At 62.6% G+C, this 57671-nt stretch carries 28 protein-coding genes and 2 pseudogenes (1 of these 30 running past the window's edge); 10 read left to right on the top strand and 20 right to left on the bottom strand.

Features of this window, described 5'->3' with window-relative positions; genetic code table 11:
* Together OC445_RS19830 and OC445_RS19825 are read right to left on the bottom strand one after the other, a co-directional pair.
* Positions 1-8540, bottom strand: partial view of a non-ribosomal peptide synthetase gene (locus tag OC445_RS19830; RefSeq protein ID WP_262020293.1) — the 5' portion only. The gene continues 3325 nt to the left of window position 1, outside the view; only the first 8540 of its 11865 coding nucleotides appear in the window; the start codon lies at positions 8538-8540; the stop codon falls past the left edge of the window.
* A 3-nt stretch (positions 8541-8543) separates the two neighbouring features.
* A complete protein-coding gene (locus OC445_RS19825) occupies positions 8544-22577 on the bottom strand; it encodes a non-ribosomal peptide synthase/polyketide synthase (RefSeq protein ID WP_262020292.1) in 14034 nt (4677 codons plus the stop codon).
* 210 nt (positions 22578-22787) lie between these two features.
* Here OC445_RS19825 and OC445_RS19820 point away from each other — a divergent pair, with 210 nt between their 5' ends.
* Together OC445_RS19820 and OC445_RS19815 are read left to right on the top strand one after the other, a co-directional pair.
* Complete coding sequence (locus OC445_RS19820) at positions 22788-23039, top strand: type II toxin-antitoxin system HicA family toxin (protein ID WP_014718823.1); 252 nt, start codon at positions 22788-22790, stop codon at positions 23037-23039.
* Positions 23036-23401 (top strand): type II toxin-antitoxin system HicB family antitoxin, encoded by a 366-nt coding sequence (locus OC445_RS19815; RefSeq protein WP_198791736.1) that lies wholly within the window; start codon positions 23036-23038, stop codon positions 23399-23401. The genes OC445_RS19820 and OC445_RS19815 overlap by 4 nt, the downstream gene beginning before the upstream one ends.
* Here OC445_RS19815 and OC445_RS19810 read toward each other — a convergent pair whose 3' ends face one another.
* Positions 23402-24574 carry an MFS transporter gene (locus tag OC445_RS19810; RefSeq protein WP_198791737.1) on the bottom strand — a complete coding sequence of 391 codons (1173 nt, stop codon included), beginning with the start codon at positions 24572-24574 and terminating at the stop codon, positions 23402-23404. It abuts the gene before it with no gap.
* A 132-nt stretch (positions 24575-24706) separates the two neighbouring features.
* On the opposite strand from OC445_RS19810, the gene OC445_RS19805 reads away from it, so the two are divergent.
* Positions 24707-25294: a TetR/AcrR family transcriptional regulator gene (locus tag OC445_RS19805; RefSeq protein ID WP_054918657.1), complete on the top strand. Its 588-nt coding sequence runs from the start codon at positions 24707-24709 to the stop codon at positions 25292-25294.
* Here the strand turns inward: OC445_RS19805 and OC445_RS19800 are convergent.
* The 3 genes and pseudogenes from OC445_RS19800 to OC445_RS19790 form a co-directional block, all read right to left on the bottom strand.
* Positions 25278-26633 carry an MATE family efflux transporter gene (locus OC445_RS19800; RefSeq protein WP_198791738.1) on the bottom strand — a complete coding sequence of 452 codons (1356 nt, stop codon included), beginning with the start codon at positions 26631-26633 and terminating at the stop codon, positions 25278-25280. The genes OC445_RS19805 and OC445_RS19800 overlap by 17 nt on opposite strands.
* 22 nt (positions 26634-26655) lie before the next feature.
* Positions 26656-27228 (bottom strand): DUF2239 family protein, encoded by a 573-nt coding sequence (locus tag OC445_RS19795; protein ID WP_096144851.1) that lies wholly within the window; start codon positions 27226-27228, stop codon positions 26656-26658.
* A 206-nt stretch (positions 27229-27434) separates the two neighbouring features.
* Positions 27435-27679, bottom strand: a pseudogene (locus OC445_RS19790) (transposase DNA-binding-containing protein); the annotation flags it as partial.
* An 892-nt stretch (positions 27680-28571) separates the two neighbouring features.
* Between OC445_RS19790 and OC445_RS19785 the strand changes: the two are divergent.
* Positions 28572-28697 (top strand): annotated as a pseudogene (locus tag OC445_RS19785) (ABC transporter substrate-binding protein); the annotation flags it as partial.
* Positions 28698-28782: 85 nt separating this feature from the next.
* Here the strand turns inward: OC445_RS19785 and OC445_RS19780 are convergent.
* Together OC445_RS19780 and OC445_RS19775 are read right to left on the bottom strand one after the other, a co-directional pair.
* Positions 28783-29430 carry an isochorismatase family protein gene (locus tag OC445_RS19780; RefSeq protein ID WP_060765234.1) on the bottom strand — a complete coding sequence of 216 codons (648 nt, stop codon included), beginning with the start codon at positions 29428-29430 and terminating at the stop codon, positions 28783-28785.
* 222 nt (positions 29431-29652) lie between these two features.
* A complete protein-coding gene (locus tag OC445_RS19775; protein WP_198791195.1) occupies positions 29653-30426 on the bottom strand; it encodes an L-iditol 2-dehydrogenase in 774 nt (257 codons plus the stop codon).
* A 254-nt stretch (positions 30427-30680) separates the two neighbouring features.
* Here OC445_RS19775 and OC445_RS19770 point away from each other — a divergent pair, with 254 nt between their 5' ends.
* A complete protein-coding gene (locus tag OC445_RS19770) occupies positions 30681-31628 on the top strand; it encodes an AraC family transcriptional regulator (protein ID WP_262020291.1) in 948 nt (315 codons plus the stop codon).
* On the opposite strand, the gene OC445_RS19765 is transcribed toward OC445_RS19770, so the two are convergent.
* On the bottom strand, positions 31610-32422 hold the full coding sequence (locus OC445_RS19765) for an aminoglycoside phosphotransferase family protein (protein ID WP_054897045.1): 813 nt from the start codon (positions 32420-32422) through the stop codon (positions 31610-31612). The two genes, OC445_RS19770 and OC445_RS19765, sit on opposite strands and share 19 nt — an antisense overlap.
* Positions 32423-32634: 212 nt before the next feature.
* Between OC445_RS19765 and OC445_RS19760 the strand changes: the two genes are divergently transcribed.
* Positions 32635-33585, top strand: coding sequence for a nucleoside-specific channel-forming protein Tsx (locus tag OC445_RS19760; RefSeq protein WP_032872109.1), 951 nt, complete (start codon positions 32635-32637; stop codon positions 33583-33585).
* Between the two features lie 14 nt (positions 33586-33599).
* Positions 33600-34631, top strand: coding sequence for a purine-nucleoside phosphorylase (locus OC445_RS19755; protein WP_181124215.1), 1032 nt, complete (start codon positions 33600-33602; stop codon positions 34629-34631).
* Positions 34632-34781: 150 nt separating this feature from the next.
* Here OC445_RS19755 and OC445_RS19750 read toward each other — a convergent pair whose 3' ends face one another.
* The 6 genes from OC445_RS19750 to OC445_RS19725 form a co-directional block, all read right to left on the bottom strand.
* The gene (locus OC445_RS19750; protein WP_054897043.1) at positions 34782-35741 is read right to left on the bottom strand and encodes a zinc-binding alcohol dehydrogenase family protein; all 960 of its coding nucleotides are present in this window, start codon (positions 35739-35741) and stop codon (positions 34782-34784) included.
* A gap of 28 nt (positions 35742-35769) precedes the next feature.
* The gene (locus tag OC445_RS19745; RefSeq protein WP_014718843.1) at positions 35770-35943 is read right to left on the bottom strand and encodes a DUF1427 family protein; all 174 of its coding nucleotides are present in this window, start codon (positions 35941-35943) and stop codon (positions 35770-35772) included.
* Positions 35944-36012: 69 nt separating this feature from the next.
* On the bottom strand, positions 36013-36789 hold the full coding sequence (locus OC445_RS19740) for an AraC family transcriptional regulator (protein ID WP_116665448.1): 777 nt from the start codon (positions 36787-36789) through the stop codon (positions 36013-36015).
* A gap of 114 nt (positions 36790-36903) precedes the next feature.
* Entirely contained in the window at positions 36904-37074 is a 171-nt protein-coding gene (locus OC445_RS19735; RefSeq protein ID WP_019816816.1) for a putative metallothionein, read from the bottom strand.
* Between the two features lie 88 nt (positions 37075-37162).
* Positions 37163-37618 (bottom strand): DMT family transporter, encoded by a 456-nt coding sequence (locus tag OC445_RS19730; protein ID WP_003191976.1) that lies wholly within the window; start codon positions 37616-37618, stop codon positions 37163-37165.
* A gap of 4 nt (positions 37619-37622) precedes the next feature.
* Positions 37623-38111, bottom strand: coding sequence for a DMT family transporter (locus tag OC445_RS19725; protein ID WP_014718846.1), 489 nt, complete (start codon positions 38109-38111; stop codon positions 37623-37625).
* A 119-nt stretch (positions 38112-38230) separates the two neighbouring features.
* On the opposite strand from OC445_RS19725, the gene OC445_RS19720 reads away from it, so the two are divergent.
* Complete coding sequence (locus OC445_RS19720) at positions 38231-39163, top strand: LysR family transcriptional regulator (protein ID WP_054918678.1); 933 nt, start codon at positions 38231-38233, stop codon at positions 39161-39163.
* Between the two features lie 76 nt (positions 39164-39239).
* Here the strand turns inward: OC445_RS19720 and OC445_RS19715 are convergent, their stop codons facing one another.
* The 5 genes from OC445_RS19715 to OC445_RS19695 all read right to left on the bottom strand — a co-directional run bounded on the left by OC445_RS19715 (position 39240) and on the right by OC445_RS19695 (position 54552).
* Positions 39240-40559 carry an Nramp family divalent metal transporter gene (locus OC445_RS19715; protein ID WP_003191984.1) on the bottom strand — a complete coding sequence of 440 codons (1320 nt, stop codon included), beginning with the start codon at positions 40557-40559 and terminating at the stop codon, positions 39240-39242.
* Positions 40560-40601: 42 nt separating this feature from the next.
* Positions 40602-42155, bottom strand: a complete 1554-nt coding sequence (locus OC445_RS19710) for a DUF726 domain-containing protein (protein WP_054897040.1) — start codon at positions 42153-42155, stop codon at positions 40602-40604.
* A 133-nt stretch (positions 42156-42288) separates the two neighbouring features.
* The gene (locus OC445_RS19705) at positions 42289-42594 is read right to left on the bottom strand and encodes an XRE family transcriptional regulator (RefSeq protein WP_057977105.1); all 306 of its coding nucleotides are present in this window, start codon (positions 42592-42594) and stop codon (positions 42289-42291) included.
* Positions 42587-42952 carry a type II toxin-antitoxin system RelE/ParE family toxin gene (locus tag OC445_RS19700; protein ID WP_034127312.1) on the bottom strand — a complete coding sequence of 122 codons (366 nt, stop codon included), beginning with the start codon at positions 42950-42952 and terminating at the stop codon, positions 42587-42589. Before OC445_RS19700 ends, OC445_RS19705 begins: the two co-directional genes overlap by 8 nt.
* Before the next feature lie 212 nt (positions 42953-43164).
* Positions 43165-54552, bottom strand: coding sequence for an autotransporter-associated beta strand repeat-containing protein (locus OC445_RS19695; protein WP_262020290.1), 11388 nt, complete (start codon positions 54550-54552; stop codon positions 43165-43167).
* 428 nt (positions 54553-54980) lie between these two features.
* Here OC445_RS19695 and OC445_RS19690 point away from each other — a divergent pair, with 428 nt between their 5' ends.
* Positions 54981-56792: a monovalent cation:proton antiporter-2 (CPA2) family protein gene (locus OC445_RS19690; RefSeq protein WP_034127310.1), complete on the top strand. Its 1812-nt coding sequence runs from the start codon at positions 54981-54983 to the stop codon at positions 56790-56792.
* A gap of 72 nt (positions 56793-56864) precedes the next feature.
* Positions 56865-57419, top strand: coding sequence for a hypothetical protein (locus OC445_RS19685; protein ID WP_054897036.1), 555 nt, complete (start codon positions 56865-56867; stop codon positions 57417-57419).
* The last annotated feature ends 252 nt before the right edge of the window (positions 57420-57671 follow it).

The raw sequence follows: 57671 nt of genomic DNA, 5'->3' as shown, positions 1-57671 counted from the left end.
GCATCCACCTCAGTCTCTATGGCATCGGCCAGGCGCGTGGGCGCCTGCAAGTTGACCAGTTGCGCCTGCCAGAACGCCTGGCTGACGGCTTTGTCCTGTGCCTGCAGCCAGGCGATGTAGTCGCGGTACCGCCCGGTAGGCGCTGGCAGCGGCTCACCGGCATACTGTTGCAACACCTCGCCGAACAGCTGCGAACCACTCCAGCCATCCATCAAAATGTGGTGATTGGTGTAGATCAGGTGGTAGCTCGTCGCCCCCGTGCGTACTAGCGTCAAGCTCAACAGCGGTGCCTGCTCCAGGACAAAACCCTGGGTGCGTGCCGACTCGGCCAGCTCATCCAGGGCCTGGTTGCAGTCCTTACGGGTCTGCCAATCCAACGCCATAAACGGCAGGCGCACCTGCTTGTAGACCACCTGCAAAGGCTGTTCAAGTTCCGCCTGCCAGACAAAACCGCTACGCAGGATCTCGTGGCGTTGCACCGCCACCTGCCAGGCCTGGTGGAAGCGCGCCACATCCAGGCCCTGCACATCAATGCGCATCTGGTTGATGTAGTCACCCGAACCTTCGCCGTACAGCGATTGGAACAGCATGCCTTGCTGCATGGGTGACAATGGGTACAGGTCTTCGACCTCAGCCACGTTCAGTGCCAAGCCATCCAACTGGTCCTGGGACAACCGCGCCAACGGGAAGTCCGACGGCGTCACGCCCTGATGCGCCGACTCACAACAATGATCAATCAGAGCCTTGAGTTCCAAGGCATAGTCGTCGGCCAAGCATTTGACGGTTGCTTCACCGAACATCGCCTGGCTGAAACTCCAGTTCAACTTCAGCTCGCCACCATAGACCTGACCGTTGATTTCCAGCCAGTTGCCCAAAGGTGCCTGCGGGCTTTGCTCGGCACCGCTGGCATCAGCGGTCGGCGTGAACAGTCCTGGCTGTTCGCCGCTGTCGAAGCTGGCATCGAACTGCCCCAGATAGTTGAAGGTGATACGTGGCTGCGGCAAGGCCGCCAACGCCTGTTGCGTTGCGGCATTACCCAGGTAACGCAGGGCACCGAACCCCAGGCCCTTGTCGGGTACGGCTCGCAGCTGCTCCTTGATGCGCTTGAGGGAAGCAGCCAGGGAATCGGCCGGTACCAGTTGCACGGGGTAAAGGCTGGTGAACCAACCGACAGTGCGAGTCAGATCGATGTCATCGAACAGATCTTCGCGGCCATGACCTTCAAGCCGGATCAACGTCGAAGCCTCGCCGCTCCAGCGCGTAATAACTCGCGCCAGGGCAGTCAACAGCAGGTCATTGATCTGGGTGCGATAGGCACTCGGCGCGTCGTGCAGCAAGCGCCGAGTATAGGTGGCATCCAGGTGTGTGCTCACACTCAGGGCCAGTTGGTTGCTCAGGCTCGCCTGTGGATCGGCGCCCGGCAAGCCGACCGGACTGCCCTGCAATTGCGTCTGCCACCAAGCCAGCTCGTGTTGTAACGCCGGACTGTGGGCGTAGGTCTGCAGGCGAGCAGCCCAGGCGCGGGTGGCGCTGGTCTTGGCTGGCAGTGTCACAGGGGCGCCTTGGGCCAGTTGCTGATACGTGCTTTGCAAGTCTTCAAGCAGGATGCGCCACGACACACCGTCCACCACCAAGTGATGGATCACCAGCAACAAGCGCTGTGAACCGTCGGCCAACTGCGCCAACACCGCACGCAATAACGGGCCTGCGCCTAAGTCGAGACTGCGTTGGGCCTCTTCGCCCAAAGCCTCAAGTTCTTCGACGCTGTTCAATGTGGTTTGCCATAGCACTTGTTCAGCCTGGTGCTGATCCGGACCACGGTAGGCCGCGCTCCAGCCCTGTGCGCCCTCGACAAAGGTGCTGCGCAAGGCATCGTGATGCACGATCAACGCCTGCAGTGCGGCCAACAACAGCGGTACCTGCAACGGCTGGTGCGGTTGCAGCACCGCAGATTGGTTCCAGTGATGACGCTGGGGAATCTCATCGGCAAAAAAACTGTGTTGCACCGGCAACAACAGCAAATCGCCAGTCAGCGGCGACTGATCCATCTGCACCACACCGTCGCCTTCCCTCGCGACCGTCGCCAGGCTCTGCACCGTCTGATGCTGGAACAACTCCTTGGGCGTGAAACGCACACCCGCCTGGCGGGCGCGGCTGACCAGTTGAATCGAAATGATCGAATCGCCGCCCAGCTCGAAGAAATTATCATGCAGGCCCACCTGTGGCAGGCGTAGCACATCGGACCAGATCGCGGCGATCTTCTGCTCCAACTCGCTCTCGGGCGCCACATACACCTGCTGCATCTGGCTCACATCCGGCAGCGGCAAGCCCTTGCGGTCGAGCTTGCCGTTGGGGGTCAGCGGCATACGCTCAAGGAACATCAAATGCGTCGGCACCATGTAGTCCGGCAAGCGGGTTTTCAAGGCGCGCCGCAAGGTTTCGCGACCGTTTGATTGAGCGACAGCATCACCCAGGAGCGTCGGGTCCAGTGGTACGACATAGGCCACCAGTTGTTTGCCGGTCGGCCCCTCCTGGGCCACCACCACGGTTTCACCGACACTGGCTTGCTCACGCAAGCGCGCTTCGATTTCCCCCAGTTCGATACGGAAACCGCGAATCTTCACCTGATGGTCCACACGCCCCAAGTAATCCACCACGCCATCCGGACGCCCGCGGGTCAGGTCGCCGCTGCGATATACGCGACTGCCGGGCTTGCCGAACGGGTCCGGCACGAAGCGTTCGGCGGTTAACGCCGGACGCTCCAGATAACCCCGGGCCACGCCCTCGCCGCCCAGGTACAACTCGCCGGCTACGCCGATGGGTTGCAGGTTCAGTTGCGCATCCAACACGTAGCCACTGCGGTTACCCAACAAAGTGCCGATGGGCGCGTAGACGGCGCCACATAGGTCGCCCTTGCGTGCCTTCCACAACAGCGGTGTGACCACGGTTTCCGTCGGGCCATAGCCGTTGAACAGGTACTTGGGTTTCAGCGCGCGCCACGCCAGGTCATAGCTGGCCTGGGCCACCGCATCACCGCCAAAGCAGTACACCCGCACCGCCGGCGGGTTGCCGTCGCGCTCGGCATGTTCGGCCAACTGTTGCAGGTACACCGGTGGGAACACCGCCATGGTCACGTTATGGCGATGCATCTGCTCGTAGGTGTATTCCGGCAGCCACAGGCTGTCGTCACGGATCAACACGCTGGCGCCGTTGATCAGCGGGTGCATCCAGCCTTCGTGGGAGCCGTCGAAAGCGAACGACATGAAGTGCAGCTCGCAATCGGCCGGCGAGGTTTCATAGCGCTCGCCGGTAGCGATGATATGCGCCACCAGCGGGCCGTGTGACACCGCCACGCCCTTGGGCAAACCGGTGGAGCCGGAGGTGTAGATCACGTAGGCGAGGTTGTCGCCGTCCAGCGCCACATCCGGGGCCGTATCGCTGTAATCCGACCTGGCTTGCACCTGATCCACCGCCAAGACGTCGAGGCCGTCCGGGATCGGCAACCGGTGTTGCACGGCCGAATGGGTCAACAGCAATTTCGAGCGGCTGTCTTGCATCATGTACAGCAGGCGATCACGTGGGTATTCGATATCCAGCGGCACGTACACACCGCCGGCTTTCATCACCGCCAGGAACGCCACCATGATCTCGGCACTGCGCGGCATGGCGATAGCCACCCGCACTTCCGGGCCGACGCCACGAGCGATCAGGGCATGGGCCAGGCGGTTGGCCTGGCGATCCAGTTCGCCGTAGCTCAGGGTTTGCGCGTCGAACTTCACCGCCACCGCAGTCGGGTTTGCCCGGGCGCGATCGGCAAACAGTTGATGCACCAGGCGCTCGGCCGAAAAGCCAGACTCCGTGCGGTTCCACAGTTGCAGGATCTGTTGTTGTTCGGTCGCGTCCAGCAGGCTTAACTGGCTGAGCTGCTGTCGTGGGTTGGCGACCATACCTTGCAGCAGGTTCTGCCAGTGACGCGCCATGCGTTGCACGGTGCTGGCTTCGAACAGGTCCTGGGCATAACCCAAGGTGGCCCATATACCTTCGGTGGACTCCTGAATATCCAGGTCCAGGTCGAAATGTGCGGTCTTGCTGTCCCAGTCCAGCCCTTCTACCCGCAGCCCTGGCAATTGGTGCTGAACCTGAGCCTGGCCGACGTCAGTCTGATGATTGAACATGACCTGGAACAGCGGGTTGTGGCTCAGGCTACGCTCAGGTTGCAGGGCTTCCACCAGTTGTTCGAACGGCAAATCCTGGTGGGCCTGGGCTTGCAGGGCGCGTTGCCGAACGTGCTGCAGCAACTGCTCGACACTCATCTGCCCATGCACATCCGCCTTGAGCACCTGAGTGTTGACGAAGAAGCCAATCAAGCGCTCGGTCTCGCTGCGATTGCGGTTGGCAATCGGCACGCCGACACGTATTTCTTCCTGGCCGCTGTAGCGGTGCAACAAGGTCTGGAACGATGCCAGCAACAACATGAACAGGGTCACGCCCTGCTGTTGGGCCAAAGCCTTGAGCCCCTGGGTGAGTTCGGGCGCCAGCTCGAACGCCAGGCGCGCGCCGCGGTGGCTCTGCACAGCCGGGCGCTGATGATCGAACGGCAACTCCAGCACGCTCTGCTCACCGCCCAACAGTTCACGCCAGTAGGCCAGTTGACGTTGCTTTTCACCGGCGTCCATCCAATTGCGCTGCCATACGGCATAGTCGGCATACTGGATCGGCAGCGCCGGCAACTGCACGTCCTGGCCTTGGCTGTAACCGGCATACAACTGCACCAGTTCCTCGACCACCAACTGCATCGACCAACCATCGGAGACGATGTGATGCTGCACCAACACCAACACATGCTCGTCGGCGGCCAGGCGCAACAGCGTGACGCGCAGCAACGGGCCTTGTTGCAGGTCGAACGGCTGGGCGATCAGCGCTTGCACCCTGGCTTTGAGCTGGGCGTCATCGACATCAGCCTGGGTGATCGGCAAGGACATTGGCGGCTCAATCACTTGCACCGCGCCGTCGTGATCCTGGCGGATATGGGTGCGCAGACTTTCATGACGCGCCAGCAAGCTATCGAAACTGCGTTGCAACGCAGCCAGGTCCAATTGCCCTTTCAGGCGCAGCGCGCTGGGAATGTGATACGCCGCGCTGTGGGGTTCCAGTTGCCAGAGAAACCATTGTCGCTCCTGGGCGTAAGACAGTGGCAACGGCTGCACGCGCCCCGCCGGCAGTAGGGCCGGCGCCGTTGGCAATAGGCTCTCCTGGGTTTGCAAGGCCGCGACAAACGCCTCCAGCCGCGGGTGTTCGAACACGGCTTTGAGCGGCACTTCCAGGCTCAGGGTCTGGCGGATGCGTGACACCACCTGCATTGCCAACAGGGAATGCCCTCCCAGTTCGAAGAAGTGCTGGTTCAAGCCCACCCGTTCGGCCCCCAGAATAGCCGCCCAGATCGCCGCCACCTGTTGTTGCAACGGGGTGACCGGCGCTCGCCAATCCTGTTGTTCCACGCTGGCATCTGGCTTGGGCAGGGCCTGGCGATCCAGCTTGCCGTTGGGGTTGAGCGGCATGCGGTCGAGGAAGATCAGGTGCGCCGGCACCATGTAGTCCGGCAGGTGGTCGCGCAAGGTGGCCATCAGCTGTTCGCTCACCTCGGCGCGCTCGGTTTCAGACAGCGTCTGCGCAGGCACCAGGTAGGCCAGCAGTTGGTTGTCGGCAGCCAGCAACAGCGCTTCACGCACGCTGTCCTGGGCCAGCAGCACGGTTTCGATCTCACCCAGTTCTATGCGAAAGCCACGGACCTTGACCTGGTGATCGACCCGCCCGACATATTCCACCACACCATCGGCGCGATAACGCGCCAGGTCGCCGGTGCGGTACAGGCGCTCGCCGGATGGGCTGAACGGATCAGCGACAAAGCGCTCGGCGGTCAGGCCTGGCCGTTGCAAATACGCACGGGCCAAGCCATTGGCGCTGGCGATATAGAGTTCACCCACGGCGCCCAGCGGTAGCAGGTTCAGGTCACGGTCCAGCACATACAGGCCACGCCCTGGCAGCGCCCGGCCAATGGGGCTGGCACCGCCGGCACCGCCGGCGCCGACGGCGCTCGGGTCAGTGCAGTCCAGCACGCTGGAAACCACGGTGGCCTCGGTAGGCCCGTAGGTATTGAGCAAGCGCACATGGCCGAGCCCGGCGCGCTGCCACAATAGTGGGCCGTCCAACGGCATGGCTTCGCCGCCGATATGGATCTGGCGCAAAGCACCATAGGTCCTTGGGCCTGCTGCCAGGCAATCTTGCAGGAACAGCTTCCAGTAGGCCGTGGGCAAGTCGGCCAGGGTAATGCCCTGGGCGATGATCTGCCGATACAGCTCGGCACCGTCCCATAACTGCGGGCCACGCAGTACCACGGTGGCGCCGAGGGTCAGGGCTGGATATAGCTGCTCGACGAAACCGTCGAAGTTCAAGGTGGCAAACTGCAGCACTCGGTCCTGGGCAACCAGCTGCGAGTAATCCGCCGCGATGCCAGCAAACTCACTCAGTGCAGCCTGGCTGATGGCAACCCCCTTGGGCTTGCCTGTGGAGCCGGAGGTGTAGATCACATACGCAAGGCTCTGGGGCTCGACATCAACCGGTAAATTACTGTCGGCACACAACGCCAACTGCGCCTGGACCAGGTCGATGTCCACCGCCAGCACCCGGGCCGGCAACGGCAGACGCCCATGCAGGTGGGATTGGGTCAACACCAGGCCCACACCACTGTCCTCAAGCATATGCGCCAGGCGTTCGCGGGGGTACTCAGGGTCCAGCGGCACATAGGCCGCTCCTGTCTTGAGCACCGCGAGCAAGCTGACCACCATGGAAAAAGAGCGCTCCACGGCGATCCCCACCAGCCCTTGGGGGCCGACGCCCTGGGCCAGCAGGTAATGCGCCAGGCGGTTGGCCTGACGGTTCAGTTCTCCGTAGCTGAGGGCCTGCTCATCCAGGGCCAGGGCCTGACGTTCCGGCTGCTGATCAGCCTGGGCTTCAAACAGCCGGTGCACAGCCTCAAAGGGGGTGACACCAGCCGGGGTGTTCCAGTCCTGGAGCATCCTGTGTTGCTCAGCGGCACCCACCATCGGCAGCTCGCAGAGGCGGCTGCGGGGTGCACTCACCACCGCCTGCAGCAGGTACTGCCAATGTTGCGCCAAGCGCTCGATGGTGGCGGCATCGAACAGGTCGGTGGCGTAGGTCAGCGCGGCCCAAAGCCCGTCGGCGGATTCATGGGTGTCCAGGCTCAGGTCAAAATGGGTGGTCTGGCTGTCCCAGTCCAGTTCCACCACACGCAGGCCCGGCAACTGTTGGCCTTCGCGGCCGCCCTGGGCCTCGGTCTGGTGGTTGAACATCACCTGGAACAACGGGTTATGGCTCAAGCTGCGTTCAGGCTGCAATGCCACCACCAGTTGCTCGAACGGCAGGTCCTGATGAGCCTGGGCCTCGAGGGCGCGGCGTTTGGTTTGTTGCAGCAGCTCGGCAAAGCTCATCTGCCCGTCAAGGTCAGCCTTGAGTACCTGGGTGTTGACGAAGAAGCCGATCAGCCGCTCGGTTTCGACGCGGTTACGGTTGGCGTTCGGCACGCCAATGCGGATATCCGACTGCCCGCTGTAGCGATACAACAGGGCTTGGAACGACGCCAGCAGTAGCATGAACGCGGTCACGCCCTCTTGCTGCGCCAGGCGCTTGAGGCCCGCCACCAACGTCGGTTGCAGATGCACCTGCAGGCTTGCACCGCGATGGCTTTGCTGCGCCGGGCGCGGGCGGTCAAGCGGCAATTCCAGCACCGGTTGCTCGCCGCCCAGCAGGGCCTGCCAATACGCGAGTTGGCGCGCCTGTTCCCCGGCTTCCATCCAGCCGCGTTGCCACAGCGCGTAGTCGGCGTACTGGATCGGCAGTTCCGGGAGTTGCAGGTCATGGCCCTGGCTATGGGCGGCGTAGAGCTGCACCAGTTCCTCCACCATCACCTGCATCGACCAGCCATCGGAGACGATGTGGTGCTGCACCATCACCAGCACATGCTCATCCTCGGCCAGTTGCAACAGCGTCACACGCAACAACGGCGCCTGGTGCAAATCGAACGGCCGCGCCACCTCCTCTTCCACCCGCGCCATCAACTGCGCTTGGTCGACATGCGCCTGCTGGATCTGCACCCGCGCCTGCGGCATCACTGCCTGCCACAGACGTTCATCGTCCTCGACCAATTGCGTGCGCAAGCTTTCATGCCGGGCCAGCAGGCTGTCGAAACTGCGTTGTAACGCTGCCAGGTCCAAGTGCCCGTGCAAACGCAGGGCGCCAGGGATGTGGTAGGCGGTACTGTCCTCGTCCAGTTGCCAGAGGAACCACTGGCGTTCCTGGGCGTAAGACAACGTCGGTGTGTCGCTGTCGTGGCGGGTGGGAGCAATCGGCAGTTGAGCGAAACTCATGCCCCGGCTTTGCAGGCGCTGGTAAAACTGCTGGCGCTGCTCCAGAGGCAAGCGAAGAAAGCGCGACACCAGGTCGGTATTAGGGTTGGAAAGCATGGTTCAAATCGCCTCTAGTTCGCTCAAAAAGTCACGAAGGTCATCAAAATCTTCCACGCTGCCGGCGCGGAAAGTGGCTGCGGCCTGCACGTAGGCGCGCAGCGATTCGGTCTGGAACAGTTCCATCAACGGTACGTCCAGGCCGAGCTCGGCCTGCACCCGCGAGGTAATCTGGATCGCCAGCAAGGAGTGGCCACCGACATCAAAGAAGTTGTCGTTCAGGCCCACTTGCGGCAGGTGCAGGATGTCGGCCCAGATTGTGGCGATCTGCTGCTCAAGCTCGGTTTGCGGAGCCAGGTACTGCTGCTGCATCTGGCTCGCATCCGGCACCGGCAGGCCTTTGCGGTCGAGCTTGCCGTTGGGGGTCAGCGGCATCTGCGCCAGGAATACGAAGTGGCTGGGCACCATGTAGTCCGGCAGGTCGGCTTTCAGGGCACGACGCAGGGCGTCACGGAACTCAACCTGGTCGGCCAGGCTGGCGTCGGCCGGTACCACATAGGCCACCAGTTGTTTGCCGGTCGGCCCCTCCTGGGCGACCACCACGGTTTCACCGACACTGGCTTGCTCACGCAAGCGCGCTTCGATTTCCCCCAGTTCGATACGGAAACCGCGAATCTTCACCTGATGGTCGACACGGCCCAGGTAATCCACTACGCCATCCGGACGCCCGCGAGTCAGGTCACCACTGCGATACACGCGACTGCCGGGCTTGCCGAACGGGTCCGGCACGAAACGCTCGGCAGTCAGTGCCGGGCGCTCCAGATAACCCCGCGCCACGCCCTCGCCGCCTAGGTACAACTCGCCGGCCACGCCGATGGGTTGCAGGTTCAGTTGCGTGTCCAATACATAACCGCTGCGGTTGCCCAGCAAGGTGCCGATGGGCGCGTAGACGGCGCCGCAAGGGTCGCCCTTGCGTGCCTTCCACAGCAGCGGCGTGACCACGGTTTCCGTCGGCCCATAGCCGTTGAACAAGTACTTGGGTCTCAGCGCTCTCCAAGCCAGGTCATAGCTGGCTTGAGCAACGGCATCACCACCGAAGCAGTACACCCGCACTGGCGGTGGGTTCCCATCGCGCTCGGCATGTTCGGCCAACTGTTGCAGGTACACCGGAGGGAATACCGCCATGGTCACGTCGTGGCGATGCATCTGCTCGTAGGTGTATTCCGGCAGCCACAGGCTGTCGTCACGGATCAACACGCTGGCGCCGTTGATCAGCGGGTGCATCCAGCCTTCGTGGGAGCCGTCGAAAGCGAACGACATGAAGTGCAGTTCGCAATCGGCCGGTGAGGTTTCATAGCGCTCGCCAGTGGCGATGATATGCGCTACCAGTGGACCATGTGACACCGCCACGCCCTTGGGCAAACCGGTGGAGCCGGAGGTGTAGATCACGTAGGCGAGGTTGTCGCCGTCCAGCGCCACATCCGGTGCCGTATCGCTGTAACCGGCCCACTCTTCGGTGCGATCAATCGCGAGGGTATCCAGGCCCTCGGGGACTGGCAGTTGCTGCAACGCCCGGCTGTGAGTCAGCAGCAGTTGCGCACGGCTGTCTTGCATCATGTACAGCAGGCGATCACGTGGGTATTCGATATCCAGCGGCACATACACACCACCGGCTTTCATCACCGCCAGGAACGCCACCATGATCTCGGCACTGCGCGGCATGGCGATGGCCACCCGCACTTCCGCGCCGACACCACGGGCGATCAGGGCACGGGCCAGGCGATTGGCCTGGCGATCCAGTTCACCGTAAGTCAGGGTTTGAGTATCGAATTTAACCGCCACTGCGTCCGGGGTTTGCCGGGCGCAATCGCCGACCAATTCATGCACCAGGCGCTCGGCTGAAAAACCGGTGTCGGCCTGATTCCACAGCTCAAGAATCTGCTGTTGCTCATCCTCGCCCAGCAAGCTCAATTGGCTGATGGGTTGCTGTGGGTCGATCACCATTGCCCGCAAGAGGTTCTGCCAATGCCCGGCCATGCGCTCGATGGTCGCCACGGCGAACAGATCGGTGGCATAACTCAGAGAGGCACGCAGGGCCGTCTGGCTTTCTTCCACATCCAGCGCCAGGTCGAACTGGGCCACGCCTTCGTCCAGGTCCAGGACTTCGACGTGCAGGTCGGCCAGGCGATGCAGATGGCTGTCGGCAGCGCTCACACGGTGGTTGAACAACACTTGGAACAACGGGCTCAGGCTAAGGCTGCGCTCCGGTTGCAATGCCTGCACAAGCTGTTCGAACGGCAGGTCCTGGTGAGCCTGGGCCTCCAGGGAACGCTGACGCACCTGGTGCAGCAGTTGCTCGGTGCTCATTTGCCCGTGGATATCGGCCTTGAGCACTTGGGTGTTGACGAAGAAGCCGATCAACCCCTCGGTTTCCAGGCGATTGCGGTTGGCAATCGGCACGCCCACGCGCACATCTTCCTGGCCGCTGTAGCGATGCAGCAACGCCTGGTAAGACGCCAGCAGCAGCATCGGCAGCGTGACGCCAGCGTGCTGCGCCAGTGCGCGCAAACTGCCCAACAACTCCGGATGCAACTCGATACCCAAGCGTGCGCCACGATGGCTTGGCTGTGCCGGGCGCGGATGGTCGAACGGCAACTCCAGCACCGGTTGCTCGCCGCTCAACAGCTCGCGCCAGTAGGCCAGTTGACGCGCCTGCTCCCCCGCCTCCATCCAACCGCGCTGCCACACGGCATAATCGGCGTACTGGATCGGCAGCGCCGGCAATTGCACGTCTTGGCCTTGGCTGTTAGCGGCATACGCCTGCACCAACTCCTCGACCATCAACTGCATCGACCAGCCGTCAGAAACGATGTGATGCTGCACCAGCACCAGCACGTGGTCGTCCTCGGCCAGGCGCAGCAAGGTGGCCCGCAGCAGCGGCCCACGCAGCAGGTCGAAAGGCTGGGCGACCACCTGCGCGACCCGCGCCTTGAGGCCGGCATAGTCGCTGTCGACCTGCTCGATATCGACCCGGCCCTGGGCGTCAATGACTTGAACCGCGCCGGTGGCGTCCTGACGGAAATACGTGCGCAGGCTTTCATGGCGAGCCAGCAAGCTATCAAAGCTCTCTTGCAGCGCGGTCAGGTCCAACGGCCCTTGCAAACGCAAGGCGCTGGGGATGTGATACGCGGCGCCGGCCGGGTCCAGTTGCCAGAGGAACCACTGGCGCTCCTGGGCATAAGACAGCGGCAGAGGCTGCGTGCGGTCGGCCTTGATCAATGCCGGCGCGGTGACGCCCTCCTCGCCCAAGGCCCGCACGAAATCACCCAGTAGCGGCTGTTCGAACAAGGCCTTGAGTGGGACTTCCAGCGCCAGGGCCTGACGCACCCGTGACACCACCCGCGTGGCCAGCAATGAATGCCCGCCCAACTCGAAGAAATGATCGTCGAGGCCCACCCGGGGCAATTCCAGTACCTCGGCCCAGATCGCCGCTACCTGCTGCTCACGCGGGGTGACGGGCGCTACATGGCCCTTGAGCGACAGGCTGGCATCCGGTTTGGGCAATGCCTTGCGGTCGAGCTTGCCGTTGGGGGTCAGCGGCAGGCTGTCGAGGAACAGCCACTGCGCGGGCACCATGTAGTCCGGCAAGCGCTCGCGCAGCGCGGTTTTATAGACCTGCGACGCCTGCGGCGCGGCGCTGACCAGGTAAGCGATCAGCCGGTCGTTATCGGCCAACACCACGGCTTCGCGTACGCCGTCGAACTCACGCAAGCAGGCTTCGATTTCACCCAGCTCGATACGGAAACCCCGGACCTTGACCTGATGGTCGACGCGGCCGATGTATTCCACCACGCCGTCGGCCCGATAGCGTGCCAGGTCGCCGGTACGGTACAGGCGTTCGCCCGGAACCCCAAACGGGTTGGGCACGAAGCGTTCGGCGGTCAGCGCCGGCTGCCCGTGGTAACCCCGCGCCAGGCCGACACCGCCGATCAGCAGCTCACCGGACACACCTTGGGGGCATGGCGTGAGACCGGCATTGAGGATGAACAAGCCGGTATTGGCGATGGGCCGTCCAACGAACGGCAATGCCTGATGCAAACGATGAGCCGCCGACCAGATGGTGGTTTCCGTCGGGCCATAGAGGTTCCACAACGGGCCTTGCAGGTCGAGCATGCGCTGGGCCAAATCGACGGGCAGCGCTTCGCCACCGCACAGGCAGGCGATGCCACGCAGTGAATGAGCCCGTGGGCTGTCGAGCAACATGCGCCAGGTCGAAGGCGTGGCTTGCAGCACATTCGCCGCCTGACGCTGGGCCAGATCGAGGATCGCCTCGGGGTCGAGGGCCGTTGCCTGGGTGCTCAGCACCACGGTACCGCCGACACTCAGCGGCACATACAGCTCCAGGGCGAAGATGTCGAACGAGAAGGTGGTCAGCGACAACAGCCGCGCATCCTGGCCGATACTCAACGTGCCGGCCATGCCGCTGGTGAAGCTGCACAGCGCCTTGTGACGAACCATCACCCCTTTGGGCTTGCCAGTGGAGCCAGAGGTGTAGATCACGTAGGCCAGATGCTCCGGTGTCACGGCAACCTGGGGATTGTGCTGCGCTGTGCCGGCCTCCTCCACCATCAGCACCTGCACGCCGTGCGGCTGAGCCAGGTGCCCCAGCAGGTGCGGTTGGGTCAGCAATACCCGGGCGCGGCTGTCTTCAAGCATGTAGGCCAGGCGCTCTGCCGGGAATTGCGGGTCGAGCGGCACATAGGCGCCACCGGCCTTGAGGGTCGCGAGCAAGCCAACCACCATGTCCAGGGAACGCTCCACGTGTACTGCAACCAGCACGTCCGGGCCGACGCCCATGTCGATCAGACGATGGGCGAGCCGATTGGCGCGACGGTTGAGTTCGCCGTAGCTCAGGCGCTCATCATTGAAATGCAGCGCGATGGCGTCGGGTTGCGCCGCGGCCTGGGCCTCAAACAACTGGTGTACACAGCGTTCGCGTGGGTAGTCGGTGTCGCTGCGGTTCCAGTCGTGCACCATGTGCTGCCATTGCGACGGGCTGAGCATCGCCAGGTCGTCCAAGGCCACCGAGGCATCCTGCAGGACCGCGCGCAGCAGGTTTTGCCAATGCTCGGCCAGGCGTTCCACGGTCGCCGCGTCAAACAGATCCGTGGCGTAAGTCAGCGAGGCCCAGAGACCGTCCGCCGACTCCTCGGTTTCCAGGTTCAGGTCGAATTGCGTGCTGTGACCGGCCCAATCCACGGGCTGCAAATCCAGGCCGGGCAATTGCACCGGGGCTGAACGCAGGCTGTCCTGATGGTTGAACATCACCTGGAACAGCGGGTTATGGCTCAGGCTGCGCTCGGGCTGCAACACTTGCACGAGCTGCTCGAACGGCAGGTCCTGATGGGCCTGCGCCTCCAGGGCACGCTGCTTGACCTGGGCCAGCAACTGGTCGAACGGCATCTGCCCGTGCACGTCAGCTTGCAGCACCTGGGTGTTGACGAAAAAGCCCAGCAGTCGCTCGGTTTCGAAGCGATTACGGTTGGCGACCGGTACGCCGACACGCACCTGTGCCTGGCCGCTGTAGCGGTGCAGCAAGGTCTGGAACGAGGCCAGCAACAGCATGAACAGCGTCACGTCCTGACGCTGGGCCAGGGCCTTGAGTTCAGTCAGCAGCGCACGCTCCAGATGAATCTGGCGGCGCGCGCCACGATGGCTCTGCACTGCGGGGCGTGGATAGTCCAGCGGCAGGTCCAGCAACGAATGTTCGTGCCCCAGACGAGCGCACCAGTAATCGAGCTGGCGTTGTTGTTCCCCAGCCGCCATCCAGTCGCGCTGCCACTGGGCGTAGTCGGCGTACTGGATCGGCAAGGCCGGCAACCCTGCGTCGCCTTGGTACAGCGCCACCCACTCGTCGATCATCACTTGCATCGACCAGCCGTCAGAGATGATGTGGTGCTGGGTGATGACCAGCACATGGTGATCAGGCGCGACGATCAGCAACTTGACGCGCATCAGCGGGCCGTTGCGCAGGTCGAACGGGCGCTGGATCTCTTCGGTGACAGCCTGCTCGATAGCGCCGGCGTCGACCTCTTGTTGTTCAACCGGCACTGCCAGGCTTGGGTGGATGACTTGCACGGCGTGCTCGCCCGACTCCACGAAGGTGGTGCGCAGTGGTTCATGGCGCTGCACCAGGGCCTCGACGGCGCGCTCCAGCGCCGCGATGTGGAGTTCACCGCGCAGGTGCAAGGCGCTGGGCACATGATAGGCCGCGCTGGTGGGATCCAATTGCCAGAGAAACCACTGCCGCTCCTGGGCAAAGGACAACGCCAGCGGCTGCTCACGGCCAACCGCCTGCATCACAGGCGCGGTATCGGCCTGCACGCCTGCGCACGCCGCTGCGAAAGCGGCCAGCGTCGGCTGTTCGAACAGGGCCCGCAACGGCACTTCCAGCTTGAGATCGTGGCGCACCCGGGAGATCACTTGGGTGGCCAGCAAGGAGTGGCCGCCGCGTTCGAAGAAGTGATCTTCCAGGCCAACCTGCTCGACCTGCAACACTGCTTGCCAGATCGCCGCCAACTGGATTTGCAATGGACTTTGCGGCGCCACGTAGGCGGCGCTGGCCTGGTTCAGGTCGGGTGTGGGCAGCGCACGGCGGTCGAGCTTGCCGTTGTGGTTCAACGGCAAGGCATCGAGGAACACCCAATGGCCCGGCACCATGTAGTCCGGCAACGTCTGGCGCAAGCGCGCCGCCAGTGCCTGGGCCTCCAGCGCTTGGCCTTCGGCTGGCACCACGTACGCCACCAACTGCACGCCGGTCGCGCTCGGCTGCGCAAGCACGGCGGCTTCTCGCACGTTGGGCAAGGCTTGCAGGCTGGCTTCGATTTCGCCCATTTCGATACGCAGGCCACGAATCTTCACTTGATGGTCGATACGCCCAACGTACTCCAGCGCACCCGCCGGGTTGTACCGGGCCAAGTCGCCACTGCGATAAAGCCGCGCACCGGGCATGGCGGAAAACGGGTCCGGCAAGAAGCGCTCGGCGGTCAGCGCCGGGCGGTCGAAGTAGCGTTGCGCCAAGCCAACCTCGGCACCAATGCACAGCTCGCCCACGCCATCGGTGGCCAACAGTTCGAAACCGCTGTCGAGTACATACAGGCCGCGCCCGGCAATCGCCTGCCCGATTGGCACGCCGTAGGCGTCGTTGGCATCGGCCAATTGGCACTCATGCACGCTGGAGACCACCGTGGCTTCGGTCGGCCCGTAGGTGTTGACCAGGCTCACATTGCCCAAGCCCGCGGCGTGCCAGGCACGCACGCCCTCCACTGACATGGCTTCACCCCCCACATGCACCTGGCGCAGCTTGCCCAGGGAGCGACGGTGCTCGGCGCACTCTTGCGCCAACAGGTACCAGTAGGCGGCGGGCAAATCGGCCAGGGTCACGCCCTGCTCGACAATCTCTTGCGCCAGTTGGCCGGCATCCCAGAGTTCATCGCCACGCATGATCAACGCCGCGCCCGCACACAGGGGCGGGAAGCATTGCTCGACAAAACCATCGAAACTGAAGGTCGCAAACTGCAACACGCGGTCCTCGGCGCAAAGTCGGCTGTACAGCGTGGCGCTGTCACAGAACTGGCCGAGGGCGGCATGGTCGATGGCCACGCCTTTGGGCTGGCCGGTGGAGCCAGAGGTGTAGATCACATAGGCCAGGTCAGCCGCCGCCGCGTGATTAGGCGGATTGGTTGTCGGGTAGCCGGTCAGTTCGTCGCCACTGGCACTGAAATCCATGCGGGTCAGGCCGCGGGGCAAAGGCAAGTCGGCGAGCAAGCCGGTTTCGCTGAGCAGCACGTCCAGGCGGCTGTCGGCGAGCATGTAGGCCAAACGTTCCGCCGGGTATTCAGGGTCCAGCGGTACGTAGGCCGCCCCGCTTTTGAGCACTGCCAGCAGGCTGACGATCAACTGCGGCCCACGCCGCGAAGCCAGGCCCACCCGTTGGCCGGGGCCGACACCAAGCGCCAACAGGCGATGGGCCAGGCGGTTGGCGCGCTGGTTCAACTGGGCGTAACTCAAGCTGGCGTCACCGGCCTGTACAGCCAAAGCGTCTGGCGTCGCCTCGGCCTGGGCTGCGATACGCTGATGCACGCGTTCGTTGGCCTGGGGCGCTGCGGCTGAGCGGCTCAGAGCGACCATCTGCCGTTGCGCTGGGGCGTCGAGAAGGCGCAGGTTGCCCAGCGGCATGTGAGCGTCTGCGAGCAATTGCGCCAGCAGGTGTTGCAGGTTGGCGCTCAACTGCGCCACGTGCGCCTCGCTGAATTGGGCACGGTCATAACTGAATTCCAGGCGCAGGCTGGCGCCCAGTTCGATGCCCAGGGTTAATGGATAGTGCGTGCGCTCATGGTTGTGCAGGCGACCGAAGGTCAGGCCGGCCGGCGCGCCTTGCTTGAGCGCCTCGGCGACCGGGAAGTTCTCGAACACCAGCAAGGTGTCGAACAGCGCGCCCTGCTGGCCAGCCCAGCCCTGGATGTCGTAGAGCGGCACATGTTCATGGTCGCGCAGGCTGAGGTTGAGCGCTTGCAGTTCGCTGAGCCACGTCGCGGCCGACTGGGCTGGCGAGGCTGTGCTGATGATCGGCAAGGTGTTGATGAACAGGCCCAGTTGCTGCTCGATCCCCGGCAGCGGTGCGGAACGCCCGGCCACGGTGGCACCGAAGGCGACGCAGTCCTGGCCGGTGTAGCGTTGCAGCAATAGGCTCCAAGCCCCTTGCAACAGGGTATTGAGGGTGACTTTGTGCTGGCGTACGAACTCAGCGAGGCGGCGGGTAAAGTCGCTGTCCAGTGCCACGTGATGGTCAGCCATGCCAACCGCGTCCATCGGCTTGCGCAACGCTTGCGCCAGCAGGGTCGGCGCCGGCAATGCCGCCACGGCGGTTTTCCAGAACGCTTCGCCCGAGGACTGTTGTTGCAGCCAGGCGAGGTAATCGCGGAACTGCCCGAGCGGCGCCGGCACTGCCTGCCCCGCATAGTGAGCGATGACTTCACCGAGCAACTGCGCGTTACTCCAGCCGTCCATGAGGATGTGGTGGCTGGTGAAGATAAAGTGCCAGGCCGCACCGGCACCGCGCGCCAGCGTCAGGCGAAACAGCGGCGCGGCATTCAGGGCAAAACCGCGTTCGCGTTCGGCCTGGGCCAGGGTGTCGAAATCGGCGTCGGGGTCTTCGATCACTTGCAGTTGCAGGTCGACCTGGCGCTGGATCAGCTGATGAGCACTGTCCAGGCCCAGCCAATGGAAGCTGCTGCGCAGGATGTCGTGACGATCCAGCGCAGCCTGCCAGGCACGCCCGAAGGCGAGCAAATCAAGGCCCTCGATGTCGAGGCGTAACTGGTTGATGTAGGCCTGGGCCTCAGGTTCCAACAGGGTGTGGAACAGCATGCCTTGCTGCATCGGCGACAGCGGATAAAGGTCGGCAATCGCCGGCCCGGCCACGGGCAAGGCATCCAGTTGCTGCTGGGTGAGGCGTGCCAGCGGGAAATCCGACGGGCTCACCTGGCCTGCCGGCGTGGCACAACAATGCTCGATCAGCACCCTGAGTTCGGCTGCGTACTCGTCCGCCAGACCTTGAACAGTTGCCGCCTCGAACATCTCCCGGCTGAACCCCCATTGCAACGACAGCTCGCCGCCATACACCTGACCTTCCAGCGTCAGCCAGTTGGCCAGCGGTGCCTCTGGATCCTGGGCCTGGCCACTGCCCTGACTGGCCGGCACGAACAGTGCCGACTCGTTGAACTGACGGTCGAACTGGCCCAGGTAGTTGAAGGTGATGCGCGGCGCGGTAAGGTTCGCCAGGCTTTCCTGCGCGTGTGGCGCGCCCAGGTAGCGCAGCAGGCCGTAGCCCAGGCCTTTGTCGGGCACGGCGCGCAGTTGTTCCTTCACCGCCTTGATCGCCTCGGGCAACTCGCCTTCGGCGTGCAGACGCACCGGGTACAGGCTGGTGAACCAGCCGACGGTGCGGCTCAGGTCGATGTCGTCAAACAGATCTTCACGGCCGTGACCTTCCAATTGAATGAGCGCAGCAGGTTGCTCGCTCCAACGGCTGATCACCCGCGCCAGGGCGGTCAACAGCAGGTCGTTGACCTGGGTGCGATAGGCCGCTGGCGCGTCTTGCAGCAGTCGGCGGGTGTGCTCGACGTCGAGGCGTGTTTCCAGCTTGGCACCCAGGCGGTTTTGCAGGCCGCCTTCGGGGTGATCACACGGCAGCTCGGCGCCGATGGATTGGGCTTGCCAGTACGGCAGTTGCTCCTCGACGGTCTGCGCGTGGCGGTGCAACTGTTGCGCCCAGCGCTGGTAGGCACTGGTTTTTGCCGGCAGCACCTGTTCGCGGTAGGCCTGTTGCAGGTCTTCGAGCAGGATGCGCCAGGACACACCATCCACCACCAAGTGATGGATCACCAACAGCACACGCTGGCTGCCATCGGCCATGCTCACCAACGCGGCGCGCAGCAGCGGGCCTTGGGCAAGGTCAAGGCTGCGCTGGGCTTCATCACACAGCGCCGCCAGTTCAGCGTCGGTGCCGGCCTGGCATTGCCACAACAGCGGTTCGCTGACATAGGCAGCATGGCTCTGCTGCCAGCCGCCAGCCTGCTGCACAAAGCGCAGGCGCAAAGCGTCGTGATGCTGGATCAACCGCGCCAGCGCGGCCTCCAACCGTGCAGCTTCAAGCACCTCGCCGGGCACCAGCAACAAGGATTGATTCCAGTGATGCCGCGACGGGATCGGCTGGTCGAAAAAACTGTGTTGGACGGGCGTCAGCATGACCTCGCCACTGACCGGGCCCTGGTCTATCACGCTGACCTGCTCGAAGCGCGCCACCAGAGCCAGGCTGCGGATGTTCTGGTACTGGAACAGGTCACGCGGGCTCAGGCGAATGCCGGCCTGACGGGCGCGGCTGACCACCTGGATAGAGATGATCGAATCGCCGCCCAGCTCGAAGAAGTTATCGTCCTGGCCGACCTGCTCAACGCCCAGCACGTCGCTCCAGATGGCAGCCAGGGCTGTTTGCAGGTCGCCTTGGGGGGCGACAAATGCCTGCTGCTGGGCCGCATCCGGCACTGGCAACGCCTTGCGGTCGAGCTTGCCGTTGGCGGTCACCGGCAGCTTGGGCAGCGCAATGAAATGCGTCGGCACCATGTATTCCGGCAAGCTGCTGAGCAACCATTCCTTGAGGCCCGTTGGCGCCTCGCCTGCGTGTACAAGATAGGCGACCAACTGCTTGCCGCCCTGTACCAGTACCACGGCTTCGCGCACGTGTGGATGCTGCATCAGGCGTGCTTCGATTTCGCCCAGCTCGATACGCAAGCCGCGCAACTTGACCTGATGATCGAGACGGCCGAGGTATTCGATTACCCCATCGGCACGTTGGCGCACGCGGTCACCGGTGCGATACAGGCGTTCGCCTGTCACAAAGGGGCTGGGTACAAAACGTTCGGCGGTGAGCGCCGGGCGCCGATGGTAACTGCGCGCCAGGCCGACGCCGCCCAGGTAGAGTTCGCCACTGACGCCGGCCGGCACCGGGTTGAGTTGCGCGTCCAGCACGTAGGTGCCGAGATTGGCGATGGGGCGGCCGATGGGCACGCTATCGGCGCCTTCGTCAATGCAGGTCCAGTGCGTGACGTCGATGGCCGCCTCGGTCGGGCCATAGAGGTTGTACAGCGCCGCAGCGGGCAACTTGGCGAACACTTGCTGTTGCGCGTCCAGGGGCAAGGCTTCGCCGCTGCACACAATGCGCGTGAGGCTTGCGCACGCCTGTACGCCCGGCTCATGGATAAACGCCTGCAACATCGACGGCACGAAGTGCAAGGTGGTGATGGCGTGTCGGCCAATGGTGTCAATCAGGCGCGTCGGTTCACGGTGTTCGCCAGGCGCTGCGACCACCAGGCGGGCGCCGGTCATCAGCGACCAGAAGAACTCCCACACCGACACGTCAAAGCTGAACGGGGTTTTCTGCAACACCGCGTCATTGGCGCCCAGGCCATACGCCTGTTGCATCCAGCTCAAGCGGTTGACCAAGGCGCGATGGCTATTGCCGGCGCCTTTGGGCTTGCCGGTGGAGCCCGAGGTGTAGATCACGTAGGCCAGGTTGAGGGCATGCAAGGCCACGTTCGGTGAATCGCTGCTGTAGCCGTCGAGCCATAGCGCCGGCTGGTCCAGGGCAATTACCTGGATACCGGCGAAGGGCAGCGACGCCAGCAGGCTTTGCTGGCTGAGCAGCAACTGAATGCCACTGTCTTCGATCATGTAGGCCAGGCGTTCCCGGGGGTACTCAGGGTCGAGAGGCACGTAGGCGCCACCGGCCTTGAGAATCGCCAGCAGGCCAACCACCATTTCGATGGAGCGCTCGATGCAGATACCTACCAGCACGTCGGGCCCTACGCCCTGCTCGCCCAGGGCATGGGCCAACTGGTTGGCGCGCGCATCCAGTTGGGCGTAGGTCAAGGTGGTGGTACCGAACACCAGTGCCGGTGCATCCGGACTGCGCCGTGCCTGGTCTTCGATCAGGTGATGAATCCCGCGCTCGGTCGGGTACGCCTCGGCGGTCTGGTTCCAGGTGTGGACCAGCCGTTGCTGTTCAGCCGCGTCAAGCATGGGCAATTCGCCAATGCGCTGTTCGCCATCGAGCACCATGGCTTGCAACAGACTGACCCAATGCCGGGCCATGCGCTCGATGGTGGGCGTATCGAACAAGTCATTGGCGTAGGTCAGCGCGGCATGCAGGGTGCCGGACTTTTCATAGGTGTCCAGGGTCAGGTCGAACTGGGTGGTGCGGCCTTGCCATTCCACCAGGGCCAATTCCAGCCCCGATGCAGTGCTGACCGAGGCGATGTCGGCGACTACCGGCTGATGGTTATACATCACCTGGAACAGCGGCGTGTGGCTCAGGCTGCGCTCGATTTTCAGCGCTTCCACCAGCCGTTCGAAGGGCAATTCCTGATGGGCCTGGGCGCCCAGGGCATGCTCCTTGATACCTTGCAGCAACTCGGCAACCCGCGTTTGCCCGGTCAGTTCGGTGCGCAACACCTGGGTGTTGACGAAGAACCCGATCAGCCCCTCGACTTCGGTGCGATTGCGATTGGCAATCGGCACACCGACGCGAATGTCGTCCTGGCCGGTATAGCGGTGCAACAGCACATTGAAGGCACCGAGCAGCAGCATGAACAGGGTGACGTTGTGTTTTTGCGCGCAGCTGCGCAGTTGCGCGGCCAGTGCCGGCTCAATCGCGAAGTTGTGCCGTGTGCCTTGGTAGCTGGGCATGGCCGGGCGCGGGTGGTCGGTGGGCAGCTCCAGAACCGGATGTTCATCGCCCAGGCGAGCCTGCCAGTACTCCAACTGGCGGGCCTGCTCGCCCGCTTCCAGCCAGCGGCGCTGCCACAGGGCGTAATCACTGTACTGGATGGGCAGCGCTGGCAGTTGGGGCGCTTCGTTGCGCTCATGGGCGTCATAGCAACGGATGAATTCGTCGATCAGCACATTCATCGACCAACCGTCGGAAACGATGTGGTGCAGGGTCAGCAGCAGCACGTGTTCCTGCTCGGCAAGCTTGAGCAGTTGCACGCGCAGCAGCGGCCCGTGTTCCAGGTCGAACGGCAACAGCGATTGACGGGTGGCGGCGGCGTTGACGGCCTGCTCCCGTGCATCAAAGGCCAGGGCCGTGAAGTCCAGGTGCTCGACGGTCACCGACGGCTCCACCGCCACCTGCGCCACCCGCTCATCAGCCTGACGCTGGAACACTGTGCGCAAGGTTTCGTGACGCGCCACCAGGCTGGCGAACGCTTGCTCCAGCGCTGGCAGGCTCAGCGCCCCCCTCAAGCGCACTGCGCCGGGCAAATTGTAGGCGCCGCTGGCCGGGTCCAACTGCCATAGAAACCACATGCGCTGCTGCGCGTAGGACAGCGCCTGGCGGTCCTCCACCTCCACCCCTGCCGGAATCGGAAACCTTGAAAAATCCACGCCTTCTTTCTGCAAGGCTTGCAGGAACAGTTGGCGCTTTTCCAGGGGCAGCCCGATAAACCGGCGAGCAAGTTTCAAGGAGTCTTCAGCATTCATTTCTTGGAATCCGGGGCAATAGGCGGGAAGCACAAAGGCACGTCGTCCCTATAAAACGAACCGGGCGGGGAAAAATTAGCGGGGGAATGGGGGGCGCCGCACAGGCTGTCATCGGGGGTTACATCAATCCCCGCGAAGCCGCACGAAGCTGAGCTAGCATTGACGAACACCACTTTTTGCAACTACATTTAGTTACACGCAGGGAACGCCGTGTCCAAGAATGAAAAGCTGCTCGCCAAACTGCTCAATGAGCACATGGCATTTACCTGGTCTGAGCTCGTCACGTTATTACGCCGATTGGGATACACACAGATTGAAGGGGCCGGAAGCCGGGTCAAGTTCGACATGGGCGACCCCAGTGCAATGATCACCCTGCACAAGCCTCACCCCGGCAACGAACTGAAACACTACATTCGGCGCCAGATCATCGAACAATTGAAATCAGGAGAACTGATTCAGTGAACAACCAACTGAAACACAAAGGCTACATCGGCTCCATCGAAGCCAGCCTCGAGGACAACTGCCTGTTTGGTAAAATCCTGTTCATCAAGGCATTGGTGAGCTATGAAGGCAAAACTGTGGCTGAACTGGAAGCAGCCTTCCGTGGCGCGGTGGATGATTATCTCGCTACCTGCCAGAGCCTGGGGCACACGCCGGAGAAACCGTGCAAAGGTTCATTCAACGTACGCGTCGGGCATGACTTGCATTTGGCCGCTGCCCTGGCGGCAAACCGTAAGAAAGTGACATTGAATGATCTCACGCGTCAGGCGCTGAACGAATTTCTGCAGCATCACTACCCAGAGCCATGCCCGACGATTGGCTGACTATCCCAACCGCCGGTAACCCACTACCGCCGAGCCCGCTACCACCGCCCCCGCCGCCAGCGCCACCCAAAACCCGCTGGTGGCGCCAAAGTGGTCGATCATCCACCCCGAACTGGCGGCGCCAATGGCCACGCCGATGCTCAGGCCGGTGATCAGCCAGGTCATGCCTTCGGTAAGGCGGCTGGCCGGGACGATCTGCTCCACCATGGCCATCGACACAATCAAGGTGGGCGCGAAGAACAGCCCGGAGATAAAGATTGCAGCGGCCAAGCCGGGAATATTGCTCACCAACAGCAAGGGCAAGGTGGTCAACGCCGTGGCTACGCCGCAGTACAGGAACTGGCGTGGCAACGGTGCCTTGAGTTTGAGGGCACCGAAGGCCAACCCCGCCAGGCACGAACCAATGGCATACACCGACAGCACGATACTCGCCGCCGCCGGCTGGCCTTGATGCTGGGCGAAGGCCACGCTGACCACATCCACCACGCCGACGATCACGCCCATGGCCAGCAGCAAAATCATCAGGATCAATACCGACGGCGACGCAATCAGCCAGCGACCGTGTGCTCCCTGATGCGCGTGTACCGGTGGCTCGGTTTGCCGTTGCAGCACAAAGGTGGTGACGCCCACCGCCAGCAACAACGCCGCCACCAGGGGCCCGGCTTCTGGGAACACCGCCACGCTCAACCCCACCGAAATGGGCGGGCCGATGATGAAGCACACCTCATCAAGTACCGACTCCAGGGCAAACGCGGTTTGCAGCCTGGGCTGGCCACGGTACAACTCGGTCCAGCGCGCTCGCACCATGGCCGACATATTGGGCATGCAGCCCGCCAGCGCGGCGAACAGAAACAGCGTCCAATTCGGCGCCTGCAACCGCGTACACAGCAGCAACATCAATAGCGCCCCGCCTCCGATCAGCGCGGCAATCGGCAGCACCCTGCCCTGGCTGTAGCGGTCCACCCAACGTGACACTTGCGGCGCGCAAATCGCCGTGGCCAGGGCAAACACTGCCGCCACCGAACCGGCCAGACCATAGCCGCCATGCACCTGGGACAGCATGGTAATCAGGCCGATGCCGGTCATGGATATCGGCATGCGTGCCAGCATGCCAGCGAGCACAAAGGCCCGGGCACCAGGGACCTGGAATAATTCAGCGTAGGGGTTTGCCATCCTGCTTGACCTCTTGCTCGACGCCCTGGGCTTGCTATCTGAAACCGTCAGGGCAGAATACATACGGTGCGTATGTGGCAAATCATGCTTCGCATACGCAGCGTATGTCAATCACTTAGCCAAGAGACGCCCATGAGCCGAGCCCGAGCTGAAATGATCGAAGACACCCGCGCCCGCCTGATAGCGAGCGCGCGCCGGGCCTTCGCCACCCAAGGCTATGCCAATACCTCGATGGATGACTTCACTGCCCGCGCCGGCCTGACGCGCGGTGCGCTGTATCACCACTTTGGTGACAAAAAAGGGCTGCTGGCGGCGGTGGTCGCTCAACTCGACAGCGAGATGGACGCGCGCTTGCAACGCATCTCGGAGCAGGCCGTAGAGCCTTGGAGTGGTTTTTGCGAGCGCTGCCGGGCCTATCTGCGCATGGCCCAGGACCCGGAAATCCAGCGCATTGTATTGCAGGATGCACCGGCGGTACTGGGCGACACCGGCTCCCAACAACACTGCGTGGAGTCCTTGCGTCAATTGCTGGAGGCCCTGATGCAAGCGGGCCTGATGCCTACGGCACCCAGTCACGCACTGGCGCAGTTGATCAACGGCAGCCTGGTCAATACCGCGTTGTGGATTGCCCGGGATGAACACCCGGGCACACGACTGGAGGAAGGCTTGCAAGGCCTGGAGCTGCTCCTGCAGGGGCTGAGCCTCACACCAACCGTTTGATCTGCTTATGCCGCCACACCAGGCGGTAATAGGCGATCTGCAACACCAGCATCGCCAGGTAGGTCACCGGAAATGCCATCCACACTCCTTCCAATCCGAAGTGGGCGTCGAACAGATAGGCCATTGGCAGTTCCACGCCAAGCACGCAGAAGATCGAGATCGCCACCGGCATCAGCACCACGCCGCTGGCGCGCATGATGCCGCCGATCACCGCCTGGAAGCCGAATACCAGAATGCTCCAGAGCATGATGTGCAGCAGGTGTTCGGCCCGTACCCGTGCGCTGTCGTCGGTGATGAACAGGCCCAGCAACCAGTGGGACAGCCCATAGCCGAGCACGATCAAGCCACCGGTGAGGCACAGGTTGATCACAAGCCCCGTGCGCAGGATCGGCCCGATACGCTCCAGGCGCCCGGCGCCAATCGCCTGGGCGCCGAGGATCGAGGCGGTGATGGCAATCGACAGCGCCGGGAACTGCACATAGTTGACGATCTGCGTCACCGCGCCATAGGCCGCCGTGGCCTGGGAACCGTGGCCGTTGACCAGGGCCAGGATGACCAGCTCCGACAGCGATAGCACCACCATCTGCAAGCCCGTCGGCAGGCCGATGCGCAGGACTTTGCCGAGGATGACGCGGTCCAGGCGCAAGGCGGCAAGCAACTCGCGGTCTGGTGCCATCACGTGTTTTTTGTGGCGCAGGCGCAGGACCAGAAACAGCATCGCCAAAGCGTTACCTACCAGCCCCGCATACACCGCACTCTGGATGCCCATGGGCGGCAGGCCGATCCAGCCGCGAATCAGCGCAGGCGTCAGCAGCAAGCCCACCAGGGTGGAGACCATCAATGCCAGCAACGGCGAAATCGTGTCGCTGACCCCACGCAACAGTTGGGTATAGAGGATGAACACCAGCAGCAACGGCATGATCAACATCATCATCTGGGCGTAGCCCACGGCGTCGTCGAGCACATCCACCGGCGTGCCCAACGCCTGCAATGCCGGGCGCGCAAACAGGCTGCCCAGCACGGCGGCCACCAGGCCCACCAACGCGCCCAGGGTCAGGGTGGCACCGGTAATCACCTTGACCATTCCGGTCTCCTGGGCGCCCCATGCCTGGCCGATCAACACCGAGGCGCCCGCCCCCAGGCCGATCACCAGGGCGATAAAGAAAAACACGATGGGAAACATCCCCGACACCGCGGCCAATGCCTGGGTGCCCAGCATCTGGCCAACGTAAATGCCGTTGAGGGTGCCGGAAAAGCTTTGCAGGAAATTGGACAGCACCATCGGTGCCAGGAACATGAGGTAGATCTGCCACAGCGGGCGTTGCTGGGTAACGTCCATAAGGGGTCGAGTTCCGGTATGTTTAGCTACAGAAGGCATTGCGCGACAACCAGGCCAGGTAGCTCCGCACGTCCGGCGGCCAGTGCGCGATCTTGCTGGAAAAGTCGGCCTGGTCTTGCGCAAACAACGCTCGCGAGGCGTCTTCAAAACCCGGCAGGTTACCGCCGATGGCGCTCATGAAGCGGTAGCTGGCTTCCTTGGCCTGGCGTGCCTTATCGGCGCCGGCCTGGCCGGTACGCGCCTCATCCACTAACCGGCGTAAGGCGGCCGAGGCACCACCGCGCTGCTGGCCGAGCCACTCCCAATGACGTGGCAACAAGGTGACTTCGCGGGCGACCACGCCCAACTTCGGGCGGCCCACCGAGGGCGTGGCGGGCGGCTCATCCTCGATGTGGGCCTGGGCAGGTTGCTGCGGCGCATAGCCCGCCGGCCACGGGTAGTCGACCTGCCTGCCGGTGGCATCATCGAAGACCAGGAAGCTACCGGCGGGCAACGCTTGATCGGCAAGTGCCTCGGCGACTGCGGGGTAAGTACCGGCAGCAATGCGCTGATGAACTGCGAAAGCCGTGCAGAGTGGGAAAATTTGCGTAGGCATTTTTTATTACCCGGATTTTATTTGTTTTACCCGGATCATATTAGTCAACATTTACCGACTTGCAAGGCTGCAACACAGAGATTTTTCCGTGAACATTAGTGGTTGTCGAATCCCTACCCCCAAACGCCTGCGAGGACCTGCGCAACGCAGGGCGGTGGCTGCTGATTCGTGCTTGAGCAACTCCACCACCATCGGCAAGCGGCTCGGCCCCATCCCTTTGGCCCAAGATTTACCCATTTATCCATCTCGGTTGCGTCTTGAATCAACAGCACCACGGGACTGCTTTACATTCTCTCAAGAGTCGCGTCCTGATTGGGCTGAAGCACTTTTTGGAACATGACTTTTCATCATCAAGAAACCGATAAGCGGCCATCGTCTCGGCCAGTCGCCGACAAGCCGCGGGAATGCTGCTACTTGGGTGATCGGCCATCCTCGCCAAAGTCCAGGCCAACAAGGCCAACCCGCAGATGCATGTAATGTTGCTTGACGACGGCTTCACCCCTGAAAAGTTGCCGTTTTCGCGTTTGGCAAGCGGTGTCGCAAGTCACTTTTTTCCGGCAGCCCCGCGATTACTGAGTTTGGCGCGCTGCCGGAAAAATCTGGGACTTGGGCTTACAACCCCAAATACCTGTCAACTATGACAGTAGACGTGGCTCGATATTAGCTTGTAACTTAAAGCTGCAAGATAAAAACATTACTCACAAATCGAGAGAGAATTTATCATGGGTTATCCAGCAGATACTGCATATAGAGGTTTTATCATTCGCCAACATGATCCTGCCTATCAAGCGAATTCATTTCAGGGCTTTGACATTAACGGGAACGCTATTACTCTCCTTAACGCAACCGCAGATCAAGTAAAAGTTTTAATTGATCAGCGCCTTGATCAAGGCTCGGGAAGACACAACTAGTTAACACATCTTCCGGCTTCAGCTAATAAGTCTAGCGGCTCGACAACATCGGCCGCTTGGCCCGACTACATCACTCGTTTCTGGATCACATTAAGTGCCCGAAGAAAAATTTCAGGCATTTTCAGTACCTAGATTCTTTTAGAGAGGCCATTTTGTACAAGGGCTTAAGTTGACATGCTGATCCGCCTAACGTACATAATTTCTATTCGGGCGCTTGCATTTTCAGCCAATGTGAGCCGATGGCTTTGCCTGGTTGCAGTTAATGGGAGCCAGACATTTCGCTGAGTGCGAGCCCACGTGTTTTCAAACGCAAGCCATTACAATTACGCTTCAATTTTCAAGGTCAGTTTGGGGGACTCTCCCTGTTCATTTTTAATTATGTAATGCAGCGTTATTCTCTTACCAATCCAGTCGACAGAAGGTGACCAGAGCCCGACAACACCCACTACCGACAAGACCCGTGCGCAGGTGAAAGCCATGCAGGGTTACTTGCAGACAGCGATTTCGATTGATTGGGACCACGTCAACCAGGCGCGACCGGAGTGGAATGCGCGGTGAGGTCGGTCGATTGAGCGTTGAGGCTTGAGCCCAGCGCAATCGTGACGCGGAGCGTCACAGGGCGCACTTTCCATGGCGTGTCTCCTTAACGCGCGGCTAACACGGCCAGCTCTTCGCGGGTGCTGCTAATGCCAGCACCCGCCTTAAGCAACTCATTCACCGCCTGTACACCCCCGTCCTCGCTGATGCTGCGGCACGCCGGCAAATGCAGGACCACTTGCAATCCGGCTTTGAGCAATTGCAACGCGGTGGTCTTGACGCAATAGTCCAGCGCCAGCCCGCCCACAATCACGCGGGCCACGCCGTGGGCCTTGAGGTACTCGATGACGCCGGTGGACAGTTTGTCGTGCAGGTCGTGGTAACAGGCGCCGTAGGGGTGCAGGTCGGGCTCGACACCTTTCCAGATGAAGTAGTCGTAGTCATAGGGCGTGGGCAATTCATCGAGCAGGGTGAACCCTTCGGTACCCGGCACGCAGTGGCTGACCCAGGTCACATCGGCATGGGCCAGGCCGGTGGGTTGCAGCATCTCGCTGTGCTGCGCAACCACCCAGGGTGCGTGGGGGGTGTGGGCGTCCTTGCTGCCGATGCGGTGGCCGGCGAGACTGGCCATGTAATTGAGTTCGGCACCAATGCCGTCGCCACCGGCCACTGGCAACTCGTTGGGACACAAGGGCGTGAAGCTCTTCTGGGCGTCGACGTCAAATGAAGCGATGGCGGCTTTCGAAAGGCTCATGGTCGTTCTCGGGTGGTCTGCACGTACGACCGCCTCCGGGCGAGCGTAGAAATCTTGAAGTATGGGACAGTTTACTGCGGGGATCGATGCGTTGCTGACTTACCCTATTCTCAAGCACGCTGAAGTTCAAAGGTGGGAGCTGGCTCGCCTGCAATGACGGGAGTGAATCCACCAACGCTATCGCAGGCAAGCCAGCTCCCACAGTTGGGTCAGCGTTAACCGCTAGTTCAGCCAATTGCCGCCATCAACGTTATAGGTCTGGGCCACCACATAGTCGGCGTCCGTCGACGCCAGGAAGATCGCCATGCCAGTCAGGTCTTCAGCCGTGCCCATCCGCCCAAACGGCACCTCATCCCCTACGCGCTTTTTCTTCTCGCCAGGCGCCAGCCCTTCATGCCTGGCGAACAGCGCATCCACCCCATCCCAATGCTCGCCGTCCACCACGCCGGGGGCGATGGCATTGACGTTGATGCCCTGCTTGATCAGGTTCAAGCCCGCCGATTGCGTCAGGCTGATCACCGCCGCCTTGGTCGCGCAATAGACCGCCACCAACGGCTCGCCTCGCCGCCCGGCCTGGCTGGCCATGTTGATGATCTTGCCGCCATGCCCCTGGTTGATCATCTGTCGGGCTGCGGCCTGCAGGGTGAACAGGGTGCCGGCGACGTTGATCGAGAACAGTCGTTCAAAGCTGTCGCGGGTGATGTCGACGATGGGCGCCAGGTCGAACAGTGCGGCGTTGTTGATCAGGATATCGAGCTTGCCGGCGTGGCTCACCACCGTGGCGATCGCCGCGTCGATGGAGGCTTGGTCGGTGACATCCATCGACACCGCGTAAGCCTTGGGCCCCAGTTCGGCGGCGGTGGCCTGGGCCTGCTGCAGGTTGATGTCGGCGATGGCCACGGTGGCGCCTTCAGCGATGTAGGCCTGGGCGAACGCACGGCCAATGCCTCGCGCCGATCCAGTGATCAGCGCGCTTTTGCCTTCGAGTCGTTTCATGGGGGGTCCTGTAAAGGTTATTGCCGGTAGCCGGTGAACACCGCCGAGAACAGCTTGCCGACCTTTGTTGTGGAGCCTCGATTACAGCAGCTTGACCTGCCGCCTCACAAACGGCTGGCGAATGCGCGGCTGATACTTTTTTAACCTGAGGCACAGGATCAAAAAAGTATCAGCCTCAGGCGAAACCAGGGCTAGCGCAGCGATTGCCAGTGCGGGTATTTTGGGAAAATTGCACCGCCACAAGAGGCAGCACCATGCCCGTCAGCCCCGCCACCCTGTTCGAGCATCGCCCTGCCGAGCTTGAGGTGATCCTGACCGAACCGGAACATGGTTTTCGCTGGTTCGAACATGACTATCCCTATGAACTGGCACGCTGGAACCACCACCCTGAATTCGAAATCCACCTGATCCGCCAAGGCAGCGGCAAGCTGGTGGCGGGCGACTATATCGGTGCATTCAGCGCCGGGCATGTCGCACTGATCGGCCCTGGCCTGCCCCACGACTGGATCGGTGACCTGGCGCCGGGCGAATACCTGCACGGGCGTGATGTGGTGCTGCAATTCGACGGCGCCGCCCTGCTCGCTCTACGCACCACCCTGCCTGAGCTCGGTGATTTACAGTCACTGTTTGCACAGGCGCGACGGGGAATCGAATTCACCGGCGAGACCGCAACGAGCGCGGCACGGCTGATGGAGGCCATCGGCTGCGCCCATGGGCTGCAACGCCTGGCCCTGTTCCTGCAATTGCTCGACACCCTGAAGAACGCACCGCCTGCACAGGCCAATACCCTGGCCAGCCCGTGCTATGCACCGACGCTGGATGCGCGCAGCGCCGAACGTATCAACAAGGCGCTTGACTACCTGATGCGGGAACTGACCGGCGATGTACGCCTGTCGGACATCGCCCGGCAACTGGACATGAGCGAACCCGGCTTTTCGCGTTTTTTCAAGCGCAACACCGGCCACGGCTTTATCGAGCTGATGCGCAAGTTCCGCGTGCAGCGTGCCTGCCGCTTGCTGTTGCACAGCCAGATGTCAGTGGCGGACATCTGCTTTGAGGTGGGCTACGCCAACCTGTCGAATTTCAATCGCCACTTTCGTATCGAAATGCACCAGACGCCGAGTGAGTACCGGCGGCAGGCCGCACTTCAATTATTCACCCCGGTTACCCATCACCCGCCGCCTTACTCGCCCGCCCCTTGAGCCAGTGCCTGCTGTGCCAGACGGGCAACCTGCAACTCAATCATGGCACGCTCGCGCTCCTGGTCTTCCAGAAACCAGGCGGCAGACAACCCGGCATGAGCCACCACCCATTGCAACAAACGAGGACGTGAGAGGCCGGCCGCCAGGGCGATAACCCCAACCTGGCGGCTGAAACGCAGTGGATCGCTACTGGTCGGCAAGTCCGGATTGCAGATCAGATTAGCGTAATCGTAACCGCGCTCGCCCATCACCCGCTTTGGATCAATCGCCAGCCAGCCACGAGGGCCAAAGTCGAGGATATTGTCGTGGTGGCAATCACCGTGCAGTACCACAACCTCCTGTTGCGCAGCCAGCAATGTCCGGGCCGTCGCCGCGCAGTCGCGTAAGGCACCGCCCTCCTGTTCGGCGGCGTGCCACAAGGATCTGAACCACTCATCCAGCCCAACCAACCCTTCGGGCGGCGACACACGAGGCGCATGCAGCCGGGCCAGGGTTGCGCAGGCGATCTGGCTGGCTTCGTCGTCCTGACCATTGAGGGCCATGCGCATCAAGGAACCTGGGCCCGTGGCGCGTTCCATTAACACTGCAGTGTGGTCATGGGCGAACACCCGTGCCGCACCGTCACCGGCCCACCAACTCAGCAGGCGGCCGCCGAGTTTTTCCTCAGGGGTATGAGCAATTTTCAACATCGCCGGCACGCCCTTCCAGCGGACCGGCAACAGGTGGCTGCCGGGTGTGACGATAGGCTCTCCATCGGCACTCAGCTCCCAGGCACGCAGGTAGTGTTCGAACATCAGATTCCTCCACAGGGGTGACGCATCAGGATGACAGAAATCCCACTGTTTTCCTGACCAAAGCGTCGGCTAATTGCTCTTTTTTCTAGATAGTTCAAGCCATTGACCCAAGTTGGTACAACCTGTGCAAACGTTTGCGGAACGAACTTGACCGCCAAGTTCACTCCTCCCCGTCTAATCGGGTTTAAACCGCGTAAGAATAAGGACTTTCAATGCACCCCACCTCAAAGCCTCGTGCTGGTCTTGGCGTTTCGTTGCTACTGGCTGCCGTTACGGGAGTACTCAGTGCACCCATTTTGGCGCAGGAAAAGCCCGTGGATGACTCAGCACAGGGCGAAACCCTCAGCCCTGAAGCCAACCCCCCGGCGAAAAAAGGCGTGTATCTGTCCGAGTGGTTTAACCAGGACCTCACGCTGATTGGCAGCAAAGACATCAGTTTCGGCCCCAAGCCTCAAGATGACGTCTACCTGGAATACGAGTACTTCGGGCGCAAGGGCCCCTTTGAGTTGTACGGCTATATCGATGTGCCGAAGATCCTCACCATCGGTAACAGTAATGACAAAGGTGTGTGGGACCATGGCTCGCCGGTGTTCATGGAGCATGAACCGCGGATCTCCATCGACTACCTCGCAGGACGCAGCCTGGCAATTGGCCCATTCAAGGAATGGTATGTGGCCTTTGACTGGATCTACGACCACGGCAGCCGCAAGGAAAACCGCGCCAACACCCTGTACAGCGGCCTGGGCACCGATATCGACACCCACTCGCGAGTCAACCTGTCGGCCAATTTCTACGGGCGCTACCAGTGGGAAAACTACGGTGCCAGCAATGAGTACTCCTGGGACGGCTACCGAGCGCAGATGAAGTACATCGTGCCCATCGGCAAGTTCGACAACGGCGCCTCGCTGACCTACATCGGTTTCACCAACTACGATTTCGGCTCGGACCTGCACAAGGACAACCCGGCGCGCACCGCCAACTCCCTGGTGGCCACCAACGTATTGCTGTACTCGTTTACCCACCTGCGCTTTACCCTGGTCGGCCGTTACTTTCACAACGGCGGCAACTGGGAGGATGGCAGCGAGTTGAATTTCGGCGAAGGCAACTTCCGCGCACGCTCAGACGGCTGGGGTTACTACGCTGGCGTGGGCTATCAATTCTGATCAAGGAGCTTTAGATGAACGCATTGACCCGTGTCTCGCTGGCCGTCGGCCTGGCCCTATTGCCTCACGTGGTGCTGGCGGATAACCCGCCACCGATCAAACCCAAGGTGATGCTGATCACCATGTTCGCCCCCGAGGCGCAAACCTGGATCGACCGCCTCGAGCTTAAACAAGAAGTACGCGTTCCGGGCTTGTCCGCCGAATATCCCGTGATTCGCTGCAACACCCAAGACGTGTGCCTGCTGGTGACCGGCATGGGCCAGACCAACGCTGCCGCGTCTACCCTGGCCCTGGCCTTGTCGCCTAAGTTCGACCTGCGCCAGAGTTACTTCCTGATCGCCGGAATCGCCGGTATCAGCCCCAAGCACGGCACCATCGGCACCGCCGCCTGGGCTCATTACCTGGTGGAGTTCGGCACGCAGTGGGAGCTGGATTCACGGGATGCACCCAAGGACTGGCCGACGGGCTATATCGGGATCAACACCAAGGGCCCCAACGAAAAACCACCGTTGGACTACAAGACCGAAGTGTTTGAGCTCAACCCCAAGCTGCAAGCCAAGGCGTTTGCCTTGTCGCACAAGGTGGAGCTGACAGAAAGCACAGAGTCCGCCGCTTGGCGCAAACACTACCCCGCCGCCCCGGCCAACCAGCCGCCGCAAGTCACCCGCTGCGACACCCTGGCGGGCAACACCTGGTTTTCCGGTACCCGGTTGAGCGAACGTGCCGAAGTCTGGACCAAGTTGCTCACCGACAACAAAGGCGAATACTGCACCACCCAACAGGAAGACAACTCCACCTACGAAGCGCTGCTGCGCGCCAGCCGCGAAGGCTTGGTGGATATCCAGCGTCTGGCCGTGGTGCGCGCAGGTTCCGACTTTGACCGGCCTTACCCTGGCTACAGCGAAGTGGACAACCTGCTCAAGTATGCGGACCAGGGTGGGTTTGTACCGGCGCTGGAAAACCTGTACCGCACGGGCAACCCGTTGGTCCAAGCGATTGTGAAGAACTGGTCGGCGTGGGAAAAAGGCGTTCCCGAAGCCGAATAAAGATCAACACTGTGGGAGCGGGCTTGCTGTGGCGAGCAAGCTTGCTTGCGCTGGGGTGCGTAGCGCCCCCAAAAAAGCCGGCTCCAGCTGCGCTATCGAGCGGGAGCAAGCTCCCTCGCCACAGCAAGCCCGCTCCCACATTTCTATCCATCAGGGCAGGAAGATGATTTTGTCTGGGCTGCCGTTGTTCACTTCTGCATAGCACTGAACACCCTCCGCCAACGCCACTTCACGCAACCCTGTAGGCAGCGGCAACAGGCCTTCATCAAAGAAGCGCCCAAACGCCTCCAGCATCACCGCGCATTGTTCGCAGCTATAGAGCAAAGAGTTGATCCCAACCACCGACCCGCCCTTACGGTACAGCGCCAGGGCCGGTAACTGCACATGGCCGTCAACCGGTGCGGCGATGATGGCGATGCGGCCGAACGGTGCCAGCCCCGCCACCGCGGCAGGCAGCCAGAAACCGGTAGTGTCAAAGATCACGTCGGCGCCGCCCTTGAACACGGCCTGCACTTGCGCGCCCAATTCCTCCGGCTTGCCCAAGGCAATCGCCTCCAGCCCTTGGGCCTGCAACATCTCGAGCTGATCGGCCTTGCGCACGGCCGCCAATACCTGCGCACCGCGTATCTTCGCCAGCGCCAACGCCGCACTGCCGACCGCGCCGTTGGCGCCGATCACCAGCAAGCGCGTGCCCTTGCCAACGCCGCTGCGCTCCAGGGCATCCCAGGCGGTGGTATAGGGCACACCGAGGCTGGCCGCCTGGGCAAAGCTCAAGTGCGTAGGTTTGTACGCCACGCCCTTGGCTGACACGCGCAGGTATTGGGCATGGGAACCGTCAGCGAAAAAACCCAGGTCACGACCGGTGCCCCAGACCTCCTGGCCGAGCAATGCCTGCGGGCCTTCCACCACCACGCCTGCGAAGTCACGCCCAGGGATGCGTGGCAGCGTGGTGTAGGGGAAACGGCCAAGCACGTTTTTGACGTCGCTGGGGTTCAGGCCCGCCGCGTTGACCTTGACCAGCACTTCGCCGGCAGACGGTACCGGCATGGGCACCTCCACTAGGCGCAGGTGGGCGAGGTCGCCGGTGTCGGTAAATTGCAGTGCGTTCATAGAGGGCATCCGTGGAAGGAAAAAGGGATCAGGACAACCAACCACTGACCAACTGCCGCGCCATGGGCCAGAGCTTTTCGCCGAGCAGCATGCCCATCAGGCCGACCAGTGCGATAGCGGGCGGTGCAGGCGAGCGGAAGTCCAGCGCGCCGTAGATCACGCCGACAAACAGGCCGATGGCCAAGGAAATCAAATAGCTCATGGATGCTGCGCCCGGTTGATTGATGGGCTCAGTCTAGGGCGCGTCTACCGTGGGTATCGGCCAAGTGCTTCAGGATTTCGGCCATCCCCTGTACTGCGACGGCGATACTCCCAGTTCACGTCGGAACATGTCACTGAAGCTACTGGGCGAATAGCCCAGGGTGCGCGCTATGCCGCTCACCGACTGGCCCTGGATCAACTCCGCCGCCGCCGTAGCCAACTGCACCTGACGGCGCCACTGGGCAAACCCCATGCCCAGGTGCTGCTGGAACAACCGCGCCAGGGTGCGCACGCTGGCGCCCGCGGCCTCGGCGTGCTGCTCGAACGGGATGTCCAGGGAGGGCGACGCCATGACGGCCTGGCACGCATTGATCAGCCGACGATCAGCCGCCACCGGCATGGCGATGCGAATAGGCGAGCGCCGTGCGCGTTGCAACTCCAACAGGGCCAGGCCTACGACAGCCTCGTAATAGGCCGCATCACCGTGATCACCCTGCTCCACCAATGTCACGATCAACTCACGCAACAAGCGGCCCACTTCTATGACCTGCACCTGGCTGTCCAGCGTCGCCGCCAACGCCGGGCGCAGGTAGATATTGCGCATCTGCAAATCGGAGACCACGCGAATCCCGTGCTCCACCCCCGGCGGCAACCACACCGCACGCTGGGGCGGCACTACCAGGGCTTCGCGGGGCGTCTCGACCCACATCACTCCGCTCATGGCGTAGAGCAACTGGCCCCAATCGTGGCTGTGCGGCTCTACGTACAACCCACGCGGGTAGGTACGCGCCAACGGCTGCACGGGAACGGCGTGATCACTGAGGTCGGGGGGCGCGGCCAGGGCCATTGCGGGTACACATCAATCGGGTCGGGTGACCATGGTAAAGACTGGTCGCCGGCAAGCGTACTGTTTTTACTCATCCTGCAGGCACCGGGTGGCCGGGCCTGCAGGTCAATCCTGTCAACCGTGGGCTGACTTGGCGCATTCGCAACCCGTCGCCGCCGCGCAGGGTTCACCATGAGCATGGTGCTCGGCACAGCCCTGGCAGCAATAGCCCTTGCCGTCTTTCATTATTGCGTCAGCGCCCAATACACATTTGCAGTGAGGGCAAGCACAGGTTTGATCTGGCATGGTCAGACTCCTTTTTCATGGTCGTCCGATGCGGCGAGCGCCGCACCTTAAGCAGTGACCCTGGGCAAGCAAGCATGGTTCAGCGCCGTCAGTCGGCCCGGCGGCTATTACTGCGGTACATGAACACCAACGCCAGGGCAAGCAATAGCATGGCGAGGATACGGCTGCCCGACAGCTCGATCGCCGGGTTGCCCAGCCAGCCAAAGTTGTCGATCAGCATGCCCATGCCCAGTTGCCCGACAATCACCGCCACCGTGGCGACGGCTGTGCCGACCACAGGCACCGCGCCGACCATCACCATCATGTACACCACGCCAAACAGGGCACCGGTCAATTGCCACTTTGGCACCTCCAGCAGGCTGACGGCCTGGGCCGGTTCGAAGAAAAATATCAACAGCGCCGTGGTCAGCGCGCCCACCGCGAAGGTCAACAGACTGCTGCGCAATACCCCCACCGTCTGGCCCAGACGCCCATTGATAGCGGCCTGCACACTCAGCACCGCCCCCGCTGCAATCACCACCACCAACAACATAAACAGATTCATCGTCTTAACCTCGTGCAATCAGAACCAGAGCCGCCACAATCAACGCCAACGCGATCCAGCGCTCGCCATTGACCCGTTTGCGCGCCGTGCCGAACCAGCCGAAGTGGTCGATCAACACACTCTTGCCCACCTGGCCCGAGAGGATCGCGATCATGGTCATCGCGATGCCGATGTGCGGTGTGGCCAGGGTCAATACCACCACGTACATCGGCCCCAGAAACCCGCCGATCAGCTGCCAGCGTGGCAGTTGCGTGAATGCTGGACCCTTTTGCGGGCCGCTGAACAGCAGCAGTAAAAACAGAATCGCCGTGCCAACGCCAAAGATGCTCAACGTCGCCCACAAATGCCCGACCTGCGCGCCCAATGGCCCGAGCAACCCGGCCTCCACCGACAGGCCCATGCCCGCCAGAATCACCAACGGCAACAGCAGCAGCCGTAAAAGGTTATTGCTCGGCCTGGCCTGCGCCAGGCCTTCGGTAGAACGTGCCTGCATACATCACCCGTGTATCAAGAAAGGAAAAACATGGCGCGCATTATCCGGTGGCCGTACTGTGCGATAAATGGGAGTATGCGGACAACACCTTTGCGCAAAACGCACAGCCTGGAGAGACGATGCAGGGCTTGAATGAACTGAGTTTCAAGGCGCTACGCCTGTTTGTGGCCGTGCTGGACCAGGGCAGCTTTTCCGAAGTGGCCCGCCGCGAAAGCCTGGCGCCCTCCTCCATTTCGCGGCAGATTCAACTGATGGAACAGGCCGTCGGCCAGCAATTGCTCTACCGCCATACGCGTGCCGTCAGCCCCACCGAAGCTGGCCGCCTGCTGGGCCGTCACGCACGCTTGCTACTCGAGCAGTTGGAGACGGCTAACCAGGCCCTGCAGGAGCAAGACAGCGAACCCAGCGGTCTGGTGCGCATCAACGCGCCCATGGCGTTCGGCCAGCGTCACCTTTCACCCTGGCTGGGAGGGCTGTGCCGGCGCTACCCGAAGCTGCAACTGGATATCCAGCAGACCGACACCTTCGTCGACCCGCTGCAAGACGGCACCGACCTGCTGTTTCGTATCGGCGTGCTCAATGACTCGGGCATGCAGGCGCGCATCTTCGCGCCGCAACGCTTTCGCATCGCAGCCAGCCCCGCCTACCTGGCCCAGCATGGCACGCCGCGCCACCCCGACGAACTGGCCCACCACCACTGCCTGGCCTACAAAGGCATCACCGGTCAGCAGCGCTGGTTCTTCCGCCGCGGCCAAGGCGATTGGACCCCCTATAGCGTCAGCGGCCCCATCACTGGCAACCACGCCGACACACTCACCCACGCCGCCGAACAAGGCCTGGGCCTGGTGGTGTTTCCGTCCTGGCTGATTGGCGAAAGCCTGCGCGCCGGCACCTTGCAGGCGGTGCTGAGTGAGTATGAGGTCGCGACAACCCTGGAGCCCCAACAGATCGCCGCGTTGTGGCCGGGCAGCCGCAGGCTCTCATTGAAGGTGCGCACGGTGATCGACTATTTCGTGGAGTGTTTTGGGACGGTGCCGTATTGGGATCGGTGAGTGTGACCGCCCCCTGATGGAGCGCAAACTGTTCGAAGGCGGTGTTGAGAAAACGAGCACATGACTCAACCCTAGCTCAGAACAACCACTGCCCGATCAACCACGCATTCGCCCCACTGATCACCGCGAACAAAAACCACGCCAGCAGCCGCGTGGGCAGCCGGTTGACGAATGGCCCCATCAATTGCTTGTCGCCAGTCATGCGGATCAGCGGGTACAGCGCAAAGGGCAACTGAAGGCTCAGGACCACCTGGCTGAGAATCAGCAGCTTGCCGATGGCATCATCACCCATCAGCCATACACCTAGAAACGCCGGGATCAGCGCCAGCCCACGGGTAATCAGGCGGCGCTGCCAGCAGGGTATGCGCAGGTTGAGGTAACCCTCCATGATAACTTGGCCGGCAATGGTGCCGGTAAAGGTCGAACTCTGACCCGAAGCCAGCAAGGCGATACCGAACAGAATGCTGGCGAAAGCACCGCCGACCAAGGGATCGAGCAGGTGATAGGCGTCCTGGATCTCCACCACATCGGTATGGCCGGTCTTGTAGAAGGCTGCAGCCGCCAGCACCAGGATGGCGGCGTTGACCAACAGCGCCAAGGCCAGGGAGCCGATGGTGTCGATACGCGCCAGCTTGACCGCGTCCTGTTTGCTCGCCAGGTCCTTGCCGATCAGGCGGGTCTGCACGATGGAGGTGTGCAGGTAGAGGTTATGGGGCATGACCGTCGCGCCGAGAATACCGATGGCCAAGTACAACGGCGCCGCATCGCTGATAGCCGACAGTGACGGGGTGAAGCCACTGAGCACGTCGGGCCAGTAGGGTTTGATCAGCACCAGTTCGATGAAAAAGCACACGCCGATGGTGGCGACCAGCGCCAGCATGATCGCTTCCAGGCGGCGAAAACCACGATTTTGCAGGGCCAGGATCAACAGCGTATCGAAAGCAGTGATAACAATGCCGGTGGTCAGCGACACGCCCAGCAACAGGTGAAACGCCAGGGCGCAGCCGAGCACTTCGGCAAGGTCTGTGGCGATGATGGAGATTTCCGCCAACACCCACTGGGTACGAGCAGAGCGCTGGCTGTAGCGCTCACGGCACAGTTGCGCCAGGTCCTTGCCAGTGGCGATACCCAGCCGTGAACACAGGCACTGCACCGCCATCCCCGCCAGGCTGGCCAGCAGCACCACAAACAACAGGCTGTAGCCGTAGCGTGAACCGGCTTCAATGGCCGTTGCCCAGTTGCCGGGGTCCATGTAGCCGATGGAGATCAACAGGCCGGGGCCAGCGAACATCAGCACCCGTTTAAAAAACGAGGCCTTGGGATCAACAGCGACAGAGCCGGCCACTTCCGGCGGGCAGAACGGGGCGGTAGCGATTTTCGGCAGGCTGAATTTCACGCGGTATTCCAGGCAAATACACAAGACTTGGGCAGCAGCTTATCAGTCGGACGCGACCGTGCGCATCACCGTGTCTCGCGGCAGGTCAAACGCTTCCACCACTTGCACCACCAGCTCCAGTTCCTGGTTAAGCGCCTCGCGCTCCATGCGCTGGCGAATCACGCCGATCACCAGTACCGCCAGGGTGGTGATCGAATATGCCGGGCCGGAAAACGCTCGCACCCCGCTGACCAGCAACATCGCCGCAGCCAGCGCCTGGCCCACCACCGGAATCGCCGTGGCCGCACCACGCCGCAGGATAAACCCGGTCAGCCCGGCCAACGCCGTGCCGCTCAAGGCGGTGGTGGCCGAACGCCCCAGATCGAAACGGTTGAACAGCCCCTGCTCTTTCTGTGCAGCCGCCTTGAGCTCGGCCTCGAACGCCTGGCGATCAGCGCGACTGAGTTTGTCCTTATATTGCTCGATCAGTGTTTCTGCGACCTGCCCTTCGATCTCTGCCAGCGCCACGTGTTCAAGTGGTTGGTCGAACTTGATGCCCAGGCGTTGCGCCACATCTTCGGCAATCTGGCGATAGCCCACGCCATGGCCACGGGCCAGGTTCATAAAGCTATCACCGCCCATGCGCTGCAATTCGATGGCCAGTTTCAACGGCTCGCGCACACTGGCATCAATCGCGGCACTGCGCTTTTGCGCCATCAGTTCAGCAAGAAACTTCAGCTCCTCCGGCCGCGCTTGCACCAATGCCGGGTACAGGTCCACGTCCGCTTCGGCAAAACGCACTTCACTGCTGCGCGAGTCCACACGGATCATGCCGCGCCGCTCCTGCAGCAAATCGGTGTACTGCACCACCGTCTTCAACTGCGGCCAATAGGCGGCATGATCGAAGCTGGCCAGGTGCACATTGGTGACCTTGGACTTGAGCGCGGGCGTTACGTCAATCGCATAGCGGCCAATGCAACGTTCGGTGTCGGGTTTCATGGCCAGCGCCCAGTCCTTGCTGGAGTGGCAGTTGATCAACCGCCCCTTGAGCGGCGCCGACACATCGTCCCAGGGGCTCGATGTACAAATCGCCCCGCCCATCAACAACAGGTTATCGAGCGGCAGTTCGCGAGCAATCTCGGGGCTGGCCAGCAAGCTCTTGACCAGGATACGCGCGCCCAGGGAGTGGCCGATCAGGTTGATACGCCGTACCGGCAGCGACTGGTCGTGCAGGTAGCCGGCCAGCTCTGGCAATAACGTCTTGGCCACTTCATCGACCCGTGCCTCGACACTTTTGTAATGGTCGAGAAAATAGGCAATGGCCTTGCCCACGCCCACCGTCGCCGCGCCCAGGCCGCCACCGCCGAGCAGCGAGGCGAGCACGTCCTTGAACGGTGCAAACAGGTTTTCCAGAAAATGCCCCGCCGGCCAGAACAACATCAGGTTGGTCGACCCTTCGATACCGGCCAGTTGCTCCTTGAAACTACCCAGTTGCTGACGGTTGAAGAAGGCCGAATAACCGTGAACATAGAGATTGAGCACATCCCCCTGGGGCTCGCCACACAAGACGAACGTGGGTTTGCGGGTGCGGTGCATTTCATCCCACTGGTGTTGCATGGGGCGGTGACTCCTGGCGGCAAGGGATGGCGATAGTAACAAACAGAGCCGACAAGGAAGGTGAATCCTGACCAGCGTTCGCCACGCTCAGGACAATGGGAATAGCCTGAATCTGGCGAAGAGCCCAGCTACTTCAACAGGCAAAGTTGTCAATTTTGACCTGGCCATCCGGAAAAGTGGCGATGATTTCCAGCTCGCCCCCCATCGCACGTATGTAGTCACGCAACGTGCTGATGTACATATCAGTACGACGCTCCATCTTCGAAACCGCTGCCTGGTTGATATTCAATGCCTTTGCCAGGCTTGCCTGGCTCAGTTGCTGGGCTTTGCGCAACTCATGCAGCGGCATTTCTTTCAAGTGTTGCTGAAATATCTGCTCGGCATCGGCGTGCGCCTCAGGTGTCATGCGAGCTTTCAGTTCCGCGAATTTCTTAGCCATGGTCACGGCCCTCTTTACGCAATGAGTCTAAATGTACGTCGTACAGCTTCTCTGCCAAGGGTACGTACTCGTGGTACCAACGGTGCTGTGCGGTTTTATCGCCACCTATCAGCAACACTGCACAGCGCCGAAAATCGAAGGCATACAACACCCTGTAAGGTCGCCCTGCATGCTGTACCCGCAACTCTCGCAGGTTGCCGTGCCGAGCACCCTTGATATCGCTGCTATGGGGAAAGCGCAGCCCAGGCCCGAACAGCCCCAGCAAATCAACACTGGCAGCCACCGACGATTGCTCCTTTGCATCCAAGCCATCCCACCACTCTTCGAATTCATCCGTGTATTCAATGTCCCAGACCATGCAAATATGCCACCCAAGGAATATAAACTCAAGTGCATAACTTTAGGCCGGCGTCGGTTGGTCGCCAGCCGTGTTCCGGAAGAAATTGTATTCACATCCTTCAGGCTGCCCGGTGAGCAATAAATGCCCTGCTTTCATGAACCAACGTACTTCTTCAAAAAATCTTCCAAAAAAAACCGCCCTTTCGGGCGGTTCAAAAAACTCGGCCGTGATCAAAAACCGAGGGAGAAACTCACGGTCACTGCGTGGTCCTTGTCGTTACGCGAGAGTTGGCCCGAATAGCCCAGGCCCAGTCTGCCGTTCTGGCTGATCTGGTAATCCAGCCCCGCTTCCACCACTGCACTGTCCTTGGCAATCGGCACGCCTTGGGTGCTGAACGAGCCACCGCCATTGATAAAGCTCAGGTCGGCGTCGGGCTTGGTATCACCGAAGGCATGGCGCCAGCCGATGCTGCCCCGTGGGGTGATTTTCGAGCCGTTGCCCAGGGTGATGGTCTGGCCAATGCGCACGCCCAGGGTCGAGTAGGTGATGTCCTGGTCGGCATCGCCACGCAGGGCTGCCGAACCGCCTTTTTCCTTGATGGTGTCGCTGTCGTAGTTGACGTAGGCCAGGCCGGCGAACGGTTCCAGGGCCACGCTAGGGGTTTGGATGGTGTAGCCGACTTCACCGAACACCTGCGCACTGCGTGCCTTGTAATCGGCTTTGAGGCGTTGGCCCTCGGCACCGACGGCCACGTTGCGCTTGCTTTCGACGTCATGCCAGCTGTACGCCACGCCCATCCGTGCGGCGAAGGCTTCCTGCTGGTAGGCGGTGTAGGCCATCAGGTGGTAGCTGTCCACATCAGCGCTGGAATTGCGGCGCTTGGCGTCCAGGTCGCTGCGGGTGTAGCCGGCGGCCACGCCCACGCGCCAGGCGTCGTCCACTTGCTTGTCGGTGCCGAGCAGGAAGCCGCTGAGGTTGCGGTCCAGCTTGGCGGTGTTGCTGTCACCGCCCATATGGCCCCAGGTGCCAAGCACGCGCATCCAGCCGACCATCTCGCCGTGACAACCGGCGCTGCTCAGGTGGTTTTCGCTGGGTGCCAGGGCATTGCGCGGGTCGTCCTCGCGGTAGCAACCGGGTTGGCGCAGGCGCTCGTTGACCGCATCACGCACGTAACGCGAGTCTTCAAGCATGGCGCTGGCGGTGCTGGCGTGGATTTCGCCGGACAAGCTGTCGAAGGCCGCGCGTGCCGCTGCCACATCACCATTAAGCAGGGCGTTTTGCACCGCTGCGCCACCGACTCCGGTGCCTGTGCCCAACGCCGCCGCCACGCCGCGCTGGTTACCGGTGGCCGCCACGCTGGCGTAACTGACGTTGTTGCGGCTGATCGCCAGGGCCACTTGGGTTGGGCTGTAGTTCAATGCGGTATTAAGGAAAGCCAGGTTCTCTAGATTAGTGGTGGCAAAGGTACCGTTGACTGCGCCCGCGGTCAGCAGCGTATAGGTGGTGGCGCCGGCATAGGGTGCCAGGTTGACCACATTCAAGGTTCCGCCCAGGTTGGCGGTGCCGCCCACGGCCAGGGAACCGGTGGTGGATGGGGTGATCACCAGGTTCAGCGCACCGGTACTGGCGTTGGTGAAGTTGCCGGCCACGGTCAGCTTGCCGCTGTCGGGCGTCACCGAGCCGTTGTTGACCAGCGAACCGACACTGCCGTTACCGGTCAGCCCCGCACCGTTGGCCACGGTGACTTGGCCACCGAGCACGGCGCCTGGGTTGGCCGCGTTGCCCACTTGCAACACGCCCTCTTCCACCGCCACGGTGCCGCTGAACGGCTGGTTGCCGGTCAGCAACAGCGCGCCTGCGCCTTGCTTGATCAGCGCACCAGTGCCGCTCAAGGTGCCGCTGAATAGGCCATTGGTGCGTTGGGCAAACAACAACCGCGCGTTGTTGAGGATCCTGCCACGCAGGCTGGTGGTGGTGCCCGCCAGCGTACCGCCACTGACGGTAGTGCCGCCGGTGTAGGTATTCGCGCCAGTCAGCAGCAAGGTACCGGCATCCAGTTTGTTGATGCCGCCGGTTCCCACCAGCGGTGCATCAATCTGGGTAGTCACGCCGGAATTGACTCGCACCGCCGCCAGGCTGCCATCCGCCGCGTTGGTCGGGCTCAAGCTGCCGCCTTCGCCGGCCGTCAGCACGTAGCCGGCGTCCAGCACTTGCAGGCCGGTGAAGCCTTGGTTGCCGACCACGGTCACGGTGCCGCCCTGCCCGCCAAATACCGCGAACTGGTTGGTGGACGCCTGCCCCTGGGTGCCGGTCGGGTCGGTCCAGTTGGTGCCCGGGCCCCAGGTGCCACTGCCACCTGTAATGGTGCCATCGGGATTGGTGGTGCCGCCGTTCCAGAACTGGATCTGGCCTGGCGCGGTTTGCACCACCAGGTTGAGCTGGTTGGCCAGCGCCGTCTGCAGGCTCAGGTTGCCCAGGGCCACCGGCAAGGTGCCAAAGGTGAGGCCGTTATCGGTCAAGCTGCCGCCGTAGCGGAACAGTTGGTACACGCCGACGCCGAAGCCGCCCGTATCGCTGACGTTGAGGGTGCCGTCCAGGGTCAGGTTGCCCGCCACGTTCACCGCCGTACTGGAGGCACCCGGCGCGCCGAGGGCGAAGTCCAGGGTGGTGCCCGATGACAAGCCCAGCGAACCCACCGACAGCGGCGTCGCGGCGCCGGCCTGGAGCACCGAGCCGTCTGCCATGTTCACCGCACCGCCCAGGGTGCCGCTGCCACCGAGGGTCGCGCCGCTGGCGACTTGTACCGCGGCGCTGTTCAAGGTGCCGTTGACCAGCAGGCTGCCGGTGTTGACGTTGGTGTTGCCGGTGAAGGTGTTAGTGCCGCTGAGCAGCAACGCACCGGTACCGGTTTTATTCAACACGCCGGTACCGGTGAGGTTGCCGGTGTAGGTGCCGTCGGTGGCTTGCTCAAAGGTCAACGCCGCATTGTTGACGATAGCGCCTTGCAGGCTGGCGGTGTTGCCCGTGGTGCTGCCGCCGTTGAGCGTGGTACCGCCGCTGTAGGTGTTGGCCGCGGTCAGCAACAAGTCGCCGTTGCCATTTTTCACCAGGCCGCCGCTGCCGCTGACCACGCCGTTGAGGGCCAGGTCGTGGCTGCCGGCCAGGGTAAGCGGGCCACCCAGGTTGAGGGTATTGGCCAGTTGCAGGTCGGTGCTGCCATCCAGTTGCGCCGCGCCGCCGACCGTCAAGGCACCACTGCCCAAGGCAGCATTATTGCCAAGGATCAATTGACCGGCGTTCAGGCCAGTGCCGCCGCTGTAGCTGTTGACGCCATTGAGCGTCAGCGCTGCCGCACCGTTTTTCACCAGGCTGCCGCTGCCGCTGATAACCCCGTCGAGGGTCAGCGCATTGCTGCCTGCCACCGCCAAGGCACCGTTGAGTACAGCCGCATTGGCCAGGCTGACCGCCGCGTTGCTGTCCAGGGTGGTGCCGCCGGCCGCCGTCAGAGCGCCTGTGCCGAGGGCACTGTTGTTACCCACCACCAGGGTGCCGCCATTCAGCGCGGTACCGCCGGTGTAGCCATTATTGCCGTTGAGTACCAGGGTGCCGCTGTCGAGCTTGGCCAGGGTGCCAGCGCCGTTGAGGGTCACGCCCAGGGTCGCGGTGGCATTGGGGTCGACGCGCACCGCGGTGTTGCCGGTGCCGCCATTGACCAGGTTGAGCACGCCCGCCGTGCCGGAGCCCAGGGTGTAGCCATCAGTGACGAACTGCATGCCGGTGATGTTCTGCGTGCCGTCCACCGTCACGTTGCCCGCCGCGCCTTGGAACACCGCGAAGCTGTTGACCCAGCCCTGGTTGAGGGTGCCGTCGACATTGGTCCAGTTGGTATTGCCGGCGTTCCAGGTGCCGTTGCCGCCGTCAATCGCACCGTTGCCGATCAGGCTGTTGCCATCCCAGAACTGTACGGTGGTGTTGGGCGCAGTCACCAGCAGGTTGACCTTGCTGGTGATCGCGGTCTGCACTTGCAGATCACCCGGTACCACACTGCCTGGCAGTGTGCCGAGCGCCAGGCCGTTATCGGTCAAGGCCCCGGTGTAGTTGATGAGGTTGTAGACGCCGCTGCCAAAGCCGCCGATATCGGTGACATTGAGGTTACCGTCCAGAGTCAGGTCGCCGCCGACATTCAGCAGGCCTGTGCCGCCGCCCAGCACCGGGGTGCCGAGGCCAACATCCAGGTTCGAGTTGCCACCCAGCACCAACGAGCCCACCGACAGTGTGCTGCCGGAGGCCAGGCCGATGTGCCCACCGTCGGCCACGGACACAGCGCCGGCCAATGAACCGCTGCCGGCCAGGGTTGCGCCGCTGTTCACCGCCACCGTGCCGCTGGCCAGGGAACCTGTGACATTCAAGGTACCGCCGTTGACGTTGGCCGCGCCGCTGAGGGCATTGGTGCCGCTCAGGTTGAGCACCCCGCTGCCGTTTTTATCCAGGTTTCCGGCACCGTTGAGCGCGCCGCCAAAGCTGTTATCAAGATTGCTGCCTCCCACCGCCAGCGTAGCGCCGCCCGCCACCTGCACCGTGCCGGTGCCAGCCAGGCTGTTGAGGTTGGCATTGCCACCCAGGTTGAGGCTCGCGCCGCTGCCGACAGTGACGCCGGAGGTGGTTCCCAGCGCACCATTACCCGCCGTGGTCACGCTGCCGGCCGCCACGGTCAGTGGGCCGCTGAAGCTGTTGTTGCCAGTCAGCAGCAGGTCCGCCGCGCCATTCTTGATCAGCGCTGCATTGCCAGCGAGTACGCCGGCCAGGGTCAGGTTGTTGCTGCCAGCGACGCTGAGGTCGCCATTGAGGTTGACCGCATTGGCCAGCACCAGCGGCGTGCTATTGGCCAGGGTCGCCGCACCGCCGACGGTCAGCGCGCCCGAGCCCAGGGCCGTGGTGCTGCCGAGGGTCAGCGTACCGGCATTGAGTGCCGTGCCGCCGCTGTAGGTATTGGCGCCGTTCAGGGTCAGGTTGGCGCCACCGGCCTTGGTCAACGAACCACTGCCGTCCACCACGCCGTTGAGGCTCAGGTCGTTGCTGCCGCCGACGGTGAGCGCGGCATTCAGGCTGGTGTTATTGGCCAGGGCCAACGCCGTGTTGGTGTCCAGGGTGGTTGCCCCATTGACCGCCAAGGCACCACTGCCCAGGGCCGACGCATTGCCCAGGGTCAGGGAGCCGGCATTCAACTGCGTGCCGCCCAAGTAGGCATTGGCGCCGTTGAGCGTGAGGTCGCCCGCGCCGGTTTTGGTCAGCCCACCGGTACCGCTGACCAGGCCGTTCAGGCTCAGGTCGGCGGTGCCTAGAATGCCCAGGTTGCCGGCCAGATTGACCGTATTGGCCAGGGCGACCGCCGTGCTGCTGTCGAGGGTGGTGCCGGCGGCCGCGTTCAGGGCGCCACTGCCCAGGGCCGTGTTGGAGGCCAGGATCAGGCCGCCTGCGTTGAGTGCGGTTGGGCCGGCATAGGTGTTGTTGCCACTGAGGGTCAGGTTGGCGATGCCATTCTTGATCAGGCTGCCCGTGCCCGCCACGGTGCCGGCCAGAGTCAGGGCATTGCTGCCGCCGAGGGTCAGGCTACCGTTGACGTTGAGCGCATTGGCCAGGCTGACTGCGGTGTTGCTGTCCAGGGTGGTGCCGTTGGCGGTGGTCAAGGCGCCGCTGCCCAGGGCACTGTCATTGCCGACCACCAGCGTGCCGCCATCCAGGGCGGTGCCGCCGGTGTAGCTGTTGGCACCGTTAAGCACCAGGGTGCCGGTGTCGAGCTTGGCCAGGGTGCCGCCGCCGTTGAGCGCGACGCCCAGGGTGGCAGTGACGCCGGGATCGACACGTACGGCGGTGTTGCCGCCCACGCCGTTGAACAGGGTCAAGGCGCCCGCTGCCCCGCCGGCCAGGTTGTAGCCATCGGTGACGAACTGCAAACCGGTGATGGCTTGCGCGCCGTCAACCGTGACGGTGCCCGCCGTGCCTTGGAACACGGCAAAGCTGTTCGGGGTCCAGGCTGTATTGAATGCGCCGTTGACGCCGGTCCATTGGCTGGCGCCTGCACTCCAGGTGCCGCTGCCGCCTTCGATGGTGCCATTGCCCGTGGTTTGGCTGCCGTCCCAGAACTGCACGTTGGTGCTGCCGTTGACCAGCAGGTTGACCTGGTTACCGATAGCGGTTTGCAGGTCCAGGTCGCTGGCCGGGATGTTCACCGGCAGGCTGCCCAGCAGCAGGCCGTTGTTGGTCAGGCCGCCGGTGTAGTCGATCAGGCGGTAGATACCCGCACCGAAGCCGCCGATATCCGTGACGTTGAGGGTGCCGTCCAGGGTCAGGTTGCCGTTGACCTGCACCAGCGCCGTGCCGCCCGTGGCGGGCGCGCCGAGGCCCGCATCCAGGTTGGAGTTGGCATTGAGCAGCAGCGAACCGGTGGTGAGGGTCGCGCCGGAATTGACGGCCAGGTGGCCGCCGTCGGCGATGGTCACGTTGCCCAACAAAGTACCGCTACCCCCGAGGGTGGCACCACTGCCCACCGCCACGTTGGCGCTGGCCAGGGAACCATTGACGAGCAAGCTGCCGGCGTTGACCTGGGCATCCCCGGTCACCACGCTGAGGCCACCGAGGGTCAAGGCACCTGTGCCGTCTTTGGCCAGGTTGCCGAGGCCTGCCACGACCCCGTCGAAAGTGCTGTCGAGGTTATTGTTGCCGACGCTCAAGGTGCTGCCGGCCCCTACGGTTGCAAGCCCGGTACCCGTGAGTGCGCCCAGGCTGGCGCTGCCGCCCAGGTTCAAGGAAGTACCGCTCGCCAGGTTGACCCCGGCGCCGACACCCAGTGCTCCGTTGCCCAGCGTGGTGAGGCTGCCCGATTGCACATCGAACAGGCCGTTGAAGGTGTTAGTGCCGGTCAGGCTCAAGTCAGCCGTGCCGGTTTTGACCAGGCTACCGCTGCCGGCCAGCACGCCGGCCAGGGTCAGGTTGTTGTTGAGAGCGCCCACGGTCAGCCCGGCATTGAGGTTGACCGCATTGGCCAATACCAGCGGCGTGCTGTTGGCCAGAGTAGCTGCACCGTTTACGTTCAAGGCGCCGGTACCCAGGGCCGCTGCTGTACCCAGGGTTAATGTACCGGCGTTGAGGGTGGTGCCGCCTTGGAAGGTGTTGACGCCATTGAGGGTCAGGTTGGCCGCGCCGTCTTTGCTCAGGCCAGCCGTGCCGGTGACCAGGCCACCCAGGGTCAGGTCGTTGCTGCCGGCAACGGCAAGGTTGGCGTCAAGCACGACGCCATTGCCCACTGTCAGCGCTGCCGTGTTATCCAGGGTCGCCGCGGCGCCAACGGTGAGGTTGCCCAGACCAAGGGCGGTGGCGCTGCCCAAGGTCAGCGTACCGGCGTTCAGGGTGGTGCCACCCAGGTAGGCGTTGGCGCCGCTGAGGATCAGATTGGCCGCGCCCTCCTTGGTCAGGCTGCCCGCACCGTTGATTGCGCCGCCGAGCGTCAGGTCAGCGGTGCCGCCGATGCCCAGGTTGCCAGCCAGATTGATCGCGTTGGTGGTGGTAACCGCCGTGCTGGCGTCCAATGTTGTGCCGCCGGCGGCGTTCAACACGCCCGCGCCCAGCGCCGTATTGCTGGCCAGGATCAGCCCGCCTGCGTTCAAGGCCACAGGGCCCAGGAAGGTATTGGTGCCGCCGAGTGTCAGGTCTGCCGTGCCGTTCTTCACCAGACCACCGATGCCACTGATGGCGCCATTGAGCGCCAATGCGTTGCTGCCGCCGACCGTCAGGCTGCCGCTGAGTACCGCATCATTGCCCAGGGTTACGGAGGCGTTGCTGTCCAGTGTGGTGCCCGCCGCAGCAGTCAGGGCGCCAGTACCCAGCGCGGTGTTGCTGCCGACCACCAAGGTACCGCCATTGAGCAAGGTGCCACCGGTGTAGCTGTTGGCGCCATTGAGCACCAGCGTGCCGGTATCGAGTTTGTTCAGAACGCCCGCGCCGGTGATATCGACGCCGAGGGTGGCAGTCGCCAGTGGGTCGACACGTACGGCGAAGTTGCCGCTGCCGGTGCTCAACTGCCCACCGGTGCCATTGACCAGGCTGTAGCCATCGGTGACGAATTGCAGACCGGTGATGGTTTGTACGCCATTCACGCTGACAGTCCCCGCAGCACCTTGGAACACCGCAAAGCCACCGCCCCAGGTCTGGTTGGAAAGGCCGTCGGCCGAGGTCCAGTTGGTGCCCCCCGCTGTCCAGGTGCCGTTGCCACCGTCGACAGTGCCGTTGGCAAGGGTGTTGCTGCCGTCCCAGAAACGAATATTCGGCGCCGCTACCACCAGGTTGACCTGGCTGCCCACTGAGGTCTGTACCAGCAGATCACCCAGGCCATAACCCAGCGGCACCGTGTTGACGTTCAATGCGCCGGTCAAGCCGCCGGTGTAGTTGATCAAGCGATACACGCCGGCGCCAAAGCCACCGGCATCGCTCACATTAAGGTCGCCGGCCAGATTCACGTTGCCACCGACATTCATCAGCGAGGTCAGCGACGGTGCGCCAAGCGCCACATCCAGACTGGCCCCGGCACTCATGTTCAGGCCGCCAGCCGACAAGGTCGTGCCACTGCCCAGCGCCAGGTGCCCGCCGTTGTTGATATTCGCCGTACCCAATAGCGAGCCACTGCCGGTGAGGGTGCCGCCGGTATTCACGTTGACCGACGCGCTGCCCAGGGAACCATCGACATCCAGAGTGCCCGCGTTGATCGCCGTGTTACCGGTGATGCCATTGATTCCGTTGAGCGTGAGCGTGCCGGTACCCACCTTGATCAAGCTGCCCGCACCGCTCAGGTCTCCGTCAAAAGTACTGCTGGTGTTCACGCCACCCACGGTGAGTTCCAAACCACCGCCGACTGCCACGCCACCCGCACCGCTGAGGCCGGCCAGGCTGGAATCGACGCCCAGGTTCAGTGCGGCGCCGGTGCTGACATTGACGCCAGAGGTGTTGCCCAATGCACCGGTGCTGCCGGTGGTGACGCTGCCGGAGACAATATTCAATGGCCCGGTAAAGGTGTTGTTGCCGCTCAAGGTCAGGTCAGCCAAGCCATTTTTTATCAGCGCACTGGCGCCGCTGATCACGCCGCTGAGGTTCAGATCATTGTTGCCCGCGAGCGTCAGGTCACCATTGAGCGCAACCCCGCTGCCCAGAGTCAAAGCCGCGCTGTTATCCAGGGTTGCCGCACCGCCGACCGTCAAGGGGCCTGCGCCCAATGCGCCTGCCGTGCCCAAAGTCAACGTACCGGCGTTGAGGCTGGTGCCACCGGTGAACGTGTTGGTGCCGTCAAGGGTCAGGTTGGCCAGGCCATCCTTGATCAGCGCACCCGCGCCGCTGACCACACCGCCCAGGGTCAGCCCATTGGTGCCGCCGACGGTCAGCCCGGCGTTGAGGACAATGCCATTGCCCAGTGCCACCGCTGAGTTGCTGTCCAGGGTTGCGGCGCCGCCGACGGTCAAGTTGCCCAGGCCAAGCGCCGTATTGCTGCCGACGGTCAGGCTGCCCGCATTCAGAGTAGTGCCGCCCAGGAAATTATTGCTGCCGCTGAGTGTCAGGCCGGCCGCGCCGCCTTTGGTCAGGCTGCCTGCACCGTTGACCGTGCCGCCCAGGGTCAGGTTGGCGCTGCCACCGATTCCAAGGTTACCGGCCAGGTTGATCGCGTTGGCCAGCGTCGTACTGGTACTGGCGTCCAGGGTCGTGCCCCCGGCTGCATTCAACGTACCCGCGCCCAAGGCACCACTGGCGCCAACTACCAGCTTGCCGCTGTTCAGCGCTGTGTTGCCCAGGTAAGTGTTCGCTTGATTGAGGATCAGATCCGCCGGGCCGTTCTTGATCAACCCACCAAGGCCCGCCACCACACCGCCAAGGGTCAGCGCGTTGCTGCCGCCAAGGGTCAGGTTACCGCCCAGGTTGAGGTTATTGCCCAGGCTCACTGCTGCACTGGCATCCAACGTGGTACCCGCCGAGGCGTTCAACACACTGGCGCCGAGCGCATTATTGGAGCCAACCACCAGCGAACCGGCGTTGAGGGCCGTGGCGCCGGTGTAAGCATTGTTGCCCGTAAGCACCAGGCTCGATACGCCCTCCTTGATCAACCCGGAACCACCGCTGACAACCCCGCCAAGAGTCAGCGGGTTCACGCCGTCTACGGTCAGATTCGCGTTCAAGGTAATCGCATTGCTGGTTGTCAGCGCAGCATTGCTTTGCAAAGTACCTGCACCCGCCACGGTCAAGGCACCGGTGCCTAGCGCGGTGGCATTGCCCAGCGTGAGCGTGCCGGCGCTCAAGGTAGTACCACCCTGGAAGGTGTTGGCGCCGCTGAGGATCAATTCGCCGGTCCCGGCTTTGTTCAAGCCAGTATTGCCCGAGATCAGGCCGCTCAAGGTCAGCCCGGTAGCAGCCCCCTGCACCGTCAGTCCACCGGTTCCGAGGGTCATCAGGTTAGCCAGCGTCAAGCCGTTGCCAGTGGCCTCGATAGCACCGCCGTTAGACGTGAGCACACCGCTGCCAAATGTCGCGTTGTTATTGAATTGCGCCACACCCCCATTGAGCGTAGTGCTGCCGCTGACCAACGGCCCCTGCAACGTCCAGGTGCCACTGTTGATGGCCAGGTTGTTGAAGTTGACATAGTTGGCGCTTGAAGCCGTGCCGGTGCCCGCACTGCCACCACCGACACCCGTCGTGTTTTCAAGGATCAGCGAGTTGCTGCCGCCTGCCCCGCCATCCACCTGGCCGGTGGGCGCGAACGTCAGGTTCACGCCGATCAGTCCGCCAAGGCTCAAGCCGATGCCGCCGCCGTTGGTCACTTGCGAGCCCGTGACTGCCGTAAAGGTGTTGGTACTGGCGGCCCCCATCGACACGCCGCCAGAGATAGTGCCGGTGTTGCGGAACGTGTTCCCTGTAGTGGAGCTCTCGAACGCCACGCGCCCGGTCAGGGCGCCGTTGTTGGTCATATTGACCTGCCCGCCACCCTGCACGGCTACCACCGGGGTATCGGACGTGAACAGCGACAGGCCGAGCAAGGAGGAAGAACCAATGACGCCGTTGTTGACGATCGTGGTGGTGCCGCCTGCGCCGTTGGTGGCGTTCAGGGCCATGCCATCCAACGAGGTCAGGTTCAGCCCCAGCAACGCGCCAGTACCGCGCATGATGCCGGTGGCACTGTTGGTGATGTTCAACACGCTGGCTGCCGTGTTGCCGATCACCACCCCACCGCTCAGCACTGAAACCAGTCCGAGGAGTGCCGGGTCAATGGTGCCGGAGTTGTTCAACGTGGCGTTGTTGCCGGTCAGGGTCAGTGCTTTGCCGCCCAGCGTTGCGTTGAGTTGCGCCCCGGCATTGACGTTGACCGTCAGGTTGTTGACCGCGCTGCTGAAGGTATTGAGGAACAATGGCAATGACGGCACGCCCGTACAGGTCACCGTCGCGCCGGCCGCAGGACTTGCCGGGCTGCAGGCGGCAAACACATCCGGGCTCGCCAGCCCCATCACCAGCCCGGCCACTCCCAGGCGGATCGCAAGAGAAAGCGCAGAAATACGAGGTAAAGCGGCAGTCGCAAGTCTTCTATCCACGTTCTACTCCTTGTGGTCCAAGCCTTTCATCCGTGACTGCGTGCACGCCTTGCTTCAACGATCCACACGCATCGAATTCGAAACACCTGACCGTGGTGACTACTGATCCAGTTTTTCGAAACGTTAGTAGACCTGCGCGAAAGCCATTGAATTAAATGGTATTAATACTTTCGTAAAATCGGCGTAAGAATGGGATGAGAGCCAACATCCATTGACTGTCGCGACAAAAATACAAGTTTCAAAATGTGAAAAAGCGCTCTAATAGCGCTCTATTTCCCCTGCTGTGGAATATTTTTGTGGCCAGAGATTGCTCCCGCTCGGGTGCGCAGCGCCCGCAGTTTTTTGGGGCCGCTTCGCAGCCCAGCGGGAGCAAGCTCCCTCGCCACAATGGCCCCCCGAGTTGATCTACGTAAACGATGGAGTTCGTGATGCCCCATGAAGGCAACCTGTTACAAGCAGCCGTGGTGTTCCTGTTCGCCGCCGTGCTGGCCGTGCCCCTGGCCAAGCGCCTACAATTGGGCGCGGTGCTGGGCTATCTGTTTGCCGGTGTGATCATCGGCCCGTCGGTTCTCGGCCTGATCGGCAACCCGCAAAGCGTGGCGCAGTTCTCTGAACTGGGCGTGGTGCTGTTACTGTTCATCATCGGCCTGGAGCTGTCGCCCAAACGCTTGTGGGTGATGCGCAAGGCGGTGTTCGGCGTCGGTCTGGCCCAGGTCCTGCTCACCGGTGTGGTGATGGGCGCGGTCGCGCTATGGCTGTTTGGCCAGTCGTGGAACAGCGCCATCGTGCTGGGCCTGGGCCTAGCGCTGTCGTCTACGGCGTTTGGCCTGCAAAGCCTGGCCGAACGCAAGGAGCTCAACCAACCCCACGGGCGTCTGGCCTTTGCCATCCTGTTGTTCCAGGACATCGCCGCCATCCCGCTGATCGCCATGGTGCCGTTGCTGGCCGGCAGCGATCATCCGACCACCGAAGCCCAGGGCCTGCAACATGTGTTGCAGATCCTCGGCAGCATCGCAGTGGTGATCATCGGCGGGCGCTACCTGTTGCGCCCGGTGTTTCGCATTGTGGCCAAGACCGGCCTGCGCGAAGTGTCCACCGCCACCGCGCTGCTGGTGGTGATCGGCACCGCCTGGCTGATGGAGTTGGTGGGCGTGTCCATGGCCCTGGGGGCCTTCCTCGCCGGCCTGCTGCTGGCGGATTCGGAATACCGCCACGAACTGGAATCCCAGATCGAGCCATTCAAGGGCCTGCTGCTGGGGCTGTTTTTCATTAGCGTGGGCATGGGCGCCAACCTCAGTTTGCTGCTCAGCACGCCACTGGTGGTGATCGGCCTGACCCTGCTGCTGATCGGCTTGAAGCTGCCGCTGCTGTACGCCGTCGGGCGGATGGTGGGCGACCTCAATCGCGAAAGTGCCCTGCGCCTGGGCGTGGTGCTGGCGGCGGGGGGTGAGTTCGCCTTCGTGGTGTTCAAGATCGGTCGCGACCAGGGCCTGTTCGAACCGCAGCTGTACGACGTGCTGGTGCTCACCATCACCCTGTCCATGGCCGTGACTCCGCTGCTGTTGCTGGTGTGCCCGAAGCTGTTCAAACCCAAGGCCAAGCCGGTGGAAGTGCCCGAGGAATACCGCGCCATCGAAAGCGATGCGCCTCGCGTGGTCATCGCCGGCATGGGCCGGATGGGCCAGATCGTGGCGCGAATCCTGCGCGCGCAGAACATCTCGTTCATCGCCCTCGACACCTCGGTGGAAACCATCGAGCTGACCCGCAGTTTCGGCGGCATGCCGGTGTTCTACGGCGACCCCCAACGCCCGGAAATCCTCCACGCCGCCAAAGTCGATCAAGCGGAGTTCTTCGTGATCGCCATGGACGACCCGGAGATCAACATCAAGACCGCCGAGCTGGTGCGCAACCTCTACCCGCACATGAAGATCATCGCCCGTGCGCGTAACCGCCAGCACGTACACCGCCTGGTGGACCTGGACGCTTCACCGGTGCGCGAAACCTTCTACTCCAGCCTGGAAATGAGCCGCCGTACCCTGGTCGGCCTCGGTTTGAGCCAGGCCCAGGCCGATGCGCGCATCAACCGCTTCAAAACCCACGACCAGCAGGTACTTGCCGCCCAACACGCGGTATACGACGACGCGGCCAAGGTCATGCAAACTGCCCAGGAAGCCCGTGCGGAACTGGCGCGCTTGTTTGAAATGGACAGGCTTGACGAGGAATCCTCCGACAAGCTGTGATGGGCTGGATGAACGAAATTGCGAATTTTCTGACAGAATACGCCGCAATTTCGTTCAACCCCGGAGTGCTTCATGGCCACGTTCACCAAAACCGCAATGCTGCTCGCCCTAGCGCTTACCGCCGGCAGCGTGTTCGCTGCCACCAAGCCCGCCACACAGACAATCTCCACCTTGGGTGGCAAGTTCACCTTCAAACTGCCCAAAGCCTACAGCGCCGACACCCTGCCCTCCGGCACGGCGCAAGACGGCACCGCTGACACCCAAGGCACCCTGTACGCTAACTCAACGACGAAAAGTGTGGTGATCGTCGCCGAAACCGTGCGCAACGATGGAGCAACTATCCAGGATAACGACCCGAAGTTCCTCGACGGCGCCGTGGCTGATTTCGTCAAAGACCAGAGCGCCGCCATGCCCGACTTCAAGAAACTGGGGGAGAAGAAACTCACCTACAAGGGCCTGGGCCTGCGCCAGGTGGACAGCAGCGCTACCCAAGGCGGAGGCAAGACCTTGAACTCCACGTTCCTGGGTGGTTCGGGCAACCATTTGCTGGTGATCCAGGCGATTTCCCGGGCTGATGATGTGAAGGGGCATGCGGCGTTGGTGAAGCAGATTACGGGCGGCAAGTAGCCCCCTCTTCCAGCCAACACAAAACCCATGTGGGAGCGGGCTTGCCTACGATGGCGGTGTGTCAGTCACTGAATCTTTTACTGAGCCACCGCTATCGCAGCATAGGTATCTACATAACTCTGTAAGCTCAGCGGTAACCACGATGCGAAGCGAGCCGCTCTTGATCTGCTTTTGATCTTAGGCGCCCCGTTAAACCACGCTGGCGGATTACGGGCACACCGAGCCTAGGCGAGGTGCCGAGTGGTGGGGCAA

The sequence above is a fragment of the Pseudomonas sp. Pse35 genome, from assembly GCF_024519715.1.
Lineage (GTDB): Bacteria > Pseudomonadota > Gammaproteobacteria > Pseudomonadales > Pseudomonadaceae > Aquipseudomonas > Aquipseudomonas paracarnis.
The sequence above is the reverse complement of the archived record's forward strand: the minus strand, read 5'-3'. Positions and strand labels throughout refer to the sequence as shown.

Bases quoted from the DNA above. Each gene is read 5' to 3' on its own strand.
- OC445_RS19770 (WP_262020291.1), top strand. From the start codon at position 30,681: ATGCCCGTCAGCCCCGCCACCCTGTTCGAGCATCGCCCTGCCGAGCTT.
- OC445_RS19690 (WP_034127310.1), top strand. From the start codon at position 54,981: ATGCCCCATGAAGGCAACCTGTTACAAGCAGCCGTGGTGTTCCTGTTC.
- OC445_RS19720 (WP_054918678.1), top strand. From the start codon at position 38,231: ATGCAGGGCTTGAATGAACTGAGTTTCAAGGCGCTACGCCTGTTTGTG.
- OC445_RS19765 (WP_054897045.1), bottom strand. From the start codon at position 32,422: ATGTTCGAACACTACCTGCGTGCCTGGGAGCTGAGTGCCGATGGAGAG.
- OC445_RS19710 (WP_054897040.1), bottom strand. From the start codon at position 42,155: ATGCAACACCAGTGGGATGAAATGCACCGCACCCGCAAACCCACGTTC.
- OC445_RS19760 (WP_032872109.1), top strand. From the start codon at position 32,635: ATGCACCCCACCTCAAAGCCTCGTGCTGGTCTTGGCGTTTCGTTGCTA.
- OC445_RS19795 (WP_096144851.1), bottom strand. From the start codon at position 27,228: ATGCCTACGCAAATTTTCCCACTCTGCACGGCTTTCGCAGTTCATCAG.
- OC445_RS19755 (WP_181124215.1), top strand. From the start codon at position 33,600: ATGAACGCATTGACCCGTGTCTCGCTGGCCGTCGGCCTGGCCCTATTG.
- OC445_RS19725 (WP_014718846.1), bottom strand. From the start codon at position 38,111: ATGCAGGCACGTTCTACCGAAGGCCTGGCGCAGGCCAGGCCGAGCAAT.
- OC445_RS19685 (WP_054897036.1), top strand. From the start codon at position 56,865: ATGGCCACGTTCACCAAAACCGCAATGCTGCTCGCCCTAGCGCTTACC.
- OC445_RS19825 (WP_262020292.1), bottom strand. From the start codon at position 22,577: ATGAATGCTGAAGACTCCTTGAAACTTGCTCGCCGGTTTATCGGGCTG.
- OC445_RS19730 (WP_003191976.1), bottom strand. From the start codon at position 37,618: ATGAATCTGTTTATGTTGTTGGTGGTGGTGATTGCAGCGGGGGCGGTG.
- OC445_RS19705 (WP_057977105.1), bottom strand. From the start codon at position 42,594: ATGGCTAAGAAATTCGCGGAACTGAAAGCTCGCATGACACCTGAGGCG.
- OC445_RS19780 (WP_060765234.1), bottom strand. From the start codon at position 29,430: ATGAGCCTTTCGAAAGCCGCCATCGCTTCATTTGACGTCGACGCCCAG.
- OC445_RS19775 (WP_198791195.1), bottom strand. From the start codon at position 30,426: ATGAAACGACTCGAAGGCAAAAGCGCGCTGATCACTGGATCGGCGCGA.
- OC445_RS19810 (WP_198791737.1), bottom strand. From the start codon at position 24,574: ATGGCAAACCCCTACGCTGAATTATTCCAGGTCCCTGGTGCCCGGGCC.
- OC445_RS19740 (WP_116665448.1), bottom strand. From the start codon at position 36,789: ATGGCCCTGGCCGCGCCCCCCGACCTCAGTGATCACGCCGTTCCCGTG.
- OC445_RS19805 (WP_054918657.1), top strand. From the start codon at position 24,707: ATGAGCCGAGCCCGAGCTGAAATGATCGAAGACACCCGCGCCCGCCTG.
- OC445_RS19745 (WP_014718843.1), bottom strand. From the start codon at position 35,943: ATGAGCTATTTGATTTCCTTGGCCATCGGCCTGTTTGTCGGCGTGATC.
- OC445_RS19735 (WP_019816816.1), bottom strand. From the start codon at position 37,074: ATGCCAGATCAAACCTGTGCTTGCCCTCACTGCAAATGTGTATTGGGC.
- OC445_RS19750 (WP_054897043.1), bottom strand. From the start codon at position 35,741: ATGAACGCACTGCAATTTACCGACACCGGCGACCTCGCCCACCTGCGC.
- OC445_RS19700 (WP_034127312.1), bottom strand. From the start codon at position 42,952: ATGGTCTGGGACATTGAATACACGGATGAATTCGAAGAGTGGTGGGAT.
- OC445_RS19800 (WP_198791738.1), bottom strand. From the start codon at position 26,633: ATGGACGTTACCCAGCAACGCCCGCTGTGGCAGATCTACCTCATGTTC.